Consider the following 57,417-nt stretch of genomic DNA (forward strand, 5'->3'; position numbering starts at 1 on the left):
AGAAAGATAAGCAAAGAAAGCGGCTCAAACCGCTAATGCTAAGTGGGCACCGTAGCCTGCTACGGGTAGTGGTGCATCTGGAATCTGTGTTCTCCCGCATTCGACGTCAGTGACAAGGGCGTCATACTTCCCGTCTCACACTTCGTGCTCGCCGGAAGCGTTTGCCCCGTCGCGGTCGGTTATCTATCAATACTCCGTTTCTTTGCTGAAGTTTCTTCGGTGCTGTAGTCCTGTGTTCGAGGGCGCGCTTGGGAAATTTCGGAAATGGTGGCTTCGCGCGCTCTTTAGCCCAGGCAGGCGATCACTCGCGAAACGATACGTTTTAAACTCAATTCGCCGTCGAGTCAGCGATGGCCAGGCTTGGCAGCCTGCACACCACGCACGTACTCCTGCCCCGGCAGGTCGTGCGTCTGTTTCAGCGCGTCTTCTTGCTATGGGCGGGCCGTGATAGGGAGATCTTCGGGTCTGCTGGTTTGCTGTGGTGCCAGTCTGCCAACCGTATCACTGAGCCCGCTCACCACAGCGCAAATTGTGTGTTGGGCGACCCAGGTAAGTTCAGGGAGATCGCGCCATGAGTAAATCCGCCAAGAATTCACGAACCACATCGCGCCCACCCGTTGACGCACTTCAGTACGAAAAACTTGCCCTGTCTGCTTTCGGACTTGTTGACAGGCAACTAAGCCAACTGGACAAGTTGGTCACGCTTGCGGCCTCGATATTCAGGAGTCCGGCGGTGACGCGGGAAGAGAGGCATCGTCAGCGAAAATTGCTGGAAGTACTGATCGACACTGGCGAGGATTATCGGCGAGAAGTCGAGATTGATCGCGAGTTGTACCAGATCATCGCGCTTGATGCGAAGGGAGTACCCCAAAGCTGCATTACCGCGCGTCGCGCAGCGAACCTTCTGGCGAAGGCCACGCAGAGGGCGCCGGAGAACTGCAGAGGCATGCGCGCAATGGGAACCATGCGCAACAGGCAGGGACGCTTTAAAACGATCACGCGCCCTATTGCAACAGCACACTGACAAAAACCCGCGGTACTAGGCCACAAACATAAAAAGGCGCTAGCGCCTTTTTATGTTGTAACTGGACACCCATGCCACGCCAACAGGTTGTGGCACGTCATCGCATCTGTCTCGCCATCATCATCGCGATTGGAACGACAACCGCAACCGTACCCGCGGCCGGGACGGTGATTCAGCACACCGACATATCATTGAGGTGGGGGTTCTTGGGGAGTACAGAGGCGTGTCGCCGAGGCGAAGCCGACGGCCCCCACGGACCTCAACCGAAGCCGGCGGTTTCCCATGCAGACCCGTCCGCGACGCACGCAGTGCGGAGTGGGAGCTGATGAGTCCTTTGTCACTAACGCGGAATGTGCGAGAACACGGATTCCAGATGCACCACTATCCGCAGCAGACCACGGTGCCCACTTAGCAGTAGCGGTTTGAGCTGCTTTCTTTTGCCTACTTTTCTTTGCAGCCGGCAAAGAAAAGTAGGTGCCGCCCCGCACAGGGGCAACGCTAATAGACCACTAGCAAATCAAGGAAAGGCCAACGCCCCAGGCAAACAGACAAAAGCACCGAGCAGGCAAACAAAATCAACCCTGCCGAAGGCAATACCCAGCAACAGCGTCCAACACACCCTCATCCTCGCCAACCGCCGTAGCGCACTTAATCTCGACAGCAGGATACAACCCCCGACACCGCTCGATCACCTCCGGCAGATCCCTGCGAACATGCCCACCTTGCCCAAAAAACACAGGCACAACAGTCACAACAGAACACCCGTCGGAGACAAGAGACCCCACAGCGGTAGGCAAATCCGGCTCCATCAACTCAAGAAAAGCCAACAAAACCGGCCCAGCCTCAGCATCAGAGCCGCGCGCAGCGCGAACCTTCTCAGCGAGCCTCTCAAACGGCTCCCGCCACCGCACATCCCGCGCGCCATGCGCAAACAAAACAAGTCCATGCGTAGCCATGACAAAGGCCCCTAATGGCGATCAACCCATTTCAACCCAACCAGCCCGAGCACGAGATAAACAAGCCCAGGCGTAGCCGCAGTCAACGGCGCAGGCCACGTGTTCAACGTGCCGATATGCGAGAACAGCGTATTGAACAACTGGAAGCTCATCCCCAGCATAATCCCGCCGAAAACCTTCACGCCAACCACACCGGCACGCGTATGCAGATACGCAAACGGCAACGACAACACCAGCATCACGAACACCGCAAACGGATACAGCAGCTTGCGCCACAGCGCAATGTCATACCGCTGCGTGTCCTGATGATTCTCGGTCAAATGCTGGATGTAGCGGAACAGATTGAACATCGACATCCGGTCCGGCGACACCAGCAGCACCGACAAGATCTGTGGCGTCAGTTCCGAGCGCAGCGAATACTCCGGCAACTCCACCTGCTTTGCACGGTACACCGGATTCAACGCATCGGCCGGCGTGCCCGGAGGTGGGGGGACGTCGATCAATTGTGTGTCCGTCACGCCAGTCAGTTGCCAATGACCCGGCGGCTGATATGTGCCACTCTTCGCAATCCGCACGTTCGAGAGACGGAACTTCGAATCGAATTCGTAAATTCGCACGTTGCTGATCGTCGCGTCCGGCTTCAATTCGCCGACGTTGACGAAGCGCGTCACCTGCTCGCCGTCCGCGCGCGCCGTCAGCGTGTCCTTCACCCACACACCCGACTCGAAGTTGCTCGATACCGACGACCCCAATGCCTCGAGCCGCACGCGTTCCGACAACTGATCCGTGTACGGACCGACCACTTCGCCGATCAGGTAAGTCAGGAACACGAGCGGAATGCCGATTTTCATGAGCGAGCGCAGCGCCTGATTGGTGGCGAGGCCGGACACGCGAAAAATCGTGTACTCGGAATTCGCTGCCATCTGCGCGAACACGTAGATCGCGCTGATCAACGCCGCAACCGGGATGATTTCGTAGAAGCGCGACGGCGTTTGCAGCGCGACGCGCAGCACCGCGTACTGGAACTTGTAGTTGCCGTGGCCGACGGAATTCAGTTCGTTGATCAGGTCGAAGAAGAAGAACAGACCCGAAAACGCGAACAGAATAAAGATGAACGTGAGATAGATCTGACGCGCGAAGTACCTTTCATAGATGCGCATCGGTCAGGCCCCCTGCGAACGGCTGAACATCGCCCGCGTAAATAGCGGCCGGTTGCGCACGCGCAGCCAGAAGATGAACGCGACGATCACCGCCACAATAACGTGCAGGCCCACCAGTCCAACCGCGAACGACATCCGACCTTGCTCGATCCATGCCTGCACGACGTTCAACAGATTGGAATACGTCAGATAGATCAGGACGGCCATCACCAGATTGATCGTGCGGCTGCGCCGCGGGTTCTGGTGCGCAAGCGGAATCGCCAGCAGCATCAGGTTGATCGCGATCAGCGGCAGCCCCGCGCGCCAGGCGAATTCGGCGAGATTGTCGTCGGTGGGGTTACGCAGGAGCGTGAGCGTGGGCAAGCTGGTGGTAGTTGGCGTATTGACGACCGGCTGGCTCTGGATCTTCAGGCCGTAGCGTTCGAATTCCATGATGCGGAAATCGGGGTGGCCCGGTTCGCCGTCATAGCGGCGGCCGTTTTCCAGCACGACAAAGCGGTCGCCGTTCTTATGAGTTTCGGTGTGGCCGGTTTTCGACACGACCACGTTGACCTTGCCGTTCTCCGTACTGGTCACGAACACGTTCTCGACACGCGCCTGGTCGGGCGACATCTTCTCGATGAAGAACACGCGGTGGTTGGTGGCCGACTCGCGGAATTGACCCGGCGCGAGCAGCGAGACTTCGTCGCGCTGCTGGAAACGCGCGCGCAGCAGCTTGTTCTGCTGGTTCGACCACGGCCAGCCGACGAACACGAAGAACATGATGAGAATGATGATCGGCGTGGAAAAAATGGCGATCGGCTTGATGAATTGCGTCAGGCTGACACCGGAGGACAGCCACACAACCATCTCGGAGTCTTTGTACCAACGTGTCAGGACGAACAGGATCGACACGAACAGGGTCGCGACGAGCATGATCGCCAGGTAGCCGATCACAGTCAGGCCGATCAGGACCAGCACGTCGCGCGGGTCGATCTCGCCCGAGGCCGCGAGGCCGACGATGCGGATCATCATCGTCGTCAGCACGAGCGTGAGGAGAACCATGAACACGGCACCAGCCGTATACGCGAGTTCGCGCTGGAGGGAGCGTTCGAAGATCATTATTGATGATGAGGTGGGGCGCTCTCAGTGACGCACGGATTGGTTCCCGTCACGCCTCCGGTGCAGCCGCCGCGGGAAAAATAGCGGATAATTGCGGCTTTCATCCTAAGCCCAGATTTTATCCGAGGACAAGCGCGATGGACTTTAGCATAAAAGCCTGTGATTGGACCAAAGGCTCGTCAAACGGTTTCCTGACCGGGAAATCCGATTGCATCGTAATCGGCGTGTTCGAGTCGCAAACGCTCTCGGGCGCTGCGCTGGAGATCGACGTGGCCACCAAGGGCCTCCTGACCCGCGTCATCAAGGCCGGCGACATGGACGGCAAGGCCGGCACCACGCTGTTCCTGCACGAAGTCTCAGGCATCGGCGCTTCGCGCGTATTGCTGGTCGGCCTCGGCAAGCAGGATGCTTTCAGTCAGAAAGCCTACGGCGAAGCCGTGCGGGCCGCCTGGCGCGCACTGCTCGGCACCAAGATCGTCCAGGTCACCTTCACGCTCGCCCAACTGCCGATCCTCGAGCGCTCGGCCGATTGGGGCGTGCGCGCCGCGATCCTCGCGCTGCGCGAGTTGAGCTACCGCTTCACGCAGATGAAGAGCAAGCCGGACAACGCGCCGCGCGCCTTGAAGCGCATCGTGTTCAGCGTCAACACCGGCGATGAAAAGGCCGCCAAGCTCGCAGCCAAGCAGGGCGCCGCGCTTGCCAACGGCATGGATCTGACGCGCGACCTCGGCAACCTGCCGAGCAACGTCTGCACGCCGACCTATCTTGCCAACACCGCGAAGAAGCTCGCCAAAGACTGGAAGCTGAAAGTCGAAGTGCTCGGCGAAAAGCAGTGCGAAGCGCTGAAGATGGGCTCGTTCCTGTCGGTCACGGCCGGCTCGGTCGAACCGGCTCAGCTCATCGTGCTGCAGTACCACGGCGGCGCCGCGAAAGCCGCGCCGGTGGTGCTGGTCGGCAAGGGCGTCACGTTCGATACCGGCGGTATTTCGCTGAAGCCGGGCGAAGGCATGGACGAGATGAAGTACGACATGTGCGGCGCCGGTTCGGTGCTGGGCACGTTGCGCGCCGTCGCCGAAATGGGCCTGAAAATCAACGTGGTCGGCATTATCCCGGCTGTCGAGAACATGCCGTCGGCCACCGCCACCAAGCCGGGCGACATCGTCACCAGTATGAAGGGCCTCACGATCGAAGTGCTGAACACGGACGCCGAAGGCCGGCTCATCCTGTGCGACGCGCTGACCTATGCCGAGCGTTTCAAGCCGGCGGCGGTGATCGACATCGCCACGCTGACGGGCGCTTGCATCATCGCGCTGGGTCATCACAACAGCGGTCTGTTCTCGAAAGACGACGCGCTGGCGGGCGAACTGCTCGATGCCTCGCGTGAAGCCTCCGATCCGGCATGGCGCATGCCGCTCGACGACGAGTATCAGGATCAGCTCAAGTCGAATTTCGCGGACCTGGCCAACATCGGCGGCCGTCCGGCGGGCAGCGTGACGGCGGCGTGCTTCCTGTCGCGCTTCGCTGAAGCGTATCCGTGGGCCCATCTGGACATCGCCGGCACCGCGTGGAAGAGCGGCGCGGCGAAGGGCGCCACCGGCCGCCCGGTGCCCTTGCTCGCGCAGTTCCTGATCGACCGGGCCGCTGACGGTCGGGCCGCGGACGGTCGCGCTGCACAATGACGCATTGCAGTAAGGTTACAGGCGTCGCTGTAGACGCAAAGCGGAGCTGCCGATGACGAGAATCGATTTTCACTCGAACGTCGGCGATTCGCTGCTGTATGCGTGCCGCCTGATCCGCAAGGCGTATCAGGCGGGCCAGCCGACCATCGTGCTGGCCGAGCCCGAGCGCCTGCGGGCTTTCGACGAGCAGTTGTGGACCTTCTCGCCCCTCGATTTCGTGCCGCACTGCATGGCGGGCACGCCGCTCGCCGCGCAAACACCAATCGTGCTGGCGTCGAACCTCGATGATGTGCCACATCATCAGGTGCTGCTCAATCTCGGCGCCACGGTGCCGGCGCAATTCGCCCGTTTCGAGAGATTGCTGGAAGTGGTCGGTAACGCACACGACGAACTCGCGGCGGGCCGCGAACGCTATCGTTTCTATCGCGATCGCGGCTATGCTTTGAACAACTACAAGCAAGGCAGCTAGGCACCGAGCCAAGTCCTATTTGGCCCGCGTCGCGTGGTGTTTTGTCGGATGGATTCGACGCGCGCGCGGCCTGCCTCAGCTTGGACTCAAACACGGAGAGCGCGCGTGTCCGATCCTAACGATAGTTCGATCCCGGTTCTGAACGAGATTCTCGTGCCGGGCCATCCTGCCCAGGCGCGCCAGGCGGAGGGTGGCGCAGCGGCGCCGGCTACCCAGCCGGCGGCCGATCCCGCGACTGCGCAAGAGCCGGTCCTTACGCCGGAACCCAGGCACGAGCCTGAGCCGGTGCTTGCGCCAGAAACCCTGCAGGCGCCGAAGGAGCCGACGCTCGTGCCGGAGCCCGCGCATGTGTCGGAGCAAGCGCATCCGGCCGAGCACGCCCACCCGAAAAAGCGTTCGAGAGCACACCATGCTGCCGATCACCGACACGGACATGAGCCGGCCTTTGCGTCTGCGGGCGTCTTCGACCGGGCTGAACCGCATGCGCCGATCGAGGCGGGTACGATCGTGCCGCCGGATATCGCTCACGAAGCGCAGCCGCAACCGAATCTCGATGCCGATGTCATCGCCGAACGTCTGCGTGGACGGTTCGCGGGTTTTCTGACGGGCGAGGGGCGCGGCATTATCGAGGCACGTTGCCGCGATGCGTTGCAGGATCACACATCCTGGCTCGTCAACCAAATCACGCGCGAAGTGGCGCTGGCGCTGGAGACGGAATTGACCGGCTGGGTCAGGGAAGCGGTCGATCAGGAGATCGCGCGGCGCTCGGGCAGCGCTTGATCGTGGCTGGGGGCGTGCCGTTATCCGGGCGCGCTCACCGCTTTCATCAAGCGGGGTTCATTTGAGTTTTCGTTTAAGCGCCGTTATTTGAGCGTCATCACCCAGCTCGCCAGCGTAGCCGCCTGATCGGGCGTGAGTTGCGTATTCGCGGGCATCGGCACCGCGCCCCACACGCCCGTGCTGCCATCCAGAATCTTGTGCTTCAGATAGGTGGCGGCATCTTCGCGGCCGGCATATTTCGAGGCGACGTCATGCAGCGCCGGTCCCATGAATGGACGTGTCACCGAGTGGCAGCTCATGCAGTTCTGCTGCTGGGCAAGCGCGAGGGCGGCGGGCACTTCCGCGTGCGCCGCCAGACTGCCGGCGCCTAACATAGCGCTCAGCACGCTGGCCGCCGCGAGCGCTGCATACGACATTGATTTCATTCTGGTCTCCGTCGGTGCAGGTGCCCGACCCGTGGTGCATGCATTATAAAAGGAAAGGGGCGCACGGTTTCCCGTGCGCCCCTTTGCGCTTTTTCGTAACTGACGCAGCTGATGTGGTCTTGAACGGTGCTACGGGTCCGCCCCGGGGAGCCGAGGCGGATCAGCGCAGCGTGTGCTTAATGCCCGCTTAGCCCGTCACCGCGCCCTTGTTGGCCGGCAGCGCCAACGCGGAGTACTTCGCCAGCACGCCACGCGTGTAACGCGGCTTCGGTTGCTGCCATGCAGCGCGGCGGCGTTCCAGTTCGGCGTCGTCGATGTTCAGTTGCAGGAGCAGCTTGTGCGCGTCGATCGTGATCGAGTCGCCTTCCTGCACAAACGCGATCGTGCCGCCCACGAACGCTTCCGGCGCGACGTGACCGACCACCATGCCCCACGTGCCGCCCGAGAAGCGGCCGTCGGTGATCAGGCCGACGCTTTCGCCGAGTCCCTTGCCGATGATCGCTGACGTAGGCGCGAGCATTTCCGGCATGCCGGGGCCGCCCTTCGGGCCGAGGTAGCGCAGCACGACCACGTCGCCGGCGACGATCTTGTCGGCCAGAATGGCTTCCAGCGCGCTTTGCTCGTCGTCGAACACGCGGGCCGGGCCGGTGATGACCGGGTTCTTCAGGCCGGTGATCTTGGCGACCGCGCCGTCGACGGCCAGGTTGCCCTTCAGGATCGCCAGATGGCCTTCCTTGTACAGCGCTTGCTCGATCGGGAAAATCACCTGCTGATCGGCGCGCGGCTTGCTCGGCACGTCCTTCAGTTCTTCGGCGATCGTCTTGCCGGTGATCGTGATGCAATCGCCGTGCAACAGGCCTGCGTCGAGCAGGATCTTCATGACTTGCGGAATGCCGCCGGCCTTGTGCAGGTCGGTCGCCACGAACTGGCCCGACGGCTTCAGGTTGCAGATCACCGGCACCTTCTTGCGCATGCGCTCGAAGTCTTCGATGGTCCATTCCACTTCAGCCGCATGAGCGATGGCGAGGAAGTGCAGCACGGCGTTGGTCGAGCCGCCCGTGGCCATGATGACGGCAACGGCGTTTTCGATCGACTTCTTCGTGACGATGTCGCGCGGCTTCAGATCCTTCTTGACCGCTTCGACCAGCACCCGTGCCGATTCGGCCGCCGAGTCGACCTTTTCCTGGTCCGGATTGGCCATTGTCGACGAATACAGCAGCGACATGCCCATCGCTTCGAACGACGAGCTCATCGTGTTGGCGGTGTACATGCCGCCGCACGAACCCGTGGACGGGCACGCGTTCTTTTCGACCCCTTCAAAATCTTCCTGCGACATTCGGCCTGCCGTGAATTCGCCCACTGCTTCGAACGACGACACGATGGTCAGGTCGGTGCCCTTCCAGTTACCCGGACGGATCGTGCCGCCGTACACGTAGATGCTCGGCACGTTGGCCCGCAACATGCCGATCATGCCACCCGGCATGTTCTTGTCGCAGCCGCCGATCACGACCACGCCGTCCATCCACTGGCCCTGCACGCACGTCTCGATACAGTCGGAGATGACTTCGCGCGACACCAGCGAGTACTTCATGCCTTCGGTGCCCATCGACATGCCGTCCGAGATCGTCGGCGTACCGAAGATCTGCGGATTCGCGTCGGCGCCCTTGACCGCGGCGACGGCCGCGTCGGCCAGACGCTGCAGGCCGGCGTTACACGGCGTGATGGTCGAGTGGCCGTTGGCGATGCCGATCATCGGCTTGTCGAAATCTTCTTTCTGATAGCCAAGCGCGTAGTACATCGAGCGGTTCGGTGAGCGCGCCACGCCTTGCGTGATGTTCTTCGAACGACGGTTGTATGCCATGGGGGACTCCAATCTGTTTTGTTTTGATCAGTGCTGCGTGTGCGGGGCTCAGGTGCTGCCGCAGAGGCTGCGCTGACGCTGCCAATGCGTTGCCGGCGGCGTCGGCCGATACGGCGGTTCAGGTCAGTTCAGTTTAGTTCCGACGCGTTGCGCAAGGGTGCAGTTTTGCGATGCGCGTGTCCAATATATTATTCAGGCTCGATTAGGTCGTAAAATGTATTAATCATGTTGCCTACGATTCCTGACCTGCGCCAGTTGCGCTATTTCGTGACAGTCGCTGAAGAAAAGCACTTCGGGCGGGCGGCCGTGCGTCTTTCCATGACGCAGCCGCCGTTGTCGCAGGCGATTCGGGCGCTGGAGGAAACACTCGGCGTCGAGTTGTTCGCGCGCACCAAGCGCTCGGTGGAGCTGACTCCGGTGGGCGCTGACCTGTTGCCCGAAGTGCAGCGCCTGCTGGCGAGCGCCGAGGGGCTGCGGCCGCTGGCGCAGAGCCTCGCACGAGGCGAGGCCGGGGCGCTGTCGCTGGCCTTCGTCTCGACGGCCGATTACGGCCTGCTGCCGTTGCTGCTGCGCGATTTCGGCGCGCGCCATCCACGGGTGCGCCTCGAACTGACCGAAGCCACCAGCGACGTGCAGATCGACGAACTGGTGGCCGGGCGCATCGACGCAGGCCTCGTGATCGCGCCGCTGCCGTCGCGCCATGCCACCCAGCTCTCGTGGCTGCCGATCGCTCGCGAGCCGCTGGTGATCGCGATGTCGACGGATATGGCGCAGCGCGTGGGCCGCGCCGCCGGCTCCAAGGCTGACTCGCACGCGGAGTGGCTGGAAACGCCCATCAGCCTGCGTGACGTCGCCGACGAGCCGCTCGTGATCTTCCCAAGACGTCTGGCGCCAGGCTTTTATGACATCATTATGGATTGCTACGGCGTGGCGGGCCTGGCACCCCGGGTCGGCCAGGAGGCGATCCAGATGCAGACGATCGTGAGCCTTGTGTCGGCCGGGATGGGCGTCGCACTGGTGCCGCAATCGTTGCGTAATCTGCGCCGCACGGGTGTCGTGTACCGGCCGCTCTCCGAATCGGTGCCGGCGATCGAGACGGGGCTGGTCTGGCGCACGGCGGAGGTGAGTCCGGTGTTGGCCGGCTTCATCGAGATCGTCCGAGCGCACGCGGCCACCATGGAGGCGCAGTTCGCGGCGCCTCGTGTTTAGGCGAGCTTAGGTGAGCCGCTGCCGCGAACGCATTGCAAGCGAAACCGTCCAACGCATGCGCCGCATGATGCGCCCACCGCCGGCTGCTACTTGAAACTCGACTAGAAATCCGCTTCTGAACCTGAACTGCCCATAACAACACGATGCTCATTCACCCGAATTTCGACCCCGTTGCCATTCATCTGGGGCCGCTTGCTGTGCGCTGGTATGGACTGATGTACCTCGTTGCGTTCATCGCGGCGATCGTCGTCGGCCGCTTGCGGCTGCGTTTGCCGTACGTCGCCGCGCAAGGCTGGACCGCTAAGGATATCGACGACATGCTGTTTTACGGCGTGCTCGGTACGATTCTCGGCGGCCGGCTCGGCTACGTGCTGTTCTATAAGGCGAGCTTTTACTTCGCGCATCCGCTCGACATCTTCAAGGTGTGGGAAGGCGGCATGTCGTTTCACGGTGGCTTCCTCGGCGTGACGCTGGCGATGGTGCTGTTCGCCTATCAGCGCAAGCGCTCGTGGTTGCAGGTCACCGATTTCGTCGCGCCAATGGTGCCGACCGGGCTCGCGGCAGGGCGCCTCGGCAACTTTATCAACGGTGAGTTGTGGGGCCGCGTGACCGATCCGTCAGCGCCCTGGGCGATGCTGTTTCCAGGCGCCGCGCCCGATGATGCCGCGTGGCTCACCGCGCATCCGCAACTGGCCGCGCAATGGCATCTGAACGACGTGTTCGCGCAATATCACATGCTGCCGCGTCATCCGTCGGAGTTGTATGAGATCGCGCTGGAAGGCGTGGCGCTGTTCTTCGTGCTGTTCTTCTTCTCACGCAAACCGAAACCGATGGGCGCGATTTCCGCGGTGTTCCTGATCGGCTACGGCCTTGCGCGTTTCACGGTGGAATTCGCGCGTGAGCCGGATGACTTCCTTGGGCTTCTGGCAATGGGTCTCTCAATGGGCCAATGGCTCTCGCTGCCAATGATCCTCGTGGGCATCGGGATACTGGTGTGGTCCTATCGCCGTGCGCGGCGTGAACCGGCGCAGACGGTCGGTGCGAATTGAGCGCTACGTTTTATCGTAGTGAGCTGAGTAGCCAATGGAAAAAAGCCACGGCATGCCGTGGCTTTTTTTCATTGCAGCGGTACTTCTGGCGTAAAACGCGCTACTTCATCTGCACCGAGCCCGACACATTGACTGTTACCGTCGACGTGCCGCCTTCGATCGGCACCGGCGCGGATGCCTTAGCATCGGCACCCATTGCACGTGCGCTCATCATCATCATCGGACGGGGCATGACGCCGTTGTGGCCGACGTTGACTTCACGAATCGAATAGCCGTTGTAGCCGAACGCCTGCGCCGAAGAAGCGGCTTGCTCGCGGAACGACTTGATGGCTTCACCGGTGAGCTTCTGCTCCGCTGCACGCTGCGCTTCAGGCGACAGCGAGAACTGCACGTTGCCGACCTGCATGATCGATGCCATCTGGCCTGCGAGTTTCGACGCCGCGGCGAAGTCGTGCGACTCGAGCACAACTTCAGTACGGCCGCGCCATGCGGAAATGCGGCCGTCACGATCGGTGGACGGGTAGATAGAGAAGGAGCCGGTGCGAGCTGTTACGCCGTTCACGCCCTTGGCTTTTTGCAGCGCTGCGTCGGCGCGTTGGTTCAGCGTGGAGGTGAGCGCGGACGGATCGCTCGCTTCCTGCTCGTAGAACAGCGTGATATCGACGACGTCTTGCGGCACCTCAGCGCTTGCCTGTGCATTCAGCGACAGCACGCCGGCGGGCTGATACTGCGTCACGCCTTGCGCGCGGGCCATGGCCGGCGTCAGTGCGAACGCGGCAGGGGCGGCGCATACGAGAGCGAGAGCGAGTGCACGTGCGGTGTTTTTCGTCATTTTTGGACTCCTTGCTTGAACAGGTTGTGCACGATTGGAGCGAACTCCATGCGATGGCACAACGTTTGCGAGTCCGTTAGGCGCTTGTAACCTGAGCTTGGTTCCCTAATTTGACGTTTGCTCAACGTTTGCTTTCATCCGCGCACAGACTTGCGCGTGAAACAAGCCGCAACGGATCACATGTGCGTATGCAACGTTAAACAAGACGTTTGGTGATGAAGCGCCATTCAGCTTCGGTCACCGGCGTGATCGACAGGCGGTTGCCTTTGACGAGCACACGCATGTCCTTCAATTCCTCATGCTCGCGCAGCGCGGCAAGCGGAATCAACGGGATCTTCTTCTTGAACACCACATCGACGAGTAGCCAGCGCGGCGTTTCCTGCGACGACTTCGGGTCGTAGTAGGGGCTCTTCTTATCGAATTGAGTGGGGTCCGGATACGCGGTGGACGATACCTCCGCGAGCCCCGCAATGCCTGGCTCCGGACAACTCGAGTGATAGAACAGCACACCGTCGCCGACCTGCATCGTGTCGCGCATGAAGTTGCGCGCCTGATAGTTGCGCACGCCAGTCCACGGCAACGTATGGTGCGGTGCCTGGGCAAGATGGTCGATGCTTGCTTCGTCCGGTTCGGACTTCATTAGCCAGTAGCGCATGAATCGAATTGAACGTTAAAGGTTTGATACAGCAAGAAAAATCGAGGCCCAAAGAAAAACGGCACCGAACCGAAGTCCGATGCCGTTTGAATAGGTCCCCGCCTTAGCCGCTAGGCCGGCATCCTGAACCGGGGGTTCAGAATTGGTCGCAGTTAGCAGCACTTCGGGTACATCAGACAGAGTGACGCGCACACCCGTGCTACAAATTTCCACAACCGTGCACATGGCATTGGTTCAAGGAATATATGACCTTGGCGAACCAGGCAGGGAAGTCAAACCGATTGAATTCAAAACGTTTGCATGAATCTTTGCTCATGCACCTCGTTTGAATCCGCAGCCGATCTCAGGACCGGCTACAAGATACTTTTACATGCTGTACTGCTGAATCACAGTACCCAGTTGCTCGTTCATCTGGTGCATTGTACGCCGGATTTCTTCAGCGGGAAATGCTTCTCCGTGCCGCACGCTGCTTTGCAGCTTAAGCAGTTCCGATGCCAGCGACAGCGCGGCCATGACGGCAATGCGATCCGTGCCGCGCACGTTGCTGCTATTGCGGATCTTCGACATCTCGGCGTCGACGCGTGCAACCGCTTCAAGCAGCGCGCCTTCAGTTTCCGGCGAGCAGGCGAGACGATAGGGCACGCCGAGAATCGATACTTCGATCTGCTTGGTGGTCATGCATTTTCTCCATGGCGGGTGACGTCGCTCTCCGCTTCTTCCTCATGCGGCGCGGCCTCGAGCAGATCGAGCTGATTATCAGGCTCGCTGTGCGCGCGGGCCCGCGGCAGTTTTTCGAGGATCGCATTGAGGCGCACCTGTGCGTCGTCGATCTTTGCCGACAGCGCGTCGCGTTCCGCCTGCAGCGCATCGCGCTCCTCGCGCATCAGCGCGAGTTCCGTGCGTGTGGCCTCTGCTTCGGCACGCGTTTGGGCGAGCTGATCTTCGAGCGCGAGCCGCGCTTCATTGTGGCGTTGGCTGATCGTAATCAGCTTGCCGATATTCTGTGAAAGTGTTTCGAGTTCGGTGAGCATCTGCTGCGTCCTCTAAAGACATCGCATTTTAGCGCGGAATGTCGCAGGTTCCGACAATTGTCTCGTTTCGAGACGTAACAACATCGCTTTGTGCCGGCTTTTATCGACCATATGATGAAAAACAACTCATGCATCGGACAATAACCTGCACTTAACAGAACAGTTTGCGCACGGATTAACCATTCTTGACGGACCTGAAGGCCGCTCCTAAACTGGCCGCACTTTGGTGCTCGCGCACGCTTTTCCACAGTGTGCGCAGTTAAACGGGAAGCAGGGCGCGCGCCTCGTCTGAACGCGCTAACCTGCGCTGCCCCCGCAACGGTAAGCGACCGCATTCGTCATGCAGGTCGATCCTGATCGCGTGTTTGAAGCTGAACACGCGAGTGTGCCACTGCGCGTCACGCGTGGGAAGGCGGGATCGATGTGTCGCCAGCCCGAATACCGGCCAGAGGGAGAGGTTCGTTCCCGCGCAAACGTAAAACAACGCGGGCGCCTCGTTACGCATCGGCCCGCGGGGAAGCGGGCCGCGCACGCTATCCACAGGAATGTCATCCCATGCTGTCCCCCATCGCTCGCGCGGCGTTGCTCGCCTTTGCGAGCCTGCCGCTCGTCGTGCATGCGCAAGCTGCTGCTGCTTCTTCGTCGCCGTCTTCTTCTTCTGCCGATACGGGGGCGACCGGTTCGTCACCCGCGGTGTTGTCGCCCGTTGTCGTGACCGCGGAGCGCGGGCCGCAACCGCTCGCCGATGCGATCCCACAGACCACGCTGTTCGATCAGCAGGACATCGCCGATACGACCGCGACCGATTTGCCCGGTCTGCTGCAACTCGCGCCCGGCGCGCAAATTTCGCGCACCGGTGGCCCGGGCTCCACGACGAGTCTGTTTCTGCGCGGCGCGTCGTCGACGCAATCGCTTTTGCTGATCGACGGCGTACGGGTCGACTCCGTGAGCCTGGGCGCGCCGCAACTCGCGCAGATTCCGCTCGACCAGATCGATCACGTCGAAGTGGTGAATGGCAACGTGTCCGCGCTTTACGGCTCCGGCGCAATTGGCGGCGTGGTGCAGGTGTTCACCAAAGACGGCGGCGACCATCCGCCGCGTTTCAATTTTTCGGTGGGCTATGGCAGCTATCACACGCAGACGCAGCAAGCCGGTGTGAACGGCGCGCTGGATAAAGACGGCAACACCACCTTCAGCATTTCGCTCGCGCGCTCGAAAGACGACGGTTTTTCGTCGCTCAATCCGTCACAGGCACCCAACGCGAATCCGAACGCGAACGGCTATCTGAACGAAAGCATCTCGGCTTCGCTGCGTCACAAGTTCAGCGACAAGTGGGACGCGGGCGTCACCTATTTCCAGTCGAACGGCAATAACAGCTACGACAACGCGTACGGTGTGCCGACCGATCTGAACAACCTCTACAGCAAAGTGCGCCAGGTGTCGGTGTTCGCGAACGGCAAACTGACCGACTGGTGGACCACGCACTTCATCGTTTCCGAAGGCGACGACCGCAGCGTGGCGAATACCAACGGCATCTACAACGGCCGCTTCGATACCGACAATCGCCAGTACACGTGGCAAAACGATTTCGCGCTCGCCGCGCAGCAGAAACTGCAGGTCGGCTATGAGCATCTGGACCAGAGCCTCGACTCGGATACGTTCGCCGCTCCCGACCGGCATGTGGATTCGGGCTTTGTCGGCTACACGGGGCGCTTTGGGCGCAATCAGATTCAGGCCAACGTGCGGCGCGATCAGTATTCCGATTTCGGCGGGGCGAACAGTTACTATCTCGGCTACGGTTTCGACATCACCGAGCATTGGAAGGCGACTGCAAGCTATTCGGATTCATTCCGCGCGCCGAGCTTCGACGATCTGTACTATCCGCTCAGCGGCAATCCGTCGATTCAACCGGAGCGCAGCCATTCGATCGAAGCAGCGTTGCAGTACGCGTCGAACGCGCTTGGTGTGATGCGTCTGAGCGCGTTCCAGACGCGTTATTCGAATCTGATCGACTACGAGCAGGTTACGCCCGGCATCTATCTGGCCGAGAACGTCGGCCGTGCGAAGGTGCAGGGGCTCGAAGGATCGTGGAGCGGCCATGTGGGCAAGACGGATGTGCGCGCGTCGGTAACGCTGCAGAATCCCGTCGACCTCGATAGCGATACCGATCTGGTGCGGCGTGCAAGGCGCTTCGCGTCGCTGGCGGTGAATCGCAGCATTGCCGGGTGGCGTGTCGGCGGCGAGTGGATCGTCAGCGGCGCCCGTGAAGATAGCAGCGGCACGCTGGGCGGCTATGGCGGGGTGAATCTGTCGGCGCGCTATAACATCACGAAGGCGTGGTATGTCGCCGCGCAGATCCAGAACCTGTTGAACAAGGACTATGAAACGGCCTACTCGTATAACTCGCCGCGGCGCGGTGCGTATGTCACGGTCGGTTGGCAGCAGCAGTGACGAACGTATTTGCATGAGAACGCGCCGATGAACCGTAGCTCGAGCCCGATGTCCACGACCACGTTGCGCGTGATGAGCGCGAAGCGCGCGGCCGCGATCTGGCTCGTGCTCGCGGCAGTCGCGCTGGTTGTGCTGATGGCGTCGCTCGCGTTGGGCAGCGTGTCGCTCGCGCCAGCGCGCGTGTTGGCGGCGTTGCTGCCGTCGCACGCGTCGCATGTCGAGTCCGGCGATCTTGCCGGTGAGATCGTGCGCACGCTGCGTTTGCCGCGCGCGCTGGCCGGCTTCGCGTGCGGCGCGTTGCTTGCGCTGGCCGGTGCGCTGCTGCAAGTGCTGTTGCGCAACCCGTTGGCCGAACCCTACGTATTAGGCGTCTCCGGCGGCGCGGCGACATTCGCGCTGGTCGCGATGATCGCCGGTTGTGCGTGGTGGATCGTCGATGCCAGCGCGTTCGCCGGCGCCTTCGTGTCGATCCTGCTGGTGCTTGGCCTCGCACGCCGTGAGTTGTGGCGAGGCGAGCCGCAGGATACGTCGCCGCGTTTGCTGCTGACCGGCGCGGTGATCGCGGCCGGCTGGGGCGCCGTCATCACCCTGTTGCTCAACCTTGCGCCGGACAATCGGTTGCGCGGCATGCTGTTCTGGCTGACCGGCGATCTGAACGGCGGCGCGATGCCATGGACGGCGCTCGCCGCGCTCGTCATCGTGCTGGTGGCGATCGTGCCCGCAGCACCGCGTCTGAATGTGCTGCTGCGGGGCGACGCCGCCGCGCAGGCGCTCGGCGTTGCTGTGATGCCGCTGCGCTTGCGCGTGTATCTGGTGGCGTCGCTGGCGGCCGCCGCGGCTGTGACCACGGCCGGCACGATCGGTTTTGTCGGGCTCGTCGTGCCGCATATGCTGCGGCTCGCTTTCGGCAACGATCAGCGCATGCTGCTGCCAGCAGCGGCGCTCGGTGGTGGTGTCGCGGTGATGGGCGCGGACCTGATTGCGCGTACTGTGATCGCACCGGCGCAATTGCCGGTCGGCGTGATCACGTCGATCGTCGGCGTGCCCGTGTTCCTGTGGATGCTGTTGCGCAGGCGCCGATGATGAACGCACACAACGCCCCGCATTCGGCGCTTAGCGCGCAACGCCTGACCTTGCGTGCGGGCATGCGCACCTTGCTCGACGCGTTCACGCATACATTCTACGCAGGCGAGATCTGGTGCGTCGCGGGCCCCAACGGCGCGGGCAAGACGACCTTGCTATCCACGCTCGCCGGTCTGGCGCAGCCGTCGGCGGGTCATGTCGAACTCGACGGCGTGCGTCTCGCCGACTGGCAGCCATTGCCGCTCGCGCAGCGTCGCGCGCTGATGCCGCAAAGCGCTGCGGACGCCTTTAGCGCGAGTGTGCTCGACATCGTGATGCTGAACCGTTTTCCGCATCTGACCGGCTGGGGTTGGGAGGGTGAGGCCGATCGTGCTGCCGCGCATGCCGCGCTGAACGTTTTGGGACTCGCCGCATTCGCCGCGCGCGACGTGCTGTCGCTTTCGGGTGGCGAACGTCAACGCGTTGCTCTCGCAGGAGTGTTGTGCCAGGAAGCGCCGTTATTGCTGCTCGACGAACCGCTCTCGCATCTGGATCTGCACCATCAGATCGACTGTCTCGAAGCGCTGACCGCCTGGACGCGCGAACCTCGGCGTACAGTGATGTTTTCGTGCCACGACCTGAACCTGGCGCGCCGCTTCGCAACACATGCGCTGCTGCTCGACGGCAACGGCGGCGCGTATGCCGGACCGGTGCACGACGTGCTGACGCCCACGCTGACGAGCCGCGCGTTCGGCTATCCGTTGATTCTGATTCGCGACGGCGAGCATGAGGCGCTGATTCCCGCGCCGCGCTCGCGTCACGAATCGCCTGCGGCGCATGACACGCCGGCAGGCTAAGCGCTTTATAAAAACACTCTCTCTTTTAGAAACGTCTATGACTTCTTTGCCAGGTTTGCCGGAATTGACCGAAGTCGAACCGCTCGATCAAACGCTGCGTGCCGAACTGCAACACATCATCGATACCAAGACCAAGCCGCCCGGCAGTCTTGGGCGGCTGGAAACGCTCGCGCGCCAGATGGGGCTGATCCAGCGTACGACACACCCCACGGTCGAACGTCCGGCGATGATCGTGTTCGCCGGTGACCACGGTATTGCGCAGGAAGGCGTGAGTCCGTATCCGCAAGCGGTGACCGCGCAAATGGTCGCTAACTTTCTCACGGGCGGCGCGGCGATCAATGCCTTGAGCCGCGTCTCCGGCGTCGAGCTCGAAGTGGTCAACTCAGGCATTGCGACGCCGCTGCCGTCGACGGAGGGGCTCATCGACATTCCGGTTGCGGCCGGCACGCGCAACTTCGCGCACGAACCCGCCATGACGCACGAACAGGCACTTGCCGCGATGCAAGCGGGCGCGGCTCGTGTGCGGCATCACGCGGCGCTCGGCACCAATGTGATCGGCTTCGGCGAAATGGGCATTGCGAATACGTCGTCGGCCGCGTGTCTGATGAGCCGCTTGTGCGGCGTGCCGATCGACGAATGCGTCGGACGTGGCACGGGGCTCGACAACGCGGGGCTCGCAAAAAAGCGCAACGTACTCGCCTCCGCGCTCGCGCATCACGCCGTTTCCAATGATCCGCTCAAGGTGCTCGCCACCTTCGGCGGCTTCGAAATCGCCATGATGACGGGCGCATATCTCGCTGCCGCGCAAGCGCGTATGACGATCCTTGTCGACGGATTCATCGCGACCTCTGCGTTGCTGGTGGTCGATGCGTTCGCACCGAACGTCCGCGAGTATTGTGTGTTCGCGCATGCATCGAACGAGGCGGGGCATCGGCGCATGCTCGATCATTTCGGCGCGCTGCCATTGCTTTCGCTCGATATGCGTCTCGGCGAAGGCACCGGCGCGGTACTCGCGGTGCCGCTGCTGCGCGCGGCAGTGGCGTTCGTGAACGAAATGGCCAGCTTCGAATCGGCCGGTGTCGCAAATCGCGATGTGTAATCCGTTATACGAAGCGCTGTTGTACGACGCGCAGTCATTCAGAAGCGTGCGTCCGGCTCACTCATGAATCCGCTCGCTGAACTCCGCTATTTCTTCACGGCACTCGGCTATTTCACGCGCGTGCCGGTGCCGCGCTGGGTCGGCTATGAGCCGCACTATCTGAATGCGGCGGCGCGTTATTTCCCGCTCGTCGGTCTATTGGTCGGCGGATTGAGCGCGCTGGTTTATCTCGCGGCGTTGCATGTCTTTCCAGCGGGCGTGGCGGTGCTCCTGTCGATGGCGGTGTCGCTTCTCGTCACCGGCGCATTTCACGAGGACGGACTTGCCGATTGCGTCGATGCGTTCGGTGGCGCCTATACGCGCGAGGACGCGTTGCGCATCATGCATGATTCGCGCATCGGTGCTTTCGGCGCCATCGCGCTCGTGATCGCGCTAGCACTGAAGTGGCAAACGCTCACCGCGTTGCCGCCGATGCGCGCCGCAAGTCTGATGATTGCAGCGCATGCCGCGAGCCGTGTGTTCGCCATCAGCTATCTGGCCACACTCGACTACGTGCGCGCCGAAGGCAAAGCCAAACCGGTTGCGCAACGCTTGAGCGGCCCCGCGTTGCTCTGCGCAGCGGTGTTCGGTCTGCCGTTGTTGCTCTGGCCGAACTTGCTGGATTCGCCGAATTGGCGCTTCGCCGGCGTGACGCTCGCCGTACTGATGGCGCTGCGCTTTGCATTGGGCCGCTATTTCGTCAGACGCATCGGTGGCTACACCGGCGACTGCCTCGGCTTCGCGCAACAGATCTTTGAACTGAGCATCTACCTCGTGGGGCTCGCATGGATATCGTCCTGATCCGTCATCCTGCCGTCGCGCTCGATTCAGGGGTGTGCTACGGCCACAGCGACGTGGCGCTCGCCGAAGATGTCGAGGTATCGGCGAGTGCGCTTGCGTTGAAACTGGCGGCCTTGCAGATACCGCCGCCGCGTGTGTTGATGTCGAGCCCGTTGACGCGTTGCGCGACACTGGCCGCGGTCATGGCGAACGATTTCGGTTGCGCGCTCAGTCACGACGATCGTCTGAAGGAAATGAATTTCGGCGATTGGGAGGAGCAGCGTTGGGACGCAATCGATCGCGAGCTGCTCGACGCCTGGGCGGCTAACTTCGAGCACGCGCGTGCGCATGGCGGCGAGAGCGTCGCGCAATTCGTCGCGCGGGTGCGGGCGTGGTTCGACGCGTTTGCGCAGACACGCGAGTTGTCGCCCGCGTACGTGGTCACGCATGCCGGCGTCATGCGGGTGATCGCTTCGCTGGTGTTGGAGGTGCCGGTGGAAAGCTGTCTGCGCTGGTCGTTGGAGATGGCGGGGATTGTCTGGCTACGCCGGGATGATGAGACGCAGCAGTGGTCATTGGTGAGGTGGAATGTGTGAGGGAAGGGGCTTGGTCCCTGCAGCCCCCCGAATCGCGTCAGCTCAGCCTTATCCGTGACACTTTTTTTTCGGGAAATTTGTCGCGAAAACAGAAATCGTGACACTTTAAGACGTAAAAAGTGTCGCGATTCGCGCGATTTGTGCCACAATGTCATGAAAAAGTGTCGCGATTAGGATTTATTGCGACACATTGGCAAAAGGGTGGCGCGCATGAACAGCAGTGGCATCAAGCAGGAATTGGATCTGATCGAGCAGCTCATCGCTGCAAGCGCCGAGGGGCGAGGCGTTCGTGCGCTTGCAGCGGCACTTGCTGCGCGCCGCCATCCCATGCAACGCCGCACGCTGCAACGTCGTCTCGACGTGTTGCTCGAAGCAGGCCGGATCGTCTCGGAAGGTGCCGGCCGGGCAGTGTCCTACAAGCAGACTGCGGCTCCTGGCGAGGCTGTTTTCCCCACACAGGTTATCGCTGGCGCAAGCACTTCCGGCGAGGCCTACGTGCCCGTATCGAGTGCGGGCCTCGAGGTGCGCGCGGAAGTGAACAGGCCGTTGCACGAGCGCCGGCCGGTCGGCTATAACCGTGCGTTTCTCGAACGCTATCGTCCGAATCAGGACGCGTATCTATCGCAAGCACAGCGTGAACGCCTGCATGAATGGGGCCGTACGTCGGCGGATGTGCGGCCGGCCGGCACCTACGCACGCGACATCATGAGCCGGCTTCTGATCGATTTGTCGTGGGCGTCGTCGCGGCTCGAGGGCAATACTTACACGCGGCTCGACACCGTGCGGCTGATCGAGCAAGGGCACATTGCGGAAGGCAAAGACGCTCAGGAAACGCAGATGATCCTGAATCACAAGGCCGCGATCGAAATGATCGTCGAGAGCGCGGACGAAGTGGGCTTCAATCGATTCACCGTACTGAACCTGCACGCGATTCTCTCCGACAACCTGATGTCTGACCCGTTCGCCAGTGGCCGTTTGCGCGCGCGCGAAGTGGAGATCAGCGGCACCGTATTTTTTCCGCTCGCGGTGCCGCAGCAAATCGCGGAATGCTTCGAGGCGGTGTTGAACAAGGCCGCCCAGATCGACGATCCCTTCGAGCAGGCTTTCTTCAGCATGGTGCACCTGCCCTATCTGCAGCCGTTCGAAGACGTCAACAAACGGGTCTCGCGTCTGACCGCGAATATCCCGCTGATCCGGCAGAATCTGTGTCCGCTGTCGTTCATCGACGTTCCCGAAAAGGCCTACGTCGACGGTACGCTTGGGGTGTACGAGGCCAATCGTGTCGAGTTGTTGCGCGACGTTTTCATCTGGGCATACGAGCGCTCGTGTCAGCGTTATCTGGCGATTCGACAATCGATCGGCGAGCCGGACGCGTTTCGCCTCAAGTATCGCAATGCATTGATACAGGTGGTGCAGGAGGTGATTCGCGGTGGCCTTGCCGGTACGCGTGGCGAGATTGAAACGCTCACACAGAATCAGGTGGATGCGGCGGAACTATCTTCGTTCGTCGATGCGATCCAGTCCGATCTCGATCAACTCTATCTGGGCAATGTCGCGCGCTATCGGCTGCGGCTTTCCGAATTCGAACGCTGGCCGTTCAAGCGGGCAGACGCCGTCTCGCGCTAACGCGGCACTGCCTGCTTCACGACTTTCGCAGCGGCATCACTGCGCACCATTCTTCCTCCGCGAGCGCGCTACCTCCAGGTCTTCGCACATTTGCTTCGCCCCTTGCGCGATACGCGGCGCCGGGCGGTTGATCAGATCGCCGTCGATGGCGAACAGATTGTTGTTCGCCACCGCTTTGAGGCTCGGCCAAGCGCGCCATGTGTCGAGTTGCGGCAAGGCGGTGTCCGGTTTGGTCGCGCCGGGGGCGGCGGTGACGATCGCTTCCGGATTCGCTGCGAGCACCGCTTCGGTCGAGACGGTCGGCACCAGCGGCTCGAGTTTCGCAAATACATTGCGGCCGCCGCATAGCGTAATCACGTCGCTGACCATATGTTCGCCGTTGAGCGTCATCAACGGTTGATCCCACACCTGATAGAACACGCTGACAGGCGGGCGGCCCGCATACTGCGTGCGCAGTCGTGCGATGTCCTGACGGTATGCCGCCGCCGCGGCGTCGGCAGTCGGCGAGGTACCGAGCAATTGCCCGAGCTTCGTCAGCGACACGGCAACATCGTCGAGATGATGCGGCTCGCTGAAGAACAGCGGCACATGCATCTCACGAAGACGATCGAGTTGGCGCTGGGCATTGCCATGCCGCCACACGACGATCAGATCGGGCTTCAACGCGACGATCCGTTCGAGGTCGAGCGCCTTGTTGTCGCCGACACGCGGCAATTGCTTCGCTTCAAGCGGGTAGTCGCTGTAGGACACGGCGCCGACCAGTTTCGCGCCGCCGCCCGCGGCGTACAGCAGTTCGGTAACATGCGGCGCGAGACTGATGACGCGCTGTGCGGGAGCGGGCAGCGTGACGGTTGCGCCGGTGTCGTCGGTGACGGTGATCGCGGCATACGCGTGCAGCGTGCTCACACAAAGTGCCGCGGCGGCGGCGAGGCGTGAGAGTCGAATCAACGAACAGCCTCGCGCAGACTCTCTTCAAAGCGTGCCCATTCCGCGTCGCTGGCAGGCAGCCCGAAACGCACACTGCCCGTTGCCGTGAAGAGCCGTGTCCACACGCCGCGTCGCGCCAACGCCTTATGCAGTGCAGCGGCGCGTGCATCGTCGGTCCATGCAAAGAGGGGCGTGCTGTGTGTGGCGAAACCGTGTGCGTGCAGCAGACCTACCAGACGGGCGTTTTCGCCCTCGAGCAGCGTACGCATCTGCTGCTGCCACGTCACGTCGGCAAACGCGGCTTTGACGGCATGACGAGCCGGGCCGCTAACCGTCCATGCCCCGAGCGAACGATGCAATGCATCGAGCAAAACCGGCGCACTGAGTACGAAGCCTGCGCGCACGCCGGCGAGCCCGAAGAATTTCCCCGGTGAACGCAACACGATCAACCCATCGCGATGGGTGCTTGCCGTGAGCGACGCCGAAGGCATCGTATCCGCGAAAGCCTCGTCGACCAACAGCGTGCCGCCGCGTGCCGTGAGTTGCGCATGCCAGCGCAGCAGCTTGCTGGCGCTCAGATGCTCCGCGGTGGGATTGTTAGGATTCACGACCACCACATGAGTGAGCGCGTCGGGCAAAGTGTCCCAGGATACATCGAGTGGCACGACCTCATGTCCCGCCCGCTCGAATGCGGGCGCATATTCGCTGTACGTGAGCGGTGCGATGCCGACCCGAGCACGTGGCAACAGCGAGGGCAGTGCGCGAATCGCTGCCTGGCTTCCCGCGACGGGTAGCACATGGGCTGCATCGGGCGCGCCGTAGTAACGCGCGGCACAGGCGGCAAAACCGTCACCGTCGTCGGGCAGGCGGCGCCAGGCATCGGCGGGAACTGGGGGCACCGGATAGCCGTGCGGATTGATACCCGTCGACAGGTCGAGCCATTGCGCGTACGGAATGCCGTAACGCTCGGCCGCTTCGTGCAGATTGCCGCCGTGAACCACGGCGTCGAGCGCGGTGCCGGTATCGGCCCCGTGGCCAGCTATTCGATCAACCATGAAAGGGCACACTCAGCAACGCCAGCACGATCAGCACTGCCAGCCAGAGAATGACCGTCCGTTCGACCAGCATCAACGCCGCCGTGACATGAGTGGCCTTCGCGGGGTGTCCGAAACCGAGCGTCGGGCGGTGTTCAAGTGCGCCGTGATACACCGCGGGCCCGCCGATCAATACGTTCAGACTGCCCGCGCCCGACGCCATGACCGGCCCGGCATTCGGACTGTCCCAACGCGGCGCCTGTTCACGCCAGCAACGCAGCGCGGTGCGCGTGTCACCGAGCAAAGCGTAGCTCGCTGCGGTGAGGCGAGCGGGAATCCAGTTGAGCACGTCGTCGATGCGCGCGGCTGCCCAGCCGAAGCGCAAATAGCGCGGCGTGCGGTAGCCCCACATGGCATCGAGCGTGTTGGCCAGACGAAACCCCAGTGCGCCCGGACCGCCCGCGATCGCGAACCAGAACAGCGCGCCGAAGATCGCGTCATTGCCGTTTTCGAGCGCCGATTCGACGGCGGCGCGCGACAGCGCCGCTTCGTCGGCATGAGTGGTTTCGCGCGACACGATGCGCGAGGTCAGCAGACGCGCTTGTGCCAGATCGCGCCGCGCCAGTGCCTCGGCGATCGGCGCAATGTGGTCGTGCAGGCTGCGCGCGCCAAGGGCGAACCACAGCAGCACGACATGCACCGCGCAGGCCGCAAAAAAAGGCAGCACCGAGACGAGCCACCAGGCGATCAGCACCGGCGGCATCACCGTCAGCGACCAGGCGAGCAGCCCCTTGAGACGCAAGCGCCGGCCGGTGTTGTAGTGCGTTTCGAGGCGCATCGCCCATTTGCCGAAGCCGACCAGCGGATGCGCGGAGCGCGGCTCACCGAGCCAACGGTCGACGGCGACACCCGCCGTTGCCAGCGTCACGATCAAAGGCAGCGACAGCATCACGCGCCTCCCGCTGTCTTCAAGGAGAGGGGCAAGCCCGCGACCATCATCGTGACCTGGGTGCTCAACGCGGCGATGCGCTGATTGAGCCGCCCGAGTTCGTCGACATAGAGGCGTGTTTCCGCGCCGAGCGGCACCACGCCCAAACCGATTTCATTGCTGACCACGATGATCTTGCCTCTGGCGTTGATGAGCGCTGCTTCGAAAGCGGCAAAGTGCGTGTGATAGTGATCGACCGGCAAGCCGTCGCCGTCCGGTGGGCACAGCAGGTTGGCGAGCCATAGCGTCAGGCAGTCGATCAGAATGCAGTGACCGGGAGCGTCGATTTGCGTGACGGCGCCGGCGAGATCCACGTCTGCCTCGTGCAAAGCCCAATGCGCCGGACGCCGCTCGCGATGATGCGCGATCCGCGCGCTGAATTCGGCGTCGTCGGCTACGCGCGCGGTGGCGATGTACGTGACGGGGAGGGCGCTGTCGTTCGCCAGTTGTTCGGCGTGCAGGCTCTTGCCCGAACGGGCGCCGCCGAGAACGAAGGTGAGGTCGCGGGAAATCATCGCGTGATTGTACCGGCGTGCAGCGCGTGCCGGCACGATGGGATAATGCCGCGTTCATCGCCCGAATTCATTGTCCGCATTCATTGTCTATTCACCGCCCAAGCCGATATTCCGTGACCGCCATTTCGAACCCGCATGACGCCGTACCTGTGCCGCGCGGCACGCTGATGATTCAGGGCACCACGTCCGATGCCGGCAAAAGCACGCTCGTCGCGGGCCTGTGCCGGCTGGCGCGCCGCGCCGGCGTGCGGGTCGCGCCGTTCAAGCCGCAGAACATGGCGCTTAATAGCGCGGTGACGGTCGACGGTGGCGAGATCGGCCGCGCGCAGGCCTTGCAGGCGGTGGCGGCCGGTATTGCCGCTCACACCGATCTGAACCCCGTGCTGCTCAAGCCGACGAGCGACCGTGGCGCGCAAGTGATCATCCACGGCAAGGCGCGCATGAATCTCGATGCTCGCGCCTATCACGACTACAAGCCGGTCGCCTTCGAGGCGGTGCTGGAATCGTATGCGCGTCTGCAAGCGGCGTACGACACGATTTTTGTCGAAGGCGCGGGCAGTCCCGCCGAGGTCAATCTGCGCGACCGCGATATCGCCAACATGGGTTTTGCTGAAGCGGTCGACTGTCCGGTCGTGCTGGTGGCCGACATTGACCGGGGCGGCGTGTTCGCGCATTTGACCGGTACGCTCGCGTGTCTGTCGGACAGCGAGCAGGCGCGCGTGCGCGGCTTCATCATCAATCGCTTTCGCGGGGACGTCAGTTTGCTCAAGCCCGGGCTCAACTGGCTCGAAGCGAAGACCGGCAAACCGGTGCTTGGCGTGGTGCCGTATCTGCACGGTCTGACGCTCGACGCCGAAGACATGCTGCCGCCCGAGCTGCGCGCGGCGCACAGCGGCGATACGAGCCGGATGTTGCGGGTAGTCGTGCCGGTATTGCCGCACATCAGCAATCACACCGATTTCGACGCGCTGCGCGCACATCCGCAGGTCGATTTTCATTACGTGCGAAGCGGCACGCCGCCCCCGCCGGCCGATCTGATCATCCTGCCGGGCTCGAAGAATGTGCCGGGTGATCTGGCCTTTTTGCGTGCGCAAGGCTGGGACGCGGTGCTGCAACGGCATCTGCGCTACGGCGGCCGCGTCATCGGAATTTGCGGCGGCATGCAGATGCTCGGACATGAAGTGGCCGACCCGCACGGCGTGGAAGGCGCGCCTGGAACGAGCGCGGGCCTCGGCTGGCTCGATTACTCGACGGTGCTGACGCGCGAAAAAACACTCAAGAACGTGACGGGGCGTCTCGCGTTGCCGGGGGCGCCCGAGGTGGCCGGCTACGAGATTCACATGGGCGAGACGCAAGGCCCGGCGCTCAGCTCGCCCGCGCTGCAATTGGGCGAAGCGTCAAACGCGCATCCCGACGGCGCGATCTCGGCCGATGGCCAAATCCTCGCGACCTACGTGCACGGGCTGTTCGATACGCCGGCCGCGTGCGCCGCACTGCTGGCGTGGGCGGGACTGAGCGACGCCGAGAAAATCGACTACCCGGCGTTGCGTGAGGCCTCGCTGGATCGTCTGGCCGACACGCTCGCCGAGCATCTCGATCTTTCGAAGCTTTTCGCTGTGATTGGCTGAGCGAGGTTGGCTGGATGGTGGCGATTAAATCCCATTGGGAAATAATCAAAGCCCAAGAAGCAGTTTTTCACCTCATTTGGTTCGAATACAGTCTTGACATCGACGCCCGATACGGGTCGTCTCCCTCTCGTAAAGGAACTCGTCATGAACTCGAACCGCTCCGCCGATCTGGCCGCCTTGATCCTTCGTCTGGCCTTGGGCGTTCTCTATCTCGCGCACAGCTTGCAGAAGATCTTTGTTTTCACGCTGCCGGGAACGGCGCAGTTTTTCGTTTCGCTCGGCTTGCCGGGCTGGCTCGGCTATGTGACGGCGTTTGTCGAACTGATTGGCGGTATTGCGCTGCTGCTCGGCGTGCAGGTCCGTTGGGTCGCGCTGGTGCTGCTGCCGTTCATGCTCGGCGCAACGTCGCAGCATCTGCACAACGGCTGGGGGTTCGCGTCGCCGCACGGCGGCTGGGAATATCCGGCTTTCTGGGCAGTGACTCTGGCTGTGCAGTCGCTGCTTGGCGCCGGCGCGCTGGCGCTGAGCGGTGCGAAGGCGCCGCGCGCAGTGGCCGCCTGATACGTTTCACTCGGGCACGAAACCGCGCCGGCACTCCACCTCGCCGGCAACAAAAAAGCACGCGCCGTGTGGCCGCGTGCTTTTTTTGTTGCGCTGAGGAATGCGTACTTCAGGCGTTCCGGGCATTCCGGACCCTGCGCCGCACCCCCCCGCGCCAGTCAATCAATACAACACGATCTGCGTGCAGCGAAACAGCGCCATCGTCTTGCCGTTCGGATCGGTGACGGTGGCGTCCCACACCTGCGTGCTGCGACCCAGATGGACCGCCTTGGCAACCGCGCGGATCGTGCCTTCCGTCGTCGTGCCGAGAAAATTGCTTTTCAGCTCGATGGTCGTGAAATTGCGCGCCGTCTCGGGCAGGTGGGCGAGGCATGCATAGCCGCAGGCGGTATCGGCGAGGCCGATCACCGTGGCGGCATGCAAAAAGCCGTTCGGCGCCAGCAACTCCTCGCGCACGGTCAATTCCGCGGTCAGAGTGCCTTCCTCCAGCGCCAGAACATGCACGCCCAGCAAGCCGGGCAGCTTGCCCTTCTGACGTTCGTGCAGGCGCTCGATGGAGTATTCCGGACGAAGTTTGCTCATGAGATTCGGGTCCTCGATGGAAAAAACAGCGATGTAAGGCGGTCAATAGCCGTTTGGGGGCTTCGGCCCCGGTGAATTTGTCGATATTATCAACGGCTGGATCGGCGGGTGAACCTGAAACCGGTGCGGATCAGGGCACATCTGCGCAAGTCAGAGCAAACTGCGCGGTAAACCGGCTGGCGGCGCCCAGCCTTCTTTCCGGGAGAATTCATGACGGTAATCGTGGTGGCGAATCCGAAGGGCGGCGTGGGCAAAAGCACGCTGTCCACCAATCTGGCCGGCTATTTCGCCTCGCAAGGGGAATGGATCGCGCTGGCGGACATGGACAGACAGCAGTCTTCGCACGCGTGGCTGTCGCTGCGGCCGCCTGCGTTGCCGGCCATCGAGACCTGGGAGGTCGACCTGGAAAACCCCGCCAAACCGCCCAGAGGTCTGGAACACGCGGTCATCGACACGCCGGCCGGGTTGCACGGCAATCGCCTGAATATCGCGCTGGATCTGGCCGACAAGGTGATCGTGCCGCTGCAGCCCTCCATGTTCGATATTCTTGCCACCCAGGATTTTCTCGAGCGGCTGGCGAAGGAGAAGGCGGTCAGGAAAGGCGCAATCGAGATCGGTGTGGTGGGCATGCGCGTCGACGCACGCACACGCTCAGCGGAGCAACTGCATCGCTTTGTCGAGGGGTTGAAGCTGCCGGTGCTGGGTTACCTGCGCGACACGCAGAATTACGTGCAACTGGCGGCGCACGGCCTGACCTTGTGGGACGTCGCGAAAAGCCGCGTGGAGAAGGATCTGGAGCAGTGGCAGCCGATCATCCAATGGACCAACGGCGCCGGTAAGAAGGCTTGAAGTGAATAGCAGGCGGCGAGGCCGCCCGCTACATGGAACCGTGCCGCGCGGTGAAAGGCCGGTTCAGATCCCGCTCAGGTCCAGTTCTGGGTCGGCACGTGATCGCGACTGCCCTTGATCTTGTTGTTGTCGTCGACAAATACCAGATCCGGTTTCCAGCCTGCCTTCAGTTCCGCTTCGTCGACCACGGCGAACGCCGCGATGATCACCAGATCGCCCAGTTGCGCGCGCCGCGCGGCCGAACCGTTCAGCGAAATCATGCCGCTGCCGCGTTCGCCCTTGATCGCGTACGTCGAGAAACGCTCGCCGTTGTTGATATTCCAGATGTCGATCCGCTCGTTTTCGACGATGTTCGCGGCTTCCAGCAAGTCCTCGTCGATCGCGCACGAACCTTCGTAGTGCAGTTCGCAGTGCGTGACCGCGACGCGATGGATTTTCGACTTCAGCATGTTGCGTTGCATGACCAATCCTTTGTGGCTTCTTATGCGCGTTTGCGCAAACTAAGACGGCTTCAGATTTCGAGGTTGTCGATGAGACGGGTGGTGCCGAGCTTGGCGGCAGCCAGCACGACCAACTCCGCATTCGCGTCTTGCGCGCCCGGAGGCAGCAGATTCGAGCGCTTGCGCACCGCGATGTAATCAGGCTGCCAGCCGCGCGCGGCCAGTGCCGCCATTGCCGCCTGTTCGAGTTTCGCGAAGTCGCGATCGCCGGCGAGCACCGCATCGCGCACGCGATTGAGCTCGGCGGCCAGCATCGGCGCCTCGGCGCGTTCGGCCGTTTGCAGAAAGCGGTTGCGCGAGCTGAGCGCGAGGCCGTCGGTATCACGCACGGTTTCCGCGGCGATGATGTCGGTCGGCAGCGCGAACTGGTGGCACATGCTGCGCACGATCATCAACTGCTGGTAATCCTTCTTGCCGAACACCGCGACGCGCGGCTGCACGCACGACATCAGCTTCATCACCACCGTGCACACACCCTGGAAGAAACCAGGCCGGAATTCGCCTTCGAGGATGTCGCCCAGATCGTGCGGCGGATGCACGCGGTACTCCTGCGGCTCCGGGTATAGATCCCGTTCCGTCGGCGCGAACAGCACGTAGACGCCTTCTTTCTGCAGCTTCTCGATGTCGGCCTCGAGCGTGCGCGGGTATTTGTCGAAATCTTCGTTCGGGCCGAACTGCAGGCGGTTCACGAAGATGCTCGCCACCACCGGATCGCCGTGCTGGCGCGCGAGGCGCATCAGCGACAGATGGCCCTCGTGCAGATTGCCCATGGTCGGCACAAAGGCGGTGCGATTCTGGCCGCGCAACTGGTCGCGCAATTCATGGATCGAGCTGATGACTTTCATGATCGGACAGGGATTTCCTCGCGCGGCGCGAGACTCGGTTGGCGCAAAAACTCAGGTTTTCGCGTGGCCCGCGGCCTCACTGGTAATGACAGGTTCGGAGCGCGGGATTGTAGTGGATTTGTTCCCGGGGTGCACCGAAACGAGGCGTGTGCGGCAGCGCTGGCGCATGCAGGCCTCGTTTTGCGGCATCAGGTCGGCAGATAGGCGAGGCGCACATAGATCGGTGCGAACGGCTCGGCCTGCGTGATTTCGATGAGCGACTCACGGCACAACTCCAGCATGGCGATGAAGTTCACCACGACCACCGGCACGCCTTTGCTCGTGTCGAACAGGTCCGAGAACTCCATGAAGCGCGCGTTCTGCAGTCGCCGCAGGATCGTGCTCATGTGCTCGCGCACCGACAATTCCTCGCGCGAAATCTTGTGATGCTGAACCAGTTTGGCGCGCTTGATCACGTCGGCCCACGCGGCGCGCAGGTCTTCGCTGTCCACATCCGGGAACCGCGGCGTGATGCTTTGCTCGATATACACCTCGGCGCGCAGGAAATCGCGGCCAAGCTGCGGCAGATGGTCGATGCGCTGCGCGGCGAGCTTCATCTGCTCGTATTCGAGCAGGCGGCGCACCAGTTCGGCACGCGGGTCTTCGGCTTCGTCGCCGCTATCGGCCTTCTTCACCGGCAACAGCATGCGCGACTTGATCTCGATCAGCATCGCGGCCATCAGCAGATACTCGGACGCGAGTTCGAGATTGGTCTGGCGCAACTGGTCGACGTAGCCGAGGTATTGGACCGTGACATCCGCCATCGGGATGTCGAGCACGTTGAAGTTCTGCTTGCGGATCAGGTAGAGCAACAGATCCAGCGGGCCTTCGAACGTTTCGAGGAACACTTCGAGCGCGTCCGGCGGAATGTACAGATCCGTCGGCAGCTTGAAGAGCGGCTCGCCGTACAGGCGTGCGAAAGCGATGCCGTCTACAGTGTCCGGCGTCGAATCGGTGGCGGGCGCGGCAAGCGCGGCGTCAGGCGCCTGTGCGGCGCCCTTTGCCTCGTCGGCGTGACTCACGCGCTTAGAAGTTTTGATAGTACGAGTAAGGCGTCTGCTCCACGCGCGAGGCTGTCTGCTCGGCGCGTTCTTCGAGGTCGATCGGCTGTTTGTCCCACAGCAGCGACCGGCCACGGCGCTGCTCAGCTTCCAGATTCGGTTTTTGTTGCTTGAGCTGGTTCAGGAACTGCGTGATGTCCGATTGATACATGGCTAGACGTCCGTGGTTTGGGGAGTGGCGGCTGCTTGGCGGGAACAAGCGAGAACCCGCGCGGCATCGCTCCTATTCCATAATTTTACCGCATGCGCCGCGCGTGGTCGAAAAACGATGGCCGGCGCGAGCGGCCCGCCTGCAAAAACGCCTGGAACCCGCGCTGCTGCGACGCGTCAAAGGCGGGCGCGTGGCCGGCGGGGCGGTGTGAATTCGCGCTGTGCGTCCGGGCGGACATCATTACCCGTGCCGCATGGGCCGCGGTGTACCGGCCGAAAGGGCTCGCCACGCCTCACGCTGCAAACGCTCCTTTAAGAGATGGCGCGGCTTCACCGATGTGGTCAAATAGCGAGCTTCGGCCGCCGCGGCGAGCCCGAGCGACAGAATTCATCAACCACGGCCGGAGGTCCCGTTTGGCGGGGTGTGCGATCGAACAGCCGCATAGGCGGCGCGGCAAAACCGGTGACGAGCGAGGGCCTCTGACGCCCATTCGGCGCTGGCTGCACGCGTGGCTGGCATTCGGCATCGTCATGCTCATGCTTGCCTCGGTCGACGCGCACGCGGCGCGGCGCCCGCCCGCCAGCTACAAGGTCGATATCGAAGCCACGCCGCGCTCGCTGCGCAAATTGCTCGAAGCGCATCTGGACTTGGCGCGCTTCGCCAAGCGTCCCGACATCAGCGACGACCAGTTTGAGTTTCTGATTACGGCCACCCCGCAACAGGTGCGCGATCTGGCCGCCACCCAGGGCTATTTCTCGCCGGTCGTGCGCACCGACGTGCGAACCGTCGACGACCAGAAGCGTGTGACCGTGAGCGTCGATCCCGGCCCGCAAACCCTCGTCACGTCGATTTCGCTGTCGTTTCGCGGCCCGGTGCTGACCGAAGACCCGGCGCAGGAAAATGCCGCGCGCTTCGCGTTTTCACTACACGAGGGCGACCCGTTTTCGCAAGGCGACTGGGACGACGCGAAAAACGCGTCGCTCAAGGCGCTGCAGTCGCGCCGTTACCTGGGCGCGAAGATCTACCACTCCGAGGCGCGGATCGACCCGCGTACGCACGAAGCGAAATTGTCGGTTACCTATGACAGCGGCCCGACCTTCACGATGGGCAAGCTCGACGTGTCCGGCACGCGGCGCTATCCGGAACAGATCGTCGACAACGTGAATCCGATTTCAGCCGGCGATATTTACGACGTGCAGCGCATTACCGAATTGCAGCGGCAGTTGCAGAACACCCCGTACTACGCGAGCGTGGCGATCGACGTGGACAGCGATCCCGCCAAACCGGTCGAGACGCCGATGCACGTGAAGGTGTCGGAATATCCGTACAACAGTATCCGCGGCGGGGTGGGTTATTCGACCGACAACGGCCCGCTGATCCAGGGTTCGTATTCGTATCTCGACACATTCGGCAAAGCGTGGCCGTTCACGGTCGACGGCCGCATCGACCAGATCCAGCAGTACGGGCAAATCCAGCTCGCAATGCCGCCGGGGCCGCGCGCGTGGACCAATAGCGTGCTGGCTTCCTACACCACGACCGACGTGTCCGACACGCGCATCTACAGTATCCGCGGCGGCGTGCAGCGGGCCCGTACGTCGCAGTTCATCGACTACAACTACGCGATCCTCTATTACCAGGATCGGCTCGATCAGAATTCGGCCGCGCCGACTACCAGTCGCGCGCTGGTGCCGTCATGGTCGTGGACCCGCCGCAATACCGACGATCCGCTGTTCCCGCGTTCGGGCAACCTGATTCACGTCGAAGCGGGCTTTGCGGTCAAAGGCGTGCTGACCGATCAGACGTTCGCCCGCGGCTACGCCCGCGGCCAGCAGTACCTGCCGATCGGCAAGGAAGACCTCGTGCTGTTCCGTGCCGAACTCGGCGGCGTGTTCACGAGCGGCAGTTCGAGCGGGATTCCGGCTTCGCTGCTGTTCCGCGCGGGTGGCTCGAATTCGATCCGTGGCTACAGCTATCAGAGCATTGGTAATAACGTCGACGGCTCGGTGCTGCCCACCAAGTATCTCGTGACCGCGTCGGCGGAGTACCAGCATTGGTTCAATCACGACTGGGGCGCAGCCGCGTTCTTCGACGTCGGCACCGCTACCGACACTTGGGGCGAGAAAGTCTTTTATCCCGGCGCCGGCGTCGGCGCGCGCTGGCGCAGCCCGGTCGGTCCGGTCAATGTCGATGTCGCCTACGGGATCCGCAACCGGAGCGTGCGACCGTACCTGACCCTCGGCATCGCCTTCTGATGGAAACCTCCTTTTACATGATCCACGCATGACCACGGACGTTTCCGCCCAACCCCCCGCGCAGCCGCCCGGCGCTCTTCCGCCAGGAGAGCCCGGACAGCAGCCTCCGCCCGATGCGCCGCAGCCCAAGCGCCGTCGCGGGCGGTTGTTGCTGAAAACGCTTGCGTGGATGGTCGCCGTGCTGGTGCTGCTGGTCGCCGTGGTGATCGGCCTGGTGTATGGCGCGCTGACGACTGAGCGTGGGACGGCTTACGCGTGGCAGGCGGCCGTCAAACTGCTGGGTGGCAAGCTGACCGGCACGCTCGAGAGCGGCGCTATCGCCCACGGCGTGCAACTCCGCCAGGTGCGCTGGCGCAGCCTCGACGGCAGCGGCACCGATATCCAGATCGACCGCGTGGCCGGCCGCTGGGAACTGACACACAAGCCTTGGCGCTTCGCGATCGACTATCTGCATGTCGGTACGATCGACGCCCGGGTCGGCTCGTCGTCGTCGAGCAGCAGCGGGCCGCTGAAACTGCCGCAAGACTTGCGCTTGCCGATGCAGCTCGAGGTGCGCGACGTGCAGGTCGACAAACTGCTGTTGCGCGAGGGCGGGTCGACGACCGAGCTGTCCCGTTTCATGTTCCATGGCCGCAGCGATGGCCGGCACCACGAGGCCGCGATCGAGCGGCTCGACACGCCGTTCGGCGCCGTGACGGCGACGGCGAAGCTCGATGGGGTGCGGCCGTTTCCGCTGACCGGCGATCTTGGCTATTCGGGCAAGGTCAACAACGAGGCGGTGCAGGTGGGTGGCCATCTGAGCGGTTCGCTGGAGAATCTCATCGCCGAACTCGATGCTAGCGGCATGAAGCTCGCCGGCCATGCGCGAGTCGAGGCCACGCCGTTCGGCGACGTGCCGTTGCAACGTGCCACGTTGACTTTTGATCACGTCAACCCGCAGGCGTTTGCGCCAGGCGCACCGCTGGCGGATCTGGCGGTGCGGGCTGAACTGCAGCCGGTGGGGCAGGCTGCTGCGGGGGCGGCAGCAAAAGCCGCAGCGGGGTTCTCCGTCGCCGGCCATGTCTCGATCGTCAACGCCAAACCCGGTGCGATCGACCAGAACCTGCTACCTGTGATCGATGCCAACGCCGACGTGCGGCTCGACGCGCAGGCGCAGCGTATTTCGAACCTGAAGGTGCGGCTCGTGAAGAGCGCCACGCTCACCGGCGGCGGCGCGCTGACCGGCAGGCGCGGCCAGTTCGATCTGCAGGTCGCCGGACTCGACCTGAACGCGCTCGAAGCGACCGTGCGGCCTACCCAGCTTTCCGGTCCGATCGGCATCCGTCTGAACGACGACGTGCAAAGCCTGACCCTCGATCTCGCCGACCCGAAAGCGGGGTTGCGCGCGCAAGGCAAGGTGACCTTCGATCCCGCACGCATGAGCTTCAACGACGTGCGTGTCACGTCGGGCAAGGGCCGCATCGATCTGTCCGGCGCGCTCAAGCACGACGCGAATTCCACCTACAACCTGAAAGCGCAACTGACTGATTTCGATCCGTTGACGCTGACTTCGCAGATGCCGTCGCGCACGCCGGCGACCCCCACGGCGGGGACCGCGAAGGCGACGAAAGCGCCGCAGGCCACGAAACCGGAGGCGGCCCAGGCGAACGAAGCGGCGGCACTCGCGGGCAGCACCGCCGGCGCGAAAAGCGCGGCGCCCGGCGATAAGGCCGCAGCGGTGGTCAAGAACACGGCCAAGGCGGTGGTGAAGGCTGAAGTCGTTCAGCGCAAAGTGCCGCCCAGGCCGTCCAAAGCGCCGCCCGCACGCAAGATCGAGGCACGCGTGAACGGCACGCTCACGGCAGCCGGCATGCTCGGCCCGGTCTTCAGCACCAAGGCCGAATTCAAACTCGGCCCGAGCGTCTATGACGGCCTGCCGTTGACGGGCGGCGGCGTGGTCCAGTTGTCCGGCTCGCGGATTCTGCCGAGCCGCGCGAATCTCTCGGTGGCGGGCAATCAGGTGGACTTACAGGGCAGCTTCGGCGCGCGCGGCGACCGGCTGCGTTTTCGTGTCGATGCGCCGGAACTTGAACGCCTCGGTTTCGGCCTCGCCGGTCTTATCGCCGCGGATGGCGACGTCACCGGCTCGTTCGCGCATCCGAATGTCGTGCTGAACTACAAGGCAGACAGTGTGGTGTTCAGCAGTAACCGCATCGGCCATGCGGAAGGCCATGCCGAATTGCGCGACGGCGCGAACGGCGCGCTCGTTTTCACGACCGACGCGCGCAATCTCAGCGCCGGCGGCGTCGATCTCACCACGCTTACGGCGCGCCTGTCGGGCACGCGCGCCAACCATACGCTGGAGGCGGCGGCCACCGGCAAATTGCAGGACCGTCCGCTCGATCTGACACTCGCTGCCAACGGCAAATTGACCGAAGCACGCGACGGTACGCGCTGGGATGGCACCGTGACCCGCCTGCAGAATCGCGGCACACCGGCGCTGAATCTCGAGTCGCCGCTCGCCGTGAGTGCCGGACCGAATCACCTGACGCTTGGTGCGACCCGCCTCACGCTCGAAGGCGCGGTGCTGAGCCTGAAATCGTTCGCGTTCGACCACGGCAAGATCCAGTCCGCGGGCACCTTGACCGACATTTCGCTCGTGCGCCTGCAGGATCTGCGGCGGCAAATCACCGGCGAACCGCCAGCCGTCAAAACCGATCTGATGTTCGACGGCGACTGGGACTTCGCGCTCGGCAGCACCGCGAGCGGCCACGTCCAGTTGAAGCGTCGCAGCGGCGACGTCACGGTCGAGATCGGCCGTGGTCTGGCGTCGCTGGGCATCACGGATATGAGCGCGCGCGCCGAATTCAGCGGCGGCAACCGGCTAAACGCGACCGTGCACGCGCAGGCCAGCCGGATTGGCGTGATCGACGCCGACGCGCACACCACACTCGTAATGCGCGACGGCTTCCTGACTGTCAACGAAGAGGGCGCGGTCAGCGGGAATGTGAATGCGAACGTGCCGTCGTTGAAAACGACCGGCGGGCTGTTCGGGCCGAGCTATCTGCTCGACGGCCACCTCGCGCTGAAACTCGCGCTCGGCGGCACGGTCGCCAAGCCGAACCTGACGGGGTCGCTGCTCGGCGATGGCTTGTCAGCGACGATGGTCGACCAGGGCGTGCAGTTGAAGGACGGCGTGGTGCGCATCGCGCTCTCGCAAAATCTGGTGGACTTCCAGCAGGTCGAGTTTCACGGTGCGAGCGGCACGTTGCGCGCCACCGGCCGTGTGCGCCTGGATGGCGCGCAACCGGATCTGTCCGCGAGCATCGTCGCGGACAAGCTGGAATTGTTTGCGGCGCCGGACCGCAATCTGTCGCTGTCGGGCAGCGCGAGCGTGGCGAACGCCGGGGCAGAGGGCGGCATGGCGATCAACGGCAAATTCGTGGTCGATCACGCGCTGTTCGATATGCCGGAGCAGTCCGCACCGAAGCTTGGCGACGACGTGGTGGTGGTGCGTCCGGACGGCACGGTGGCGGGCGAGCGGCCACCGCCGCAAGTGGCGGGCACCAACAAGCCGATCGGCCCGTTTGCGCCACGCGCCAATATCGACATCAGTCTCGGCAACAGCTTCCGTTTCCGCGGTATGGGCGCGGACCTCGGCCTGACTGGCACGATCACCGCGATGAGCGCGCCGAACCTGCCGTTGCGCGCGGTCGGTAATGTCCGCGTGACGCAGGGCTCGACCTATACCGCGTTCGGCCGCAAGCTCAACATCGAGAATGGCTTCTTTACGTTCAACGGTCCGGTGGCCAATCCGGGCATCAACATCCTGGCCATGCGCCGCAATCAGCAGGTCGAGGCGGGCGTGCAGGTCACGGGCACCGTCCAGTTCCCGGTCGCGAAGCTGGTGTCCGAGCCGAACGTGGCGGATAACGAAAAGCTCTCGTGGCTGCTGTTCGGACACGGCACGGATCAGGGCAACAACCTCGGTCAGCAAAGCACCATGACGACCGCGCTCGCCTTGCTCGGCAGCGCGAGCGGCAAACGGATCGCGCAGACCTTCGGGCTCGACGAGTTCTCGATCGGGCGAAGCGAAGTCGGGCTGACCGATCCGCAAGTGGTGATGGTGTCGAAGGCGATCAACGAGTGGCTCGTGGTGGGCTACGAGCAGGGTCTGCAGTCGGCGAGCAATGCGATCAAGGCGACGGTGAACCTCACACGCTATTGGTCGGTCGCGGCATATGGCGGCACGTTCGACGGCATAGAACTGCTGTACACGCGGCGCTTCGATCGGGTCCGGTGGTGAGTTGATGGAGGCTACGGCGGTGGCCGTGGTGTGAACAACGCCACGACACAAAAGAAAACGGCACGCCTTTTAAAGCGTGCCGTTTCTGTTGATGCCTGCAGCGTTCGACGCCGCGCGCGTTATTTCACGCGCATGCCCGGCTTCGCACCGCTGTCCGGCTCGAGGACGTAGAGGCCCGGCTCGGCTTTCTCGTCGGTGGCCGAAGCCGCCAGCACCATCCCTTCGGACAGGCCGAACTTCATCTTGCGTGGCGCGAGGTTCGCGACCATCACCGTTAGCTTGCCGACAAGTTGCTCCGGTTGATAGGCCGACTTGATGCCCGAGAACACGTTGCGCGTCTTCTCTTCACCGACGTCGAGCGTGAGTTGCAGCAGCTTGTCCGAGCCTTCCACCGCCTTGCAGTCGACGATCTTCGCGATGCGCAGATCGATCTTGGCGAAGTCGTCGATCGAGATGATGTCAGGCGTTTCATCCTTCTCTGCGGCGGCTGCTTTCACTGCCTTCGACTTGGCCTTGGCATCCGCCGGCGCCGCGGCTTCCGGCGTGGCTTGCAGCGAATCGCGATTCGCTGCGATGAGCGCCTCGATCTGCTTCGGATCGACGCGGGTCATCAGATGCTTATACGCGTTGATCGGGCGCGTGGAGGAGAGCGGCACGTTCGCGTCGGCCCACACCAGCGGTTCGATGGCGAGGAAAGCTTCGACCGCTTCCGCCAGCTTCGGCAGCACCGGCTTGAGCGCCAGCGACAGCAGACGGAATGCCTCGATGCTCACGCTGCAGGTCTCGTGCAGCGCGGCCGCATTCGCCGGGTCTTTTGCCTGATCCCACGGCTTGGCGGTGTCGACGTACGCATTGACCGCGTCGGCCAGTTCCATGGTCTGACGCAGCGCGCGGTTGTACTCGCGCGCCTCATAGTTCGCGGCGATTTGCGGCACGGCGGTGCGCAGCGTGGCGAGCAACGGGTGCTGCATGGCGCTGTCTTGCACGCGGCCGTCGAAACGCTTGATCAGGAAACCGGCGGCGCGGCTCGCGATGTTCACGTACTTGCCGACCAGATCGCTGTTCACGCGCGCCTGGAAGTCGTCGAGGTTCAGGTCGAGGTCTTCCATCGTGCTGTTCAGCTTGGCGGCGAAGTAATAGCGCAGCCACTCCGGGTTCAGGCCCGTGTCGATCACGCTTTGCGCGGTGATGAACGTGCCGCGCGACTTCGACATCTTTGCGCCGTCCACGGTCAGGAAGCCGTGCGCGAACACGTTGGTCGGCGTGCGGTGGCCCGAGAATTCGAGCATGGCCGGCCAGAACAGCGTGTGGAAATACAGAATGTCTTTACCGATGAAGTGGTACTGCTCGGCGGTCGAGCCCTTGCGAATCCACGCGTCGAAGTCGAGGCCGCGTTTTTCAGCGAGGTTCTTGAAGCTCGCGTAATAGCCGACCGGCGCATCCAGCCAGACGTAGAAATATTTGCCCGGTGCGCCCGGAATTTCGAAGCCGAAATACGGTGCGTCGCGCGAAATATCCCAGTCGGCGAGCTTGGCTTCGCCGGCGTCGCCGAGCCATTCGCGCATCTTGTTGGTGGCTTCCGGCTGTGCCAGACCGCCCACCCACGCGCGCAGGAAATTCTCGCAGCGCGGATCGGACAGGCGGAAGAAGTAGTGCGTCGAGGTCTTACGAATCGGCGTGGCGCCCGAGACGACCGAATACGGATTGATCAGATCGGTCGGCAGATAGGTCGAACCGCACACTTCGCAGCTGTCGCCGTATTGATCTTTCGCGCCGCACTTCGGGCATTCGCCCTTGATGAAGCGGTCCGGCAGGAACATTTCCTTGACGGGGTCGTATGCCTGTTCGATGTCGCGCGCTTCGATCAGGCCGGCTTCCTTGAGCGCCAGATAGACCGATTCGCTCAGCACGCGATTCTCTTCGGAATCGGTCGTGTAGTAATTGTCGAACGAAATCCCGAAGCTGTCGAAATCGCGCTTGTGTTCCTGCCAGACGCGGTCGATCAGTTGCTTCGGCGTCAGACCTTCCTTTTCCGCGCGCAGCATGACCGGCGTGCCGTGCGTGTCGTCGGCGCCCACGTAGTAGACCTCGTGCCCGTGCATTCGCAACGTCCGGACCCAGATGTCCGTCTGGATATATTCAACCAGATGGCCGATATGGATTTGCCCGTTCGCATACGGAAGGGCCGACGTGACGAGAACCTGGCGACGGCCTGACGGCGCGCCTGCGGAGAGATCGGTTGCGGGTGCTGACATAAGGATGGTGGGAGCCTGCGGTGGGACGAAACGTTGATTCTAGCAGGGCCGGCGCCCGGCGCGGGCTGGGCCGCTTGGGCCGCGGCTGGGTCGCTGCCAGGGCAGGACGGTGTGTCCCCCAGGGAGACTTCCTGCGGAGCGAAAACCGAGCGCCCAAAAAAAACCGGGGCTATTAACCCCGGAGCAACAACGACAAGAGGAGAATGGTGACGCGGCGGCTTCGCCAGCCACGTACCGTAAAGACAGACCGCGGATTTTCGGCAGAGTTCGAAATTTTTTTCGTTCTCGCGCGAGATTTTGTTTCCCCCGCTTTTTACGGCTTGCCGGACGCCTCCGGCTAAGGTGGCAAGAGCCAGTGGCAAGAACCACCCGGCGCCCGGTTGCTTCTCCCTCTTAAGTCTGTGCCGTTATTGCGTGGCGTGCTGAGCCGTAGCGCGCAGATAGATTTCCACGCGACGGTTTGCGGCACGGCCGGCTTCGGTGTTGTTGTCAGCGACCGGCTGGTTCTGGCCCATGCCGCTTGCCGACAGGCGTTGCGGCGCGACGCCGCGTTGCCCCAGATAACCCGTCACGCTTTCAGCGCGGTTGACCGACAGCGTCTGGTTGTAAGCCGGCTGACCCGTGCTATCCGTGTAGCCGATTACCTGGGCGATCAGTTCCGGATTCTGCTGCATGGTCTGCGTCAACTGATCCAGCACCGGCGCGAACGACGGCTTGACCGCGTAGCTGTTGGTATCGAACGTGACCGAGCTCGGGATGTTCAGCTTGAGCGAGCCGTCCGGCTGCTCGGTGATCTGCGTGCCGGTGCCCTTGGTGGCGCCCGACAGCTTGTTGTGAATGGCTTGCCAGTTGTAGCCGGTGATACCGCCCACCGCTGCGCCGGCGCCCGCTCCGATCGCCGCGCCCTTGCCACCGCCGAAGATCGCGCCGATCGCCGCGCCGGTGGCGGCGCCCACGCCCGTGCCGACGGCGGTGTCCGTACCTTGTTGGCTTGCACAGCCTGCCAGCAACGAACCTGCAACGGCGAAAACAGCCAGGCGAGTCATGATTTTTGCATTCATTTTTTGATTCCTCTTGAGTGAAGCGAGTAAAGCGGGTGGAAGCGATCAATCTATCCGTCGAACGTGACGGCCGTAAAGCGCGTTACTCGACAATATGAGAATCCTGCGTCTTCCCTGTTCCCGGTCCGACAGTGGAGAAGGGTCTTCCGGCAAGGCTTGGCGTCAGCCACTACAATGATGAATGAAGTACGCAGCGATGCGACCCCATGGCGTTCCGCCTGCCCGAAGGGTGCACGGCGTGCCTGGTTTTAGCAATGCTGTCTAACAATTTTTTTCAAATTCTGGCGCGTGGCGAAGACTTGGATTCCACCGCGCCGCAAGTGTTCCCCACGGAGTGTCAATGAGTATCGATCGGGCTTTGGTCGACGCTGCCCTCGCGGCCGTCACTGACCCCAACACGGGCAAGCCCTACGCGGCTGCCAAAAACGTTAAGAACGTGGCCGTGGAGGGTGACACGGTTAGCCTCGAGGTGGTACTCGGCTATCCGGCCAAACGGCAGTTTGAAGCGATCCACACGCAATTCACCGACGCGCTGAAAGCCGTTCCCGGCGTGGCAGGCGCACGCGTCCAGGTGTCCCAGCAGATCGCCGCGCACACCGTGCAGCGCGGCGTGAAACTCTTGCCGAACGTTAAAAACATCGTTGCTGTGGCGTCGGGAAAGGGTGGGGTCGGCAAGAGCACGACCGCGGTGAACCTCGCGCTGGCACTGGCGAGCGAAGGCGCGTCGGTCGGCATCCTCGACGCGGACATCTACGGCCCGTCGCTGCCGATGATGCTCGGGATTGTCGGCCGTCCGGAATCACCCGACGAAAAGTCGATGAATCCGATGACCGGCCACGGCTTGCAGGCCAACTCGATCGGCTTTCTGATCGAGCAGGACAATCCGATGGTGTGGCGCGGCCCGATGGCAACCTCAGCGCTCGAACAGTTGCTGCGGCAGACCAACTGGCAAGACCTCGACTACCTGATCGTCGACATGCCGCCGGGCACCGGCGACATTCAGCTAACCTTGTCGCAGCGCGTGCCGGTGACGGGCGCCGTGATCGTCACGACGCCGCAGGACATCGCGCTGCTCGACGCGAAGAAGGGTCTCAAGATGTTCGAGAAGGTCGGCATTCCGATTCTCGGCATCGTCGAGAATATGGGTATGCATATCTGCTCGAATTGCGGCCACGAAGAGCATATCTTCGGAGCGGGCGGCGGCGAGCGGATGGGCAAGGAATACGGCGTCGACGTGCTCGGCAGCCTGCCGCTCGACATCGCCATCCGTGAGCAGGCCGACTCCGGCAGACCCACCGTCGTGGCCGACCCGCAAGGGCGTATTGCGGAGATCTACCGGTCGATCGCGCGCAAGGTTGCGATCCATATCGCCGAGCGGGCGCGCGACATGACCTCGAAGTTTCCCAGCATCGTTGTCCAGAACACCTGACTAGCCGTTCGGACAAGGGGTTAAAGCGGGGCCAAGTCGCCAATTTGCGTCTGGTCTCGCGGTATCATGTCGACTTCACAAGTTCGGCTCGGCGGCCGCAGGGGCGGCCACCAGGTCGGCAAGAGGATCGCATGGGAAAACGAATCGACGGGCAGGCGGTGCATGCGTTCATCGTCCTGGCTGCCAGCAGTGTGCTGTTATGCGGTTGTAGCACGTTCCTGAGACCACAGGAAAAGCGTGCCGACGCGCAGTTGCTGCCCACCGTGGGCAATCAGGCACGCGGTCTCGTCACGTTCATCGAGCGTTCGGACGGTGTGCAGGTCACCTACAATCTCACGGGCTTGCCGCCCGATAGCGATCACGCGTTGCAAGTGCATGAGCGAGGCGACTGCAATGCCGCTGACGGCTCCAGCGCCGGCCAGGTGTTCTCGCCGGCAGCCGAGCGTCTGAAAGCCGGTGCCCGGGTCGAAGGCGATCTCGGCAACATCCACGCGGACGCGAACGGCGTGGCCACCGGCTTCATCGTTGCGCCGGACGTGTCGCTCGACGGTATCCGCTCGGTGTTGCAACGCGCGGTCCTGTTGCATCACGACGCGACCGACCCTTATGCGTATCCGCAGCATGGCGCGGGCCCCGCGCTCGCATGCGGGTTGATTCGCCAGTGAGGGCAATGCCCTGCGGGTCTCATCCGGTGCAAGCGGTTAGCCGTTTGAATGGCCTTGCGGCAAGCCTTTTGCGGTGCAGGGGACGGCTCTCAGGCCCGGCCCGCGGCAGCATTCTCCTGATCGCGTAAAATAAGCGCCTTTCGGCCGGGGTCGCCGAGCCCGGGGCGCGTAGCCGGCGGCGCCCGGCCCGGACCTTACGCCGGATCGTTACCCGTCACACATCTGTCACTCAAGTCGAGCAGCGTTCACCTATGACTATCAAATCCGACAAGTGGATCCGGCGCATGGCCGCGTCGCACAACATGATCGAGCCGTTTGCACCGGATCAGGTCCGCGTCTCCGAAGACGGCCGGAAGATTGTCAGCTACGGCACCTCGAGCTACGGCTACGACATCCGCTGCGCCGACGAATTCAAGATCTTCACCAACATCAACTCGACCATCGTCGATCCGAAGAACTTTGACGAGAAATCGTTTGTCGATTTCAAGGGCGATGTCTGCATCATCCCGCCGAATTCGTTCGCGCTGGCCCGCACCGTCGAATATTTCCGCATTCCGCGCAGCGTCCTGACCGTGTGTCTGGGCAAATCCACGTATGCGCGTTGCGGGATCATCGTCAACGTGACGCCGTTCGAGCCGGAATGGGAAGGACACGTCACGCTCGAATTCTCGAATACGACACCTTTGCCTGCGAAAATCTACGCGAACGAAGGCGTCGCCCAGGTGCTGTTTTTCGAAAGCGACGAAATTTGTGAGACGTCGTACGCGGATCGCGGCGGCAAATATCAAGGTCAGCACGGCGTCACGTTGCCCAAGACGTGACGTCGGCAGCGTACTGACCCACCAGCTATTCGGGTGACCGCTGCTTAGTCAAATGCAGCGGTCGTTCTTTTTGGAGAATCGCCCATGAAGTTTCGTTTTCCCGTCGTCATCATTGACGAAGATTTTCGCTCCGAGAACATCTCGGGTTCCGGCATCCGGGCTTTGGCCGAAGCTATCGAGAAAGAAGGCGCGGAAGTGCTCGGGCTGACGAGCTACGGCGACCTGACTTCGTTCGCGCAGCAGTCGAGCCGCGCATCGTGCTTCATCCTCTCGATCGACGACGACGAGTTGCTGCCGTACGTCGATAACGTGGTGGTGGAAGGCGAGACGCCCGAACTGGCGGCCGCGATCATCGCGCTGCGCGCGTTCGTGACCGAAGTACGCCGCCGCAACGCCGATATTCCGATCTTCCTGTACGGCGAAACGCGCACCTCGCGCCACTTGCCGAACGACATCCTGCGCGAACTGCACGGCTTCATCCACATGTTCGAGGACACGCCGGAGTTCGTCGCGCGCCACATCATCCGCGAGACCAAGGTGTACCTGGATTCGCTCGCGCCGCCGTTCTTCAAGGAACTGGTGCAGTACGCGGACGAAGGCTCGTATTCATGGCATTGCCCGGGGCACTCGGGCGGCGTCGCGTTCCTGAAGAGCCCGCTTGGCCAGATGTTCCACCAGTTCTTCGGCGAGAACATGCTGCGCGCCGACGTGTGTAATGCCGTCGACGAACTCGGTCAGTTGCTCGATCACACCGGCCCGATTGCCGCCTCCGAGCGCAATGCGGCGCGCATCTTCAGCGCGGACCACGTGTTCTTCGTGACCAACGGCACGTCGACCTCGAACAAGATCGTCTGGCACGGCACGGTTGCGCCGGGCGATATCGTGCTGGTGGACCGCAATTGCCACAAGTCGATCCTGCACGCGATCACGATGACCGGCGCGATTCCGGTGTTCCTCACGCCGACGCGCAATAACTTCGGCATCATCGGCCCGATTCCGCGCAGCGAATTCGAGCCGGAAAACATTCGCAAGAAGATCCTGGCGAATCCGTTCGCCCGCGAAGCCTTGGCCAAGAATCCGGACCTGAAGCCGCGCATCCTGACCATCACGCAGAGCACCTATGACGGCGTGATCTACAACGTCGAGATGATCAAGGAAATGCTCGGCGACTGGCTCGATACGCTGCACTTCGACGAAGCCTGGCTGCCGCACGCCGAGTTCCACGAGTTCTATCAGGACATGCACGCGATCGGCGCCGGCCGTCCGCGCATCGGCGCACTGGTGTTCGCCACGCACTCCACGCACAAGCTGCTGGCCGGTATTTCGCAGGCTTCGCAGATCGTCGTGCAGGATTCGAAGAACAGCCGCTTCGACAAGCATCGCTTCAACGAAGCGTATCTGATGCACACGTCGACCAGCCCGCAGTACGCGATCATCGCCTCGTGCGACGTGGCCGCGGCCATGATGGAAGCGCCGGGCGGCACGGCTCTGGTTGAAGAGTCGATTGCCGAAGCGTTGGATTTCCGCCGCGCGATGAGCAAGGTCGACGCCGAATACGGCGACGACTGGTTCTTCAAGGTGTGGGGCCCGGAGACGTTCGCGGAAGAAGGCATCGGCTCGCGCGAAGACTGGATGCTGCGCCCGAACGATGCGTGGCACGGCTTCGGTCCGCTCGCCGAAGGTTTCAACATGCTGGACCCGATCAAGGCGACCATCGTCACGCCGGGTCTGGATATGGACGGCGGCTTCGGCGAGTCCGGCATTCCGGCTGCGATCGTCACGAAGTATCTGGCCGAGCACGGCATCATCGTCGAGAAGACCGGGCTGTACTCGTTCTTCATCATGTTCACGATCGGCATCACCAAGGGCCGCTGGAACTCGATGGTGACTGAGTTGCAGCAGTTCAAGGACGACTACGACAACAACCAGCCGCTGTGGCGCGTGCTGCCCGAGTTCGTCTCGCATCATCCGATGTACGAGCGTGTCGGTCTGCGCGATCTGTGCGAGCAGATCCACAGCGTGTATCGCGCGAACGACATTGCGCGCCTGACGACCGAGATGTACCTGTCGAGCATGGAACCGGCAATGAAGCCGTCGGATGCGTTTGCCAAGCTCGCGCACCGCGAGATCGACCGGGTAGCGATCGACGAACTCGAAGGCCGCGTCACGTCGATCCTGTTGACGCCGTATCCGCCGGGTATTCCGCTGCTGATTCCTGGCGAGCGCTTCAACAAGACCATCGTCAACTATCTGCGTTTCGCGCGCGAGTTCAACGAGCGCTTCCCGGGTTTCCACACGGATATCCACGGGCTTGTCGGCGAAACGATCAACGGGCGCATCGAATACTTCGTCGATTGCGTGCGCGCCTGACGATGTGGGGGGTGAAGTCCCTGCTGGGCGCTGACGGCTGGCGGCGCGCGTTTGGCGCGCTGACCCTGACGTCGGCGCTGTCGGTGGGGCTGCTTGCTGTGGCGCTCGGTGTGATGCCTTCGGCGGCGCATGCCGAAGTCGCCGCTGCCGACCCGATCGACGCGTCGATGCGCACCTGTCTTGCGCGCAGTGACATGTCGTCGACGGCGGGGCAGGTGCAGTGCATGGACACCGCGCGGATCGGCTGGAAGGCCGCGTTGGACGGCGCGTGGCAGCAGCTTCAGGCGAAGTTGCCGCCGGCGCAACGCAAACCATGGGAAAAGAGCCAGGCAAGCTGGCTGGCCTCGCGCGATGTCGAGAAGCAGTTGCTGGCGGCCGTGTTCGCGACGACGCATGGCTCGATGTATGTGCTGGCCGAAGCCGATATGCAATTACAGCCGGTGCGTGACCGCGCGCTTGCGCTGCGCAGCGCCTTGGCCAGGACCAGCGCCGGCGGCGGGGACCCACCGCGCCCTCCGCGCGCCTGTACCGCGGACGCGCAATGCGAACACGCGATGTTCGATCTGAACCGCTATTACCGCCGCTTGCAATCGAAGATGCCGGCGCGCTCGCGTCCGACGCTCGCGCGCGCCCAAAAGGCCTGGAGCGCGTATCTCAACGCCGCCACGCCGGTGATCGACGAAGGCAGCCGTATCGATATCATCGGTGCGCGGGTGGCGACGCTCAAGCGCTTGTCGGAGACGGTCGGCAACGACTGAGTGTTCGCGGCTTACGTGAGCAGGTAGGCTTCGGCTTGCGACGAGGGCCGCGCAAGTGCCGGCTCCCCTAGCAGGTCGCGCATGGCGTCTTCGATACCGAGCGACATTGTTTCGAGCGCGAGGTCGTTGTCGTCGGTACCGAAGGGCTCTTCGATCTGCGAGGCGATCGCTTCGTGCGCCATGAAGGTGTACGCGACGAACACTGCGAAGACCGGCGTGAAGATGCCGATGCTGTCGACCAGTCCGAACGGCAGGGACGCGCAAAAGAAATACACCGTGCGGTGAATCATCACCGAGTAGGCGAAGGCCAGCGGCGTCGACACGATACGCTCGCAACCGCCGATCACATCCGACAGGCCATTCAGGTTCCGATCGAAAGCGAGCACCGCCATCGGATCGATCGCGCCTGTTTGTGCGTGGCGCTGCACCCATTCGCCGAGAAACAGCAGCAGTGTTGCCGGTTTGTAGCGCGACGCTATGACGCGGTCGAAAAGCGCTTTGGGCAGGCGTGCTGCGAGATCTTCACGCGGGTCGCTATTGCGGAGCTGGTGACGCAGGGCATGGGGGAGGGCGCTGAGGGCGGCGACGAACTCCTTGATGTCTTCCTTCGGCAACTGTTTATTTTGCAGCGTGAGGGCCTGGCGGGTGAGCGAGCGGGACTCGTTCAGCAACTGGCCCCAGAGCTTGCGGGCTTCCCACCAGCGGTCGTAGCTGGCATTGTTCCGGAAGCCTAGAAAGACCGCCAACGCTATGCCTATCAGGGAAAATGGGGCGGTGGTATTGAGATTGAGCGAGACCGGCAGCAGGTGGTCGTGGGCGGCTACCGCGACGATCGCGATGCAGAAAATCAGGAATAGCCTCGGCAGCAGTTGCGGGAGGACGGAGCCTCTCCAGGCAAGCAGCATGCGGAACCAATGGAGGTGGGGGCGGATGATCATCGCAGCGGGTTTTTGCCTTCGGCGGGTGGGGTTCTATTATCGCTAAAGGTGTTGGACCATGGTTTTTTTTGCCTTTGGCGGCGGCATTGTCCGTGTTCTTAGGGCTTTGGCCTTTCCTTGAATTGTTAGTGGTCTATTAGCGTTGCCCCTGTGCGGGGCGGCACTTACTTTCTTTGCCGCCGCAAAGAAAGATAAGCAAAGAAAGCGGCTCAAACCACTCCTGCTAAGTGGGCACCGTGGTTTGCATAGGGTAGTGGTGCATCTGGAATCCGTGTTCTCGCGCGTTCAGCGCTTGTGACAAAGGACTCATCAGCTCCCACTCCGCACTGCGTGCGTCGCGGACGGGTCTGCAGGGGAAACCACGGGCTTCGGTTGAGGTCAGTGGGGGGCCGTCGGCTTCGCCTCGGCGAGGCGCGAGCGTCAAAACGTAGCGGGTGGTTTTAAGAAGTACACTTCGGCGCGCGCAGCGCCGCCGGAAGTATGACGCCCTTGTCACTGGCGTATGCACGTGCACGAACACAGATTCCAGATGCACCACTACCCGTAGCAGACCACGGTGCCCACTTAGCATTAGCGGTTTAAGCTGCTTTCTCTTGCCTACTTCTCTTTGCAGCCGGCAAAGAGAAGTAGGTGCCGCCCCGCACAGGGGCAACGCTAATAGACCACTAACAAATCAAGGAAAGGCCAACGCCCCAAGAACACTGACAAAAGCGCCGCGAAGGCCAAAAAACAACCCTTAATCCCGCGGCGAAGAAGCCGCCCCATGACTTAACCAATCGAGCACAGCAGTAGCATCATCATCCGCGCCTTGTCGCGCCTTAGCGACCGTCTCAGCCACATCGGGGCTAGGCACAGCGCGCCGAATCGCCACACCAACGGCAAGAATATCAATCATGACGAGATGCAGAATCCGCGAAATCATCGACAACTGCGACTCGCGAATCTCAATGTGATCGGTCTCCAAAGCAACAGTAGCCCGCTTGGCCAGCGCCGTGTTGCTGGACGTAATGGCAATCACCTTCGCCCCCGCCTGCATGGCGACATCCAGCACACGCAATAACTCAGGCGCACGTCCCGACTTCGACACGGCCACAATCACATCACCCTTGCCAAGCAACGCAGCAGACGCCGCCTGCATATACAGATCGCCATAGGCAATCGTCGGAATACCAAACCGGAAGAACTTGTAATGCGCGTCCTGCGCGACGATATTCGAATTGCCGAGCCCATAAAACTCGATCCGCCGCGCGCCGTTCAACAGATCAATGGCCCGCTCGACCTGGTCGAAATTCAAATGCTCGCGCAACTGCAGAATCGCCGACACGGTGTTGTCCAGCACCTTCGCGCCGAAGTCCGTCGCGGTATCGCCCAGATGCACCTGGCTATGACTCACCGGAATCGTGCCGGTCAAACCCGTCGCCAGCTTCAGCTTGAAATCCGACAAACCCTGGCAGCCGAGCGAGCGGCAAAAACGGATCACCGTCGGCTGGCTCACGTCGGCCTTGCGCGCGATATCCACGATCGGATCGTTGATGATCGAACGCGGATGATTCAACGCGAGATCGGCCACGCGGCGCTCGGCCGGCGTCAACGCGTCGCGCATCTGGCGAATCCGCTCGAACACGGCCGATGAGCTGCCGCCCGCGCGGTTCGACAACTGCTCCGCGAGAATCGCCGACACACCCAGAAACGCCGGGTATTCAGCGGTAATCACGTAGGTCGGCACGTTCTGCAAGTACGCCTCGAAGCGGCCCTTCGCCTCGAACCGTTTGCGAAACGACGAACGCGAGAAGAACTCGCCGAGCCGCGGCACGACGCCGCCGCCAATGTAAATGCCGCCCAATGCGCCGAGCGTCACCGCAATATTGCCGGCGAAGGTGCCGAGAATTCCACAGAACACGTCGACGGATTCGGCCGCGAGCGGCTCGCCATCCAGCGCGCGTTTGACGATCTCGACTGTGTCGACGTTGGCCGACACACGCTTCTTGTCGCGGCCCGCCAGCGCACGGTAAATTACTTCGATGCCGGGACCCGCGGCCACACGTTCGAACGAGACGTGCGACCACTTCTTGCGTGCGTACTGCAGCACGATGTCTTCGCGTTCGTCGGCCGGCGCGAAGGTGGCGTGGCCGCCTTCGCTGCCGAGCGCAATCCAGCGGTCGTCGGCGGGAATCAGGCCGGATACGCCCATGCCGGTGCCCGGGCCGAGCAGGCCGATCACGCTGTTCGGACGGCGCGCGCCGCCGCCCACCTGCACGCGCTGCGCGTCGGTCAGGCCGGGCAGCGCCATGGCCAGCGCGGTAAAGTCGTTCACCACCAGCAACGTGTCGAAGCCGAGCGCGCGGCGCGTGGCTTCGATCGAAAAGCTCCAGTCGTGATTGGTCATGCTGACCTGATCGCCGTCGACCGGGTTCGCAATCGCAATCGCCGCGTGATTCACGCGGCCGATCTTGGTGTCCTTCAGATATTTCTTGATGACTTCGGCAACGCCCGGATAGTCCGCGCACGGATAGACCTGCACCGAGCCGATTTCGCCCGGGCTGTATTCGAGCGCGAAACGCGCATTGGTGCCGCCGATGTCGGCGAGCAGCCTCGGTCCGTCGGCGTGCTGGCCCGCGCCCGGAACAGCCTTAGTTTGCACACCAGTAGACATCGAGTCTCACTCCCTTGTCGTTTGCCAACTGCGAGATGGCATTTTTTTGTAGCGAAGCGGCGGCGGCATTCAGCACGTCCATCTTTCGCGGTCCTGCGATCAGCAAAAACAGGTGCTTAACTTCTTTCAGAGCGGAGAGCGACCAGCTCACACGCGCATGGGGTGCGCTGCCGGGATGCACGGCAACGAAGCGCTCGGGGGTGGCGATCGCGTAGTCCCATTCGGGCGCATCCGCGAAAATCGACGCGGTGTGACCGTCTTCGCCCATGCCGAGAATCGCGACGTCCGGCACGGCGCTAAAGCGCGCGTCGGCGTTCAGCGCGGCAACGTGCGCGTTCAGGTCTTGCGTGGCATCGACCAGCGGCCAGAAAGCAGCATTTTTTGCGGCGTTCTGCAACAGCGTGTCGTGCACGAGTTGCGAATTGCTCGCGCTGTCCGTGTCCGGTACCCAGCGGTCGTCGACCAGCGTCACGGCAATGCGCGCCCAGTCGAAGGATTGCGTGGACAACGTCTGCAGAAACGGACGCGGGCTGCTGCCGCCGGACACTGCAAGCATTGCCGGGCGCGCGTCGTTGGTTGACGTAGCCGTCTGTGCGGCGAGCGACGCATGTAACGCGTCGCCAACCGCCTTCGCCAACGCGTCGGATTGGGCGCGTTGATCGTCGAAAGCGTGAAGCTCGATCACTTCTCCTCCGTGCTGCTTTCTTGTTAGATCTGCGGAACGTGCCATGCTGCTCTCACGCGATGCCTGCAAGTGGGATGACTTGCAGGCGCCTTCGTGATACCGGCGCCATTCCGTTCAGTTCGTCGGTGGGTCTTGCAGGCGCCGTGCCGTGCTTCGATCGGGATCGCGCATGGTACGACGCCGTAATTCAGTTGATTCAATTCTCTTCTTCGAGCCAGCAGGTGCCGTGCTGCGCCAACATCGCGCTCGCCGCTGCCGGCCCCCACGTGCCTGCTGCATACGGCTTGGGCGGCTTGTTGGCAGCAGCCCATTCGTTGAGGATCGGTTCGACCCAACGCCATGCCGCTTCCTGCTCGTCGCGCCGCACGAACAGCGCGAGGCGGCCGTTGATGACATCGAGCAGCAGACGTTGATACGCCTCCATTTGCCCTTCGCGGAAGAAGCGGTCGAACGCGAGGTCGAGGTGGACGCTGGCGAGGTTCATGCCTTCGCCTGGCTGCTTCGCGAGACAGTAGAGACGAATGGTTTCGTTCGGCTGCAAACGGATCACGAGACGGTTCGCACCGCCGCGCAACGCGGACGCGCCGAGTGCCGAATGCGGCACCGCACGAAAATTCACCACGATCTCGGCGACGCGATCCGCGAGACGCTTGCCCGTGCGCAGGAAAAACGGCACACCGGCCCAGCGCCAGTTTTCGATTTCCACCTTCACCGCAACGAAGGTTTCGGTGGTGCTGTCCGTCTTCACGCCAGGCTCGGTGGCATACGCCGGCACCGCGCTGCCGCGGATCACGCCCGCATGATACTGGCCGCGCACGGCGACCTTGCCGATATCGCGCGGATCGATCGGCTTCAACGCGCGCAGCACGCGCAGCTTTTCGTCACGGACCGAGTCGGAATCCATCGAATGCGGCGGTTCCATCGCGACGATGGAAAGCAGTTGCAGCAAATGGTTCTGCACCATGTCGCGCAACGCGCCGGTGTTGTCGTAGAAGTCGCCGCGCGCTTCCACGCCGAGTTCTTCCGCAATCGTGATCTGAATGCTTTCCACCCATTCGCGGCGCCACAGCGGTTCGAACAGCACATTGCCGAAGCGCAGCGCGAGCAGGTTCTGCACCGGCTCCTTACCGAGGTAGTGGTCGATCCGGTAGATCTGTTCTTCAGCGAAGATTTCACCGACTGCATCATTAATTGCGTTGGACGACTTGAGGTCGTAGCCGAGCGGCTTTTCCAGCACGATGCGCGAATTTTCGTTGAGCCCCACCGACGCGAGCGCGCGGCAGATCGGCACGAACAGCGACGGACCCGTGGCCAGATAGAACACCCGAATGCCGGGGCGGCCGCTCAAGGCGTCGCGCAGCAGCGTGAAGTCTTCGGGGTTGCCGAGATCGATCTTCACGAACTCGATACGGTCGAGGAAGCTCGCCCATGCTGTTTCATCCACACCGTTCTTCGACACGTGCGGTTTGACGTGCTCATTGACCCAGTCAATGTAGGCAGCACGATCAGCCACATGCCGTGCTACCGCGACGATCTTGCCACTGTCGGCCAGCATGCCGCCTGCACGGTGCGCTTCAAACAGTGCCGGCAGGATCTTTCGCATGGCCAGATCGCCGGTTCCGCCGAAGAGAACGAAGGTGAAGCTTGAATCGGTTTGCATGTGTCTCCGTCGATATCCTGGGGTCGCCGTGGGGACCGAAAAAGGGCGACCGTAGTCCGATAAAATATTTTTTGACACTGAATTGTAGTTTAACTACAATCCAAATCAAGAGGTAGCGCTAATTCGATGAAAAAAGCGTGCGCTGTGAGGCTAGATGCGCGTTTTCCCGAATCGGCAGGCGTCCCCTTCATGTTAACGGACATTGCGTGCGAGCACGTGCCAGCATGCCCCCGGCAGCCCTTACGGAAGGCCGGAAAGCTAACCTGGCGTCAGGGTTAACGTGCAAGGCACCTCGAGTCTGCCGCGCGCGACGCGGGCAGGCAAAAATCAAAAGAGGAGACAGTCAGTTGCATCCCGAACCACTCATCTCTTGAGCTTCCAGCGGCCGGATATCGGTCCGCCGGCACATGCCTTAACGCATGCGCCCGACCGTGCTCGATCGCCCAGTGTTTTGCCTGTTTGAACCAACCACAGCACCCTGGCGACATCAGGGGCCATTTGTTTTTTGTTCAGGTGTCTGGAGGAGATAAGCAATGAAATTTCGCGCGATCATGGGCGCTTTGTGCGCCGCAGGTCTGATGTGTGGCGTCTCGGCTGTGCAAGCTGCCGAGTCGATCGAAGTGTTGCACTGGTGGACTTCGGGCGGCGAATCGAAAGCCGTCGGCGTCCTCAAGGACGACATGACGAAGCAGGGTTACACGTGGAAGGACTTCGCGGTTGCTGGCGGCGCGGGTGCGGCTGCCATGACGGCACTGAAGACGCAGGTGATCTCGGGCAACGCGCCGAGCGCTGCGCAGATCAAGGGTCCGCTGATCCAGGACTGGGCTTCGCAAGGCGTGCTGGTGCCGATCGACTCGGCCGCAGCCGACTGGAAGAAGAACCTGCCGCCGGAAATCGACAAGATCATGCACGCGGACGGTCACTACGTGGGAGCACCGTTCTCGGTGCACCGCGTGAACTGGCTGTACATCAACAAGGCAGCGCTGGACAAGGCAGGCGGCAAGGTGCCGACCACGTGGCCTGAGTTCTTCGCGGTGGCCGACAAGATGAAGGCCGCGGGCATCCAGCCGATCGCGATGGGCGGTCAGCCGTGGCAAGACCTGACGCTGTGGGAAGACGTGGTGCTGTCGCAAGGCGCAGGCTTCTACAAGAAGGCGCTGGTTGATCTCGACGAGAAGACGTTGACGTCGGACCAGATGGTCGGCGTGTTCGACACGGTCCGCAAGATCCAGGGTTACTTCGACGCGGGCCGCACGGGCCGTGACTGGAACCTGGCAACGGCGATGGTCATCAACGGCAAGGCCGGCATGCAGTTCATGGGCGACTGGGCCAAGGGCGAGTTCGCCAACGCCGACAAGAAGGCGGGCTCGGACTACATCTGCGCTGCGGTTCCGGGCACGGAAAAGGCTTACACGTTCAACGTCGACTCGTTTGTGTTCTTCCAGCAGAAGGGCCAGAAGACTGCAACGCCGGGTCAATTGGCACTGGCCAAGACGATCATGTCGCCGGAGTTCCAGGAACAGTTCAGCCTGAACAAGGGTTCGATCCCGGTTCGTCTGGGCGTGTCGATGGCCAAGTTCGACGACTGCGCGAAGAAGTCGTACGCGGATGAACAAGTGGCGATCAAGTCGGGCGGCTATGTGCCTTCGCTGGCACACGGCATGGCGCAACCGGATGCAGCAGCCGGCGCGATCTCGGACGTGGTCACGAAGTTCATGAACTCGCAGCAAGATTCGAAGACCGCGGTTGCCGCGCTCGCGAAGGCTGCGAAGACCAAGTAAGTGACGTAAGCGAAGTGGCGCGCCTGGTGGTTCCCCTCGTGGGTGCCGGGCGCGTTCTTCGGATTGCTTGCAGCCGTTGCGTTACTTAGGGCGAGACACTTCACCCCTGGTTTCATCGAGTCACACCTATGCCGTCCCGGTCTCGCGTCTTTCGTGAGTGAGCGCCCCGGCGGTACAGTTTCAGCAGGAGTCGAGTAGTGACTGCTTCTATCAGCGGAAACGGGAAAACGGCCACCGTGACCCGCCGCACGTCGCCGATGGCGGCCCTTGCCGATCGCTGGATTCCGAAGCTGGTGCTCGCACCCAGCGTCGTGATCAGCCTGATCTTCGTGTATGGCTTCATCGCCATTACCGGCTTTCTGTCGCTATCGAATTCGCGACTGATGCCACGTTATGAATTTGTCGGTCTCGACCGTTATCGCGAACTGTTCGATAACGATGTGTTCTGGACTTCGGCTGCCAACCTCGGCTGGTTCGGCATTCCGTTTATCGGTATCTGTATCGGCCTCGGTCTGTTCCTCGCGATCCTGCTCGATCAGCAGATCCGCAATGAAGGCGCGCTGCGCGCCGTGTTCCTGTACCCGATGGCGCTTTCGTTCATCGTGACGGGTACGGCGTGGCAATGGATCATGACGCCGAGCGTCGGCCTCGAGAAGGTGTTCCACGACTGGGGCTGGACGAGCTTCTCGTTCAGTTGGCTCGGCGACCCGGACAAGGCGATTTTCTGCGTCGTGGTCGCGGCGGTGTGGCAATCCACCGGCTTCGTGATGGCGCTGTTCCTCGCGGGCCTGCGTGGTGTAGATGCTGAAATCTTCAAGGCTGCGCAGATGGACGGCGCGGGCTTGCCCACCATCTATCGCAAGATCGTGATTCCGAGCATGCGTCCGGTGTTCTTCTCCGTGCTGCTGATTCTCTGCCACATCACGATCAAGACCTTTGACCTGGTCGTCGCGCTGACCGCGGGCGGTCCGGGTACGTCTTCATCGCTGCCGGCTATTTTCATGTACACGTTTTCGTTCAATCGCGGGCAGCTGGGCGTCGGCGCGGCATCGTCGATGATGATGCTCGCCACCGTTGTGGCCGTGCTCGTGCCGCTGATGTATCTGGAATCGAGGAGCACGCGCAATGCAGCCTAAGATGACGATCAGCCGTGCCGTCATTTATGCGGCCTTGATTCTGTTTGCCCTGTATTTCCTGTTCCCGCTGTACGTGATGCTGTCCACGTCGTTCAAGGATGTCGACCAACTGCGCACCGGTAATTTGCTCACGCCGCCGACGCACTGGACCATCGACCCCTGGATCAAGGCATGGAGCGGTGCGTGTACGGGTGTGCGCTGCGACGGCATGCAGCCGTTCTTCATGAACTCCGTGCGCATGGTGATT

The 57,417-nt window shown here is 62.5% G+C and carries 50 protein-coding genes, 1 other RNA gene and 1 riboswitch (1 of these 52 only partly in view); of the genes, 26 read left to right on the top strand and 25 right to left on the bottom strand.

What is annotated here, in order from left to right:
- The first annotated feature begins 571 nt into the window (after window positions 1-571).
- The gene (locus tag M0D67_RS33915) at window positions 572-1,024 is read left to right on the top strand and encodes a hypothetical protein (protein ID WP_171929429.1); all 453 of its coding nucleotides are present in this window, start codon (window positions 572-574) and stop codon (window positions 1,022-1,024) included.
- Window positions 1,025-1,599: 575 nt separating this feature from the next.
- Here the strand turns inward: M0D67_RS33915 and M0D67_RS33920 are convergent.
- The 3 genes from M0D67_RS33920 to lptF are packed head-to-tail and all read right to left on the bottom strand — an operon-like array spanning window position 1,600 to window position 4,241.
- Window positions 1,600-1,980: a sirohydrochlorin chelatase gene (locus M0D67_RS33920; protein WP_171929428.1), complete on the bottom strand. Its 381-nt coding sequence runs from the start codon at window positions 1,978-1,980 to the stop codon at window positions 1,600-1,602.
- An 11-nt stretch (window positions 1,981-1,991) separates the two neighbouring features.
- Entirely contained in the window at window positions 1,992-3,140 is a 1,149-nt protein-coding gene (lptG, locus tag M0D67_RS33925; protein WP_171929427.1) for an LPS export ABC transporter permease LptG, read from the bottom strand.
- Window positions 3,141-3,143: 3 nt separating this feature from the next.
- A complete protein-coding gene (lptF, locus tag M0D67_RS33930; protein WP_171929426.1) occupies window positions 3,144-4,241 on the bottom strand; it encodes an LPS export ABC transporter permease LptF in 1,098 nt (365 codons plus the stop codon).
- 137 nt (window positions 4,242-4,378) lie between these two features.
- Here lptF and M0D67_RS33935 point away from each other — a divergent pair, with 137 nt between their 5' ends.
- The 3 genes from M0D67_RS33935 to M0D67_RS33945 all read left to right on the top strand — a co-directional run bounded on the left by M0D67_RS33935 (window position 4,379) and on the right by M0D67_RS33945 (window position 7,169).
- Window positions 4,379-5,920 (top strand): leucyl aminopeptidase, encoded by a 1,542-nt coding sequence (locus tag M0D67_RS33935; RefSeq protein WP_266241316.1) that lies wholly within the window; start codon window positions 4,379-4,381, stop codon window positions 5,918-5,920.
- Between the two features lie 52 nt (window positions 5,921-5,972).
- A complete protein-coding gene (locus tag M0D67_RS33940; protein WP_134960722.1) occupies window positions 5,973-6,389 on the top strand; it encodes a DNA polymerase III subunit chi in 417 nt (138 codons plus the stop codon).
- A 105-nt stretch (window positions 6,390-6,494) separates the two neighbouring features.
- Entirely contained in the window at window positions 6,495-7,169 is a 675-nt protein-coding gene (locus M0D67_RS33945) for a DUF2486 family protein (RefSeq protein WP_171929424.1), read from the top strand.
- Between the two features lie 83 nt (window positions 7,170-7,252).
- Here the strand turns inward: M0D67_RS33945 and M0D67_RS33950 are convergent, their stop codons facing one another.
- Both M0D67_RS33950 and ilvD read right to left on the bottom strand, forming a co-directional pair.
- Window positions 7,253-7,594 carry a c-type cytochrome gene (locus tag M0D67_RS33950; protein ID WP_266241321.1) on the bottom strand — a complete coding sequence of 114 codons (342 nt, stop codon included), beginning with the start codon at window positions 7,592-7,594 and terminating at the stop codon, window positions 7,253-7,255.
- Window positions 7,595-7,781: 187 nt separating this feature from the next.
- On the bottom strand, window positions 7,782-9,455 hold the full coding sequence (gene ilvD, locus M0D67_RS33955) for a dihydroxy-acid dehydratase (RefSeq protein WP_266241323.1): 1,674 nt from the start codon (window positions 9,453-9,455) through the stop codon (window positions 7,782-7,784).
- Window positions 9,456-9,680: 225 nt separating this feature from the next.
- On the opposite strand from ilvD, the gene M0D67_RS33960 reads away from it, so the two are divergent.
- Entirely contained in the window at window positions 9,681-10,664 is a 984-nt protein-coding gene (locus tag M0D67_RS33960; protein WP_266241325.1) for a LysR family transcriptional regulator, read from the top strand.
- Between the two features lie 143 nt (window positions 10,665-10,807).
- The gene (gene lgt / locus M0D67_RS33965; protein WP_171929421.1) at window positions 10,808-11,713 is read left to right on the top strand and encodes a prolipoprotein diacylglyceryl transferase; all 906 of its coding nucleotides are present in this window, start codon (window positions 10,808-10,810) and stop codon (window positions 11,711-11,713) included.
- A 100-nt stretch (window positions 11,714-11,813) separates the two neighbouring features.
- On the opposite strand, the gene M0D67_RS33970 is transcribed toward lgt, so the two are convergent.
- The 5 genes from M0D67_RS33970 to M0D67_RS33990 form a co-directional block, all read right to left on the bottom strand.
- Complete coding sequence (locus M0D67_RS33970) at window positions 11,814-12,545, bottom strand: SIMPL domain-containing protein (protein ID WP_154562125.1); 732 nt, start codon at window positions 12,543-12,545, stop codon at window positions 11,814-11,816.
- A 196-nt stretch (window positions 12,546-12,741) separates the two neighbouring features.
- Window positions 12,742-13,200: an EVE domain-containing protein gene (locus M0D67_RS33975; RefSeq protein ID WP_154562123.1), complete on the bottom strand. Its 459-nt coding sequence runs from the start codon at window positions 13,198-13,200 to the stop codon at window positions 12,742-12,744.
- 91 nt (window positions 13,201-13,291) lie between these two features.
- Window positions 13,292-13,473, bottom strand: a non-coding RNA gene (ssrS, locus tag M0D67_RS33980) — 6S RNA.
- 93 nt (window positions 13,474-13,566) lie between these two features.
- Window positions 13,567-13,878: a cell division protein ZapA gene (locus M0D67_RS33985; RefSeq protein WP_054035122.1), complete on the bottom strand. Its 312-nt coding sequence runs from the start codon at window positions 13,876-13,878 to the stop codon at window positions 13,567-13,569.
- Window positions 13,875-14,231, bottom strand: a complete 357-nt coding sequence (locus tag M0D67_RS33990) for a hypothetical protein (RefSeq protein ID WP_054035121.1) — start codon at window positions 14,229-14,231, stop codon at window positions 13,875-13,877. The genes M0D67_RS33985 and M0D67_RS33990 overlap by 4 nt, the downstream gene beginning before the upstream one ends.
- Window positions 14,232-14,438: 207 nt before the next feature.
- A riboswitch (cobalamin riboswitch) is annotated at window positions 14,439-14,696 on the top strand.
- Window positions 14,697-14,786: 90 nt separating this feature from the next.
- Between M0D67_RS33990 and M0D67_RS33995 the strand changes: the two genes are divergently transcribed.
- The 7 genes from M0D67_RS33995 to M0D67_RS34025 all read left to right on the top strand — a co-directional run bounded on the left by M0D67_RS33995 (window position 14,787) and on the right by M0D67_RS34025 (window position 22,741).
- A complete protein-coding gene (locus M0D67_RS33995; RefSeq protein ID WP_266241328.1) occupies window positions 14,787-16,682 on the top strand; it encodes a TonB-dependent receptor in 1,896 nt (631 codons plus the stop codon).
- 27 nt (window positions 16,683-16,709) lie between these two features.
- Window positions 16,710-17,765 (top strand): iron ABC transporter permease, encoded by a 1,056-nt coding sequence (locus M0D67_RS34000; RefSeq protein ID WP_266241330.1) that lies wholly within the window; start codon window positions 16,710-16,712, stop codon window positions 17,763-17,765.
- Complete coding sequence (locus tag M0D67_RS34005) at window positions 17,762-18,601, top strand: ABC transporter ATP-binding protein (protein ID WP_266241332.1); 840 nt, start codon at window positions 17,762-17,764, stop codon at window positions 18,599-18,601. Before M0D67_RS34000 ends, M0D67_RS34005 begins: the two co-directional genes overlap by 4 nt.
- Before the next feature lie 37 nt (window positions 18,602-18,638).
- Window positions 18,639-19,700, top strand: coding sequence for a nicotinate-nucleotide--dimethylbenzimidazole phosphoribosyltransferase (cobT, locus tag M0D67_RS34010; protein ID WP_266241334.1), 1,062 nt, complete (start codon window positions 18,639-18,641; stop codon window positions 19,698-19,700).
- 63 nt (window positions 19,701-19,763) lie between these two features.
- Window positions 19,764-20,540, top strand: coding sequence for an adenosylcobinamide-GDP ribazoletransferase (locus M0D67_RS34015; RefSeq protein ID WP_266241336.1), 777 nt, complete (start codon window positions 19,764-19,766; stop codon window positions 20,538-20,540).
- Window positions 20,525-21,115 (top strand): alpha-ribazole phosphatase, encoded by a 591-nt coding sequence (cobC, locus tag M0D67_RS34020; protein ID WP_266241338.1) that lies wholly within the window; start codon window positions 20,525-20,527, stop codon window positions 21,113-21,115. The genes M0D67_RS34015 and cobC overlap by 16 nt, the downstream gene beginning before the upstream one ends.
- A gap of 210 nt (window positions 21,116-21,325) precedes the next feature.
- Window positions 21,326-22,741, top strand: a complete 1,416-nt coding sequence (locus tag M0D67_RS34025; RefSeq protein WP_266241340.1) for a Fic family protein — start codon at window positions 21,326-21,328, stop codon at window positions 22,739-22,741.
- A gap of 36 nt (window positions 22,742-22,777) precedes the next feature.
- Here the strand turns inward: M0D67_RS34025 and M0D67_RS34030 are convergent, their stop codons facing one another.
- The 4 genes from M0D67_RS34030 to cobU are packed head-to-tail and all read right to left on the bottom strand — an operon-like array spanning window position 22,778 to window position 26,205.
- Complete coding sequence (locus M0D67_RS34030; protein WP_171928858.1) at window positions 22,778-23,689, bottom strand: cobalamin-binding protein; 912 nt, start codon at window positions 23,687-23,689, stop codon at window positions 22,778-22,780.
- A complete protein-coding gene (gene cobD / locus M0D67_RS34035; protein ID WP_266241343.1) occupies window positions 23,686-24,723 on the bottom strand; it encodes a threonine-phosphate decarboxylase CobD in 1,038 nt (345 codons plus the stop codon). The genes M0D67_RS34030 and cobD overlap by 4 nt, the downstream gene beginning before the upstream one ends.
- Entirely contained in the window at window positions 24,716-25,651 is a 936-nt protein-coding gene (gene cbiB, locus M0D67_RS34040; RefSeq protein ID WP_266241345.1) for an adenosylcobinamide-phosphate synthase CbiB, read from the bottom strand. Before cbiB ends, cobD begins: the two co-directional genes overlap by 8 nt.
- Window positions 25,651-26,205 (bottom strand): bifunctional adenosylcobinamide kinase/adenosylcobinamide-phosphate guanylyltransferase, encoded by a 555-nt coding sequence (gene cobU / locus M0D67_RS34045; RefSeq protein ID WP_266241347.1) that lies wholly within the window; start codon window positions 26,203-26,205, stop codon window positions 25,651-25,653. The genes cbiB and cobU overlap by 1 nt, the downstream gene beginning before the upstream one ends.
- 167 nt (window positions 26,206-26,372) lie before the next feature.
- Here cobU and M0D67_RS34050 point away from each other — a divergent pair, with 167 nt between their 5' ends.
- Window positions 26,373-27,833 carry a cobyric acid synthase gene (locus M0D67_RS34050; protein ID WP_266241380.1) on the top strand — a complete coding sequence of 487 codons (1,461 nt, stop codon included), beginning with the start codon at window positions 26,373-26,375 and terminating at the stop codon, window positions 27,831-27,833.
- A 144-nt stretch (window positions 27,834-27,977) separates the two neighbouring features.
- Complete coding sequence (locus tag M0D67_RS34055) at window positions 27,978-28,394, top strand: DoxX family protein (RefSeq protein ID WP_097391653.1); 417 nt, start codon at window positions 27,978-27,980, stop codon at window positions 28,392-28,394.
- A 162-nt stretch (window positions 28,395-28,556) separates the two neighbouring features.
- Here M0D67_RS34055 and M0D67_RS34060 read toward each other — a convergent pair whose 3' ends face one another.
- Complete coding sequence (locus M0D67_RS34060; RefSeq protein ID WP_154562097.1) at window positions 28,557-28,976, bottom strand: PaaI family thioesterase; 420 nt, start codon at window positions 28,974-28,976, stop codon at window positions 28,557-28,559.
- Between the two features lie 210 nt (window positions 28,977-29,186).
- On the opposite strand from M0D67_RS34060, the gene M0D67_RS34065 reads away from it, so the two are divergent.
- Window positions 29,187-29,825, top strand: coding sequence for a ParA family protein (locus tag M0D67_RS34065; protein ID WP_154562095.1), 639 nt, complete (start codon window positions 29,187-29,189; stop codon window positions 29,823-29,825).
- A gap of 74 nt (window positions 29,826-29,899) precedes the next feature.
- On the opposite strand, the gene panD is transcribed toward M0D67_RS34065, so the two are convergent.
- The 4 genes from panD to M0D67_RS34085 all read right to left on the bottom strand — a co-directional run bounded on the left by panD (window position 29,900) and on the right by M0D67_RS34085 (window position 32,421).
- Window positions 29,900-30,286, bottom strand: coding sequence for an aspartate 1-decarboxylase (gene panD, locus M0D67_RS34070; protein WP_012432059.1), 387 nt, complete (start codon window positions 30,284-30,286; stop codon window positions 29,900-29,902).
- Between the two features lie 50 nt (window positions 30,287-30,336).
- Window positions 30,337-31,170 (bottom strand): pantoate--beta-alanine ligase, encoded by an 834-nt coding sequence (gene panC, locus M0D67_RS34075; RefSeq protein ID WP_154562093.1) that lies wholly within the window; start codon window positions 31,168-31,170, stop codon window positions 30,337-30,339.
- A gap of 188 nt (window positions 31,171-31,358) precedes the next feature.
- Window positions 31,359-32,231, bottom strand: a complete 873-nt coding sequence (locus M0D67_RS34080; RefSeq protein WP_266241351.1) for a ScpA family protein — start codon at window positions 32,229-32,231, stop codon at window positions 31,359-31,361.
- 4 nt (window positions 32,232-32,235) lie between these two features.
- Entirely contained in the window at window positions 32,236-32,421 is a 186-nt protein-coding gene (locus tag M0D67_RS34085; protein ID WP_154562089.1) for a DUF3460 family protein, read from the bottom strand.
- Window positions 32,422-32,834: 413 nt separating this feature from the next.
- Between M0D67_RS34085 and M0D67_RS34090 the strand changes: the two genes are divergently transcribed.
- The gene (locus tag M0D67_RS34090; protein ID WP_266241353.1) at window positions 32,835-34,673 is read left to right on the top strand and encodes an autotransporter assembly complex family protein; all 1,839 of its coding nucleotides are present in this window, start codon (window positions 32,835-32,837) and stop codon (window positions 34,671-34,673) included.
- A gap of 28 nt (window positions 34,674-34,701) precedes the next feature.
- On the top strand, window positions 34,702-38,958 hold the full coding sequence (locus M0D67_RS34095) for a translocation/assembly module TamB domain-containing protein (protein WP_154562085.1): 4,257 nt from the start codon (window positions 34,702-34,704) through the stop codon (window positions 38,956-38,958).
- 119 nt (window positions 38,959-39,077) lie between these two features.
- On the opposite strand, the gene metG is transcribed toward M0D67_RS34095, so the two are convergent.
- Together metG and M0D67_RS34105 are read right to left on the bottom strand one after the other, a co-directional pair.
- Complete coding sequence (metG, locus tag M0D67_RS34100; protein ID WP_154562083.1) at window positions 39,078-41,213, bottom strand: methionine--tRNA ligase; 2,136 nt, start codon at window positions 41,211-41,213, stop codon at window positions 39,078-39,080.
- Between the two features lie 407 nt (window positions 41,214-41,620).
- Window positions 41,621-42,274 carry an OmpA family protein gene (locus M0D67_RS34105; protein ID WP_154562081.1) on the bottom strand — a complete coding sequence of 218 codons (654 nt, stop codon included), beginning with the start codon at window positions 42,272-42,274 and terminating at the stop codon, window positions 41,621-41,623.
- A gap of 340 nt (window positions 42,275-42,614) precedes the next feature.
- Here M0D67_RS34105 and apbC point away from each other — a divergent pair, with 340 nt between their 5' ends.
- The 5 genes from apbC (at window position 42,615) to M0D67_RS34130 (ending at window position 48,317) form a co-directional block, all read left to right on the top strand.
- Window positions 42,615-43,703 carry an iron-sulfur cluster carrier protein ApbC gene (gene apbC, locus M0D67_RS34110; protein WP_154562079.1) on the top strand — a complete coding sequence of 363 codons (1,089 nt, stop codon included), beginning with the start codon at window positions 42,615-42,617 and terminating at the stop codon, window positions 43,701-43,703.
- 131 nt (window positions 43,704-43,834) lie between these two features.
- Complete coding sequence (locus tag M0D67_RS34115; protein ID WP_154562077.1) at window positions 43,835-44,368, top strand: superoxide dismutase family protein; 534 nt, start codon at window positions 43,835-43,837, stop codon at window positions 44,366-44,368.
- Between the two features lie 251 nt (window positions 44,369-44,619).
- Window positions 44,620-45,189 (top strand): dCTP deaminase, encoded by a 570-nt coding sequence (gene dcd / locus M0D67_RS34120; protein ID WP_012432068.1) that lies wholly within the window; start codon window positions 44,620-44,622, stop codon window positions 45,187-45,189.
- An 84-nt stretch (window positions 45,190-45,273) separates the two neighbouring features.
- The gene (locus tag M0D67_RS34125; RefSeq protein WP_266241364.1) at window positions 45,274-47,559 is read left to right on the top strand and encodes an arginine/lysine/ornithine decarboxylase; all 2,286 of its coding nucleotides are present in this window, start codon (window positions 45,274-45,276) and stop codon (window positions 47,557-47,559) included.
- Window positions 47,560-47,561: 2 nt separating this feature from the next.
- Window positions 47,562-48,317: a lysozyme inhibitor LprI family protein gene (locus M0D67_RS34130; protein WP_266241382.1), complete on the top strand. Its 756-nt coding sequence runs from the start codon at window positions 47,562-47,564 to the stop codon at window positions 48,315-48,317.
- Between the two features lie 11 nt (window positions 48,318-48,328).
- Here M0D67_RS34130 and M0D67_RS34135 read toward each other — a convergent pair whose 3' ends face one another.
- The 4 genes from M0D67_RS34135 to zwf all read right to left on the bottom strand — a co-directional run bounded on the left by M0D67_RS34135 (window position 48,329) and on the right by zwf (window position 54,253).
- Window positions 48,329-49,255, bottom strand: a complete 927-nt coding sequence (locus M0D67_RS34135) for a bestrophin family protein (RefSeq protein WP_266241366.1) — start codon at window positions 49,253-49,255, stop codon at window positions 48,329-48,331.
- Between the two features lie 736 nt (window positions 49,256-49,991).
- Window positions 49,992-51,908: a bifunctional transcriptional regulator/glucokinase gene (locus M0D67_RS34140; protein WP_266241368.1), complete on the bottom strand. Its 1,917-nt coding sequence runs from the start codon at window positions 51,906-51,908 to the stop codon at window positions 49,992-49,994.
- Window positions 51,886-52,593: a 6-phosphogluconolactonase gene (pgl, locus tag M0D67_RS34145; RefSeq protein WP_171925046.1), complete on the bottom strand. Its 708-nt coding sequence runs from the start codon at window positions 52,591-52,593 to the stop codon at window positions 51,886-51,888. The genes M0D67_RS34140 and pgl overlap by 23 nt, the downstream gene beginning before the upstream one ends.
- Window positions 52,594-52,789: 196 nt before the next feature.
- A complete protein-coding gene (gene zwf / locus M0D67_RS34150) occupies window positions 52,790-54,253 on the bottom strand; it encodes a glucose-6-phosphate dehydrogenase (protein ID WP_154562066.1) in 1,464 nt (487 codons plus the stop codon).
- 533 nt (window positions 54,254-54,786) lie between these two features.
- On the opposite strand from zwf, the gene M0D67_RS34155 reads away from it, so the two are divergent.
- The 3 genes from M0D67_RS34155 to M0D67_RS34165 all read left to right on the top strand — a co-directional run.
- Window positions 54,787-56,034, top strand: a complete 1,248-nt coding sequence (locus M0D67_RS34155; RefSeq protein ID WP_171924994.1) for an ABC transporter substrate-binding protein — start codon at window positions 54,787-54,789, stop codon at window positions 56,032-56,034.
- Window positions 56,035-56,231: 197 nt separating this feature from the next.
- Complete coding sequence (locus M0D67_RS34160; protein WP_097391669.1) at window positions 56,232-57,170, top strand: carbohydrate ABC transporter permease; 939 nt, start codon at window positions 56,232-56,234, stop codon at window positions 57,168-57,170.
- Window positions 57,160-57,417, top strand: the 5' portion of a protein-coding gene (locus M0D67_RS34165; RefSeq protein WP_093643967.1) for a carbohydrate ABC transporter permease. The gene runs 600 nt beyond the window's last position; 258 of the gene's 858 nt are visible here — the first part of the coding sequence; its start codon is at window positions 57,160-57,162; the stop codon falls past the right edge of the window. Before M0D67_RS34160 ends, M0D67_RS34165 begins: the two co-directional genes overlap by 11 nt.

The organism is Paraburkholderia sp. SECH4, assembly GCF_030511745.1.
In the GTDB taxonomy this organism is placed as follows: Bacteria; Pseudomonadota; Gammaproteobacteria; order Burkholderiales; family Burkholderiaceae; genus Paraburkholderia; species Paraburkholderia madseniana.

Bases quoted from the DNA above. Each gene is read 5' to 3' on its own strand.
- M0D67_RS33915 (WP_171929429.1), top strand. From the start codon at position 572: ATGAGTAAATCCGCCAAGAATTCACGAACCACATCGCGCCCACCCGTT.
- M0D67_RS33920 (WP_171929428.1), bottom strand. From the start codon at position 1,980: ATGGCTACGCATGGACTTGTTTTGTTTGCGCATGGCGCGCGGGATGTG.
- lptG (WP_171929427.1), bottom strand. From the start codon at position 3,140: ATGCGCATCTATGAAAGGTACTTCGCGCGTCAGATCTATCTCACGTTC.
- lptF (WP_171929426.1), bottom strand. From the start codon at position 4,241: ATGATCTTCGAACGCTCCCTCCAGCGCGAACTCGCGTATACGGCTGGT.
- M0D67_RS33935 (WP_266241316.1), top strand. From the start codon at position 4,379: ATGGACTTTAGCATAAAAGCCTGTGATTGGACCAAAGGCTCGTCAAAC.
- M0D67_RS33940 (WP_134960722.1), top strand. From the start codon at position 5,973: ATGACGAGAATCGATTTTCACTCGAACGTCGGCGATTCGCTGCTGTAT.
- M0D67_RS33950 (WP_266241321.1), bottom strand. From the start codon at position 7,594: ATGAAATCAATGTCGTATGCAGCGCTCGCGGCGGCCAGCGTGCTGAGC.
- ilvD (WP_266241323.1), bottom strand. From the start codon at position 9,455: ATGGCATACAACCGTCGTTCGAAGAACATCACGCAAGGCGTGGCGCGC.
- M0D67_RS33960 (WP_266241325.1), top strand. From the start codon at position 9,681: ATGTTGCCTACGATTCCTGACCTGCGCCAGTTGCGCTATTTCGTGACA.
- lgt (WP_171929421.1), top strand. From the start codon at position 10,808: ATGCTCATTCACCCGAATTTCGACCCCGTTGCCATTCATCTGGGGCCG.
- M0D67_RS33970 (WP_154562125.1), bottom strand. From the start codon at position 12,545: ATGACGAAAAACACCGCACGTGCACTCGCTCTCGCTCTCGTATGCGCC.
- M0D67_RS33975 (WP_154562123.1), bottom strand. From the start codon at position 13,200: ATGCGCTACTGGCTAATGAAGTCCGAACCGGACGAAGCAAGCATCGAC.
- M0D67_RS33985 (WP_054035122.1), bottom strand. From the start codon at position 13,878: ATGACCACCAAGCAGATCGAAGTATCGATTCTCGGCGTGCCCTATCGT.
- M0D67_RS33990 (WP_054035121.1), bottom strand. From the start codon at position 14,231: ATGCTCACCGAACTCGAAACACTTTCACAGAATATCGGCAAGCTGATT.
- M0D67_RS33995 (WP_266241328.1), top strand. From the start codon at position 14,787: ATGCTGTCCCCCATCGCTCGCGCGGCGTTGCTCGCCTTTGCGAGCCTG.
- M0D67_RS34000 (WP_266241330.1), top strand. From the start codon at position 16,710: ATGAACCGTAGCTCGAGCCCGATGTCCACGACCACGTTGCGCGTGATG.
- M0D67_RS34005 (WP_266241332.1), top strand. From the start codon at position 17,762: ATGATGAACGCACACAACGCCCCGCATTCGGCGCTTAGCGCGCAACGC.
- cobT (WP_266241334.1), top strand. From the start codon at position 18,639: ATGACTTCTTTGCCAGGTTTGCCGGAATTGACCGAAGTCGAACCGCTC.
- M0D67_RS34015 (WP_266241336.1), top strand. From the start codon at position 19,764: ATGAATCCGCTCGCTGAACTCCGCTATTTCTTCACGGCACTCGGCTAT.
- cobC (WP_266241338.1), top strand. From the start codon at position 20,525: ATGGATATCGTCCTGATCCGTCATCCTGCCGTCGCGCTCGATTCAGGG.
- M0D67_RS34025 (WP_266241340.1), top strand. From the start codon at position 21,326: ATGAACAGCAGTGGCATCAAGCAGGAATTGGATCTGATCGAGCAGCTC.
- cobD (WP_266241343.1), bottom strand. From the start codon at position 24,723: ATGGTTGATCGAATAGCTGGCCACGGGGCCGATACCGGCACCGCGCTC.
- cbiB (WP_266241345.1), bottom strand. From the start codon at position 25,651: ATGCTGTCGCTGCCTTTGATCGTGACGCTGGCAACGGCGGGTGTCGCC.
- cobU (WP_266241347.1), bottom strand. From the start codon at position 26,205: ATGATTTCCCGCGACCTCACCTTCGTTCTCGGCGGCGCCCGTTCGGGC.
- M0D67_RS34050 (WP_266241380.1), top strand. From the start codon at position 26,373: ATGATTCAGGGCACCACGTCCGATGCCGGCAAAAGCACGCTCGTCGCG.
- M0D67_RS34055 (WP_097391653.1), top strand. From the start codon at position 27,978: ATGAACTCGAACCGCTCCGCCGATCTGGCCGCCTTGATCCTTCGTCTG.
- M0D67_RS34060 (WP_154562097.1), bottom strand. From the start codon at position 28,976: ATGAGCAAACTTCGTCCGGAATACTCCATCGAGCGCCTGCACGAACGT.
- M0D67_RS34065 (WP_154562095.1), top strand. From the start codon at position 29,187: ATGACGGTAATCGTGGTGGCGAATCCGAAGGGCGGCGTGGGCAAAAGC.
- panD (WP_012432059.1), bottom strand. From the start codon at position 30,286: ATGCAACGCAACATGCTGAAGTCGAAAATCCATCGCGTCGCGGTCACG.
- panC (WP_154562093.1), bottom strand. From the start codon at position 31,170: ATGAAAGTCATCAGCTCGATCCATGAATTGCGCGACCAGTTGCGCGGC.
- M0D67_RS34085 (WP_154562089.1), bottom strand. From the start codon at position 32,421: ATGTATCAATCGGACATCACGCAGTTCCTGAACCAGCTCAAGCAACAA.
- M0D67_RS34095 (WP_154562085.1), top strand. From the start codon at position 34,702: ATGACCACGGACGTTTCCGCCCAACCCCCCGCGCAGCCGCCCGGCGCT.
- metG (WP_154562083.1), bottom strand. From the start codon at position 41,213: ATGTCAGCACCCGCAACCGATCTCTCCGCAGGCGCGCCGTCAGGCCGT.
- M0D67_RS34105 (WP_154562081.1), bottom strand. From the start codon at position 42,274: ATGAATGCAAAAATCATGACTCGCCTGGCTGTTTTCGCCGTTGCAGGT.
- apbC (WP_154562079.1), top strand. From the start codon at position 42,615: ATGAGTATCGATCGGGCTTTGGTCGACGCTGCCCTCGCGGCCGTCACT.
- M0D67_RS34115 (WP_154562077.1), top strand. From the start codon at position 43,835: ATGGGAAAACGAATCGACGGGCAGGCGGTGCATGCGTTCATCGTCCTG.
- dcd (WP_012432068.1), top strand. From the start codon at position 44,620: ATGACTATCAAATCCGACAAGTGGATCCGGCGCATGGCCGCGTCGCAC.
- M0D67_RS34125 (WP_266241364.1), top strand. From the start codon at position 45,274: ATGAAGTTTCGTTTTCCCGTCGTCATCATTGACGAAGATTTTCGCTCC.
- M0D67_RS34130 (WP_266241382.1), top strand. From the start codon at position 47,562: ATGTGGGGGGTGAAGTCCCTGCTGGGCGCTGACGGCTGGCGGCGCGCG.
- M0D67_RS34135 (WP_266241366.1), bottom strand. From the start codon at position 49,255: ATGATCATCCGCCCCCACCTCCATTGGTTCCGCATGCTGCTTGCCTGG.
- M0D67_RS34140 (WP_266241368.1), bottom strand. From the start codon at position 51,908: ATGTCTACTGGTGTGCAAACTAAGGCTGTTCCGGGCGCGGGCCAGCAC.
- zwf (WP_154562066.1), bottom strand. From the start codon at position 54,253: ATGCAAACCGATTCAAGCTTCACCTTCGTTCTCTTCGGCGGAACCGGC.
- M0D67_RS34155 (WP_171924994.1), top strand. From the start codon at position 54,787: ATGAAATTTCGCGCGATCATGGGCGCTTTGTGCGCCGCAGGTCTGATG.